The sequence below is a fragment of the Sphaerisporangium album genome (assembly GCF_003323745.1).
GTDB lineage: Bacteria > Actinomycetota > Actinomycetes > Streptosporangiales > Streptosporangiaceae > Sphaerisporangium > Sphaerisporangium album.
In genome coordinates, this window is sequence record NZ_QOIL01000002.1 from 442,126 (window position 1) to 499,796 (window position 57,671).

43 protein-coding genes, 1 pseudogene and 1 riboswitch (2 of these 45 only partly in view) are annotated in these 57,671 nt (G+C 68.7%); of the genes and pseudogenes, 24 read left to right on the forward strand and 20 right to left on the reverse strand.

Annotated features, from left to right (window positions below):
• From DQ384_RS04415 to DQ384_RS04445, 7 genes are all read right to left on the reverse strand, one after another.
• Positions 1-1,846, reverse strand: partial view of a DEAD/DEAH box helicase gene (locus DQ384_RS04415; protein WP_114027361.1) — the 5' portion only. 254 nt of this gene lie to the left of the window's left edge; only the first 1,846 of its 2,100 coding nucleotides appear in the window; it begins with the start codon at positions 1,844-1,846; its stop codon lies off the left edge, out of view.
• Entirely contained in the window at positions 1,843-3,180 is a 1,338-nt protein-coding gene (brxD, locus tag DQ384_RS04420; protein WP_114027362.1) for a BREX system ATP-binding protein BrxD, read from the reverse strand. The genes DQ384_RS04415 and brxD overlap by 4 nt, the downstream gene beginning before the upstream one ends.
• A complete protein-coding gene (locus DQ384_RS04425; RefSeq protein WP_114027363.1) occupies positions 3,177-4,655 on the reverse strand; it encodes a MoaD/ThiS family protein in 1,479 nt (492 codons plus the stop codon). Before DQ384_RS04425 ends, brxD begins: the two co-directional genes overlap by 4 nt.
• A complete protein-coding gene (locus DQ384_RS04430) occupies positions 4,656-5,531 on the reverse strand; it encodes a protein phosphatase 2C domain-containing protein (protein ID WP_114027364.1) in 876 nt (291 codons plus the stop codon).
• Between the two features lie 30 nt (positions 5,532-5,561).
• Entirely contained in the window at positions 5,562-6,233 is a 672-nt protein-coding gene (locus tag DQ384_RS04435; protein ID WP_114027365.1) for a vWA domain-containing protein, read from the reverse strand.
• 10 nt (positions 6,234-6,243) lie between these two features.
• Positions 6,244-6,579, reverse strand: a complete 336-nt coding sequence (locus DQ384_RS42665; protein WP_245966242.1) for a hypothetical protein — start codon at positions 6,577-6,579, stop codon at positions 6,244-6,246.
• Positions 6,580-6,773: 194 nt separating this feature from the next.
• Entirely contained in the window at positions 6,774-8,492 is a 1,719-nt protein-coding gene (locus DQ384_RS04445; RefSeq protein WP_114027367.1) for a hypothetical protein, read from the reverse strand.
• 765 nt (positions 8,493-9,257) lie between these two features.
• Between DQ384_RS04445 and DQ384_RS04450 the strand changes: the two genes are divergently transcribed.
• The 4 genes from DQ384_RS04450 to DQ384_RS42070 all read left to right on the forward strand — a co-directional run bounded on the left by DQ384_RS04450 (position 9,258) and on the right by DQ384_RS42070 (position 18,343).
• Entirely contained in the window at positions 9,258-10,274 is a 1,017-nt protein-coding gene (locus DQ384_RS04450) for a serine/threonine-protein kinase (protein WP_181871022.1), read from the forward strand.
• A gap of 101 nt (positions 10,275-10,375) precedes the next feature.
• Entirely contained in the window at positions 10,376-13,093 is a 2,718-nt protein-coding gene (locus DQ384_RS04455) for a DEAD/DEAH box helicase (RefSeq protein WP_245966243.1), read from the forward strand.
• Between the two features lie 5 nt (positions 13,094-13,098).
• Positions 13,099-15,771, forward strand: a complete 2,673-nt coding sequence (locus tag DQ384_RS44080) for a hypothetical protein (protein ID WP_425451412.1) — start codon at positions 13,099-13,101, stop codon at positions 15,769-15,771.
• Positions 15,772-16,222: 451 nt separating this feature from the next.
• Entirely contained in the window at positions 16,223-18,343 is a 2,121-nt protein-coding gene (locus DQ384_RS42070) for an Eco57I restriction-modification methylase domain-containing protein (RefSeq protein WP_425451416.1), read from the forward strand.
• Positions 18,344-18,665: 322 nt separating this feature from the next.
• Here DQ384_RS42070 and DQ384_RS04465 read toward each other — a convergent pair whose 3' ends face one another.
• On the reverse strand, positions 18,666-19,229 hold the full coding sequence (locus DQ384_RS04465) for a hypothetical protein (protein WP_114027369.1): 564 nt from the start codon (positions 19,227-19,229) through the stop codon (positions 18,666-18,668).
• A 122-nt stretch (positions 19,230-19,351) separates the two neighbouring features.
• On the opposite strand from DQ384_RS04465, the gene DQ384_RS04470 reads away from it, so the two are divergent.
• The 7 genes from DQ384_RS04470 to DQ384_RS04505 all read left to right on the forward strand — a co-directional run bounded on the left by DQ384_RS04470 (position 19,352) and on the right by DQ384_RS04505 (position 32,610).
• Positions 19,352-26,071 (forward strand): DEAD/DEAH box helicase, encoded by a 6,720-nt coding sequence (locus tag DQ384_RS04470; protein ID WP_245966244.1) that lies wholly within the window; start codon positions 19,352-19,354, stop codon positions 26,069-26,071.
• 96 nt (positions 26,072-26,167) lie between these two features.
• Positions 26,168-28,333: a UvrD-helicase domain-containing protein gene (locus DQ384_RS04475; RefSeq protein WP_114027370.1), complete on the forward strand. Its 2,166-nt coding sequence runs from the start codon at positions 26,168-26,170 to the stop codon at positions 28,331-28,333.
• Positions 28,330-29,235: a serine/threonine-protein kinase gene (locus DQ384_RS04480; protein ID WP_114027371.1), complete on the forward strand. Its 906-nt coding sequence runs from the start codon at positions 28,330-28,332 to the stop codon at positions 29,233-29,235. Before DQ384_RS04475 ends, DQ384_RS04480 begins: the two co-directional genes overlap by 4 nt.
• Positions 29,236-30,002: 767 nt before the next feature.
• Positions 30,003-31,055, forward strand: a complete 1,053-nt coding sequence (locus DQ384_RS40260) for a hypothetical protein (protein ID WP_147268638.1) — start codon at positions 30,003-30,005, stop codon at positions 31,053-31,055.
• A complete protein-coding gene (locus tag DQ384_RS04495; protein WP_114027374.1) occupies positions 31,052-31,240 on the forward strand; it encodes a hypothetical protein in 189 nt (62 codons plus the stop codon). The genes DQ384_RS40260 and DQ384_RS04495 overlap by 4 nt, the downstream gene beginning before the upstream one ends.
• Positions 31,227-31,475 (forward strand): hypothetical protein, encoded by a 249-nt coding sequence (locus tag DQ384_RS04500; RefSeq protein ID WP_114027375.1) that lies wholly within the window; start codon positions 31,227-31,229, stop codon positions 31,473-31,475. The genes DQ384_RS04495 and DQ384_RS04500 overlap by 14 nt, the downstream gene beginning before the upstream one ends.
• A gap of 652 nt (positions 31,476-32,127) precedes the next feature.
• The gene (locus tag DQ384_RS04505) at positions 32,128-32,610 is read left to right on the forward strand and encodes a DEAD/DEAH box helicase (protein ID WP_181871023.1); all 483 of its coding nucleotides are present in this window, start codon (positions 32,128-32,130) and stop codon (positions 32,608-32,610) included.
• Here the strand turns inward: DQ384_RS04505 and DQ384_RS04510 are convergent.
• Together DQ384_RS04510 and DQ384_RS04515 are read right to left on the reverse strand one after the other, a co-directional pair.
• A pseudogene (locus DQ384_RS04510) lies at positions 32,611-33,611 on the reverse strand (IS5 family transposase).
• A 225-nt stretch (positions 33,612-33,836) separates the two neighbouring features.
• Complete coding sequence (locus tag DQ384_RS04515; RefSeq protein ID WP_114027377.1) at positions 33,837-34,193, reverse strand: nucleotide pyrophosphohydrolase; 357 nt, start codon at positions 34,191-34,193, stop codon at positions 33,837-33,839.
• A 101-nt stretch (positions 34,194-34,294) separates the two neighbouring features.
• Between DQ384_RS04515 and DQ384_RS04520 the strand changes: the two genes are divergently transcribed.
• Positions 34,295-34,819, forward strand: a complete 525-nt coding sequence (locus DQ384_RS04520) for a hypothetical protein (protein ID WP_147268639.1) — start codon at positions 34,295-34,297, stop codon at positions 34,817-34,819.
• Positions 34,820-34,988: 169 nt separating this feature from the next.
• Here the strand turns inward: DQ384_RS04520 and DQ384_RS04525 are convergent, their stop codons facing one another.
• From DQ384_RS04525 to bla, 5 genes are all read right to left on the reverse strand, one after another.
• Complete coding sequence (locus DQ384_RS04525; protein WP_114027379.1) at positions 34,989-35,699, reverse strand: NADPH-dependent F420 reductase; 711 nt, start codon at positions 35,697-35,699, stop codon at positions 34,989-34,991.
• 214 nt (positions 35,700-35,913) lie between these two features.
• Complete coding sequence (locus DQ384_RS04530; RefSeq protein ID WP_114027380.1) at positions 35,914-37,005, reverse strand: ADP-ribosylglycohydrolase family protein; 1,092 nt, start codon at positions 37,003-37,005, stop codon at positions 35,914-35,916.
• 147 nt (positions 37,006-37,152) lie between these two features.
• A complete protein-coding gene (locus tag DQ384_RS43560) occupies positions 37,153-37,287 on the reverse strand; it encodes a hypothetical protein (protein WP_281274005.1) in 135 nt (44 codons plus the stop codon).
• Entirely contained in the window at positions 37,284-37,574 is a 291-nt protein-coding gene (locus DQ384_RS04535) for a hypothetical protein (protein WP_114027381.1), read from the reverse strand. The genes DQ384_RS43560 and DQ384_RS04535 overlap by 4 nt, the downstream gene beginning before the upstream one ends.
• A gap of 301 nt (positions 37,575-37,875) precedes the next feature.
• The gene (gene bla, locus DQ384_RS04540) at positions 37,876-38,886 is read right to left on the reverse strand and encodes a class A beta-lactamase (protein ID WP_114027382.1); all 1,011 of its coding nucleotides are present in this window, start codon (positions 38,884-38,886) and stop codon (positions 37,876-37,878) included.
• 296 nt (positions 38,887-39,182) lie between these two features.
• Positions 39,183-39,353: riboswitch (M-box (ykoK) riboswitch) on the forward strand.
• Between the two features lie 265 nt (positions 39,354-39,618).
• On the opposite strand from bla, the gene DQ384_RS04545 reads away from it, so the two are divergent.
• Positions 39,619-39,804: a hypothetical protein gene (locus tag DQ384_RS04545; protein ID WP_114027383.1), complete on the forward strand. Its 186-nt coding sequence runs from the start codon at positions 39,619-39,621 to the stop codon at positions 39,802-39,804.
• A gap of 45 nt (positions 39,805-39,849) precedes the next feature.
• On the opposite strand, the gene DQ384_RS04550 is transcribed toward DQ384_RS04545, so the two are convergent.
• A complete protein-coding gene (locus tag DQ384_RS04550; RefSeq protein WP_114027384.1) occupies positions 39,850-40,341 on the reverse strand; it encodes a DUF6508 domain-containing protein in 492 nt (163 codons plus the stop codon).
• Positions 40,342-40,509: 168 nt separating this feature from the next.
• Between DQ384_RS04550 and DQ384_RS04555 the strand changes: the two genes are divergently transcribed.
• Positions 40,510-42,243: an ABC transporter ATP-binding protein gene (locus DQ384_RS04555; protein ID WP_114027385.1), complete on the forward strand. Its 1,734-nt coding sequence runs from the start codon at positions 40,510-40,512 to the stop codon at positions 42,241-42,243.
• A gap of 136 nt (positions 42,244-42,379) precedes the next feature.
• Complete coding sequence (locus DQ384_RS04560; RefSeq protein ID WP_281274006.1) at positions 42,380-44,266, forward strand: ABC transporter ATP-binding protein; 1,887 nt, start codon at positions 42,380-42,382, stop codon at positions 44,264-44,266.
• 55 nt (positions 44,267-44,321) lie between these two features.
• Here the strand turns inward: DQ384_RS04560 and DQ384_RS04565 are convergent, their stop codons facing one another.
• Positions 44,322-44,903: a hypothetical protein gene (locus DQ384_RS04565; protein WP_114027387.1), complete on the reverse strand. Its 582-nt coding sequence runs from the start codon at positions 44,901-44,903 to the stop codon at positions 44,322-44,324.
• A 213-nt stretch (positions 44,904-45,116) separates the two neighbouring features.
• Entirely contained in the window at positions 45,117-45,971 is an 855-nt protein-coding gene (locus DQ384_RS04570; RefSeq protein WP_114027388.1) for a hypothetical protein, read from the reverse strand.
• A 443-nt stretch (positions 45,972-46,414) separates the two neighbouring features.
• On the opposite strand from DQ384_RS04570, the gene DQ384_RS04575 reads away from it, so the two are divergent.
• The 3 genes from DQ384_RS04575 (at position 46,415) to DQ384_RS04585 (ending at position 49,702) form a co-directional block, all read left to right on the forward strand.
• Positions 46,415-47,539: a glycosyltransferase gene (locus DQ384_RS04575; RefSeq protein WP_114027389.1), complete on the forward strand. Its 1,125-nt coding sequence runs from the start codon at positions 46,415-46,417 to the stop codon at positions 47,537-47,539.
• Positions 47,539-48,408: an SGNH/GDSL hydrolase family protein gene (locus DQ384_RS04580; RefSeq protein WP_114027390.1), complete on the forward strand. Its 870-nt coding sequence runs from the start codon at positions 47,539-47,541 to the stop codon at positions 48,406-48,408. The genes DQ384_RS04575 and DQ384_RS04580 overlap by 1 nt, the downstream gene beginning before the upstream one ends.
• 67 nt (positions 48,409-48,475) lie before the next feature.
• On the forward strand, positions 48,476-49,702 hold the full coding sequence (locus DQ384_RS04585; RefSeq protein ID WP_114027391.1) for a glycosyltransferase family 4 protein: 1,227 nt from the start codon (positions 48,476-48,478) through the stop codon (positions 49,700-49,702).
• 90 nt (positions 49,703-49,792) lie between these two features.
• Here DQ384_RS04585 and DQ384_RS04590 read toward each other — a convergent pair whose 3' ends face one another.
• The gene (locus DQ384_RS04590; RefSeq protein WP_114027516.1) at positions 49,793-50,641 is read right to left on the reverse strand and encodes an NmrA family NAD(P)-binding protein; all 849 of its coding nucleotides are present in this window, start codon (positions 50,639-50,641) and stop codon (positions 49,793-49,795) included.
• 311 nt (positions 50,642-50,952) lie between these two features.
• Between DQ384_RS04590 and lepB the strand changes: the two genes are divergently transcribed.
• Complete coding sequence (gene lepB / locus DQ384_RS04595) at positions 50,953-51,813, forward strand: signal peptidase I (RefSeq protein ID WP_114027392.1); 861 nt, start codon at positions 50,953-50,955, stop codon at positions 51,811-51,813.
• 101 nt (positions 51,814-51,914) lie between these two features.
• On the opposite strand, the gene DQ384_RS04600 is transcribed toward lepB, so the two are convergent.
• Positions 51,915-52,988, reverse strand: coding sequence for a glycoside hydrolase family 18 protein (locus DQ384_RS04600; protein ID WP_114027393.1), 1,074 nt, complete (start codon positions 52,986-52,988; stop codon positions 51,915-51,917).
• 104 nt (positions 52,989-53,092) lie between these two features.
• Between DQ384_RS04600 and DQ384_RS04605 the strand changes: the two genes are divergently transcribed.
• The 5 genes from DQ384_RS04605 to DQ384_RS04625 form a co-directional block, all read left to right on the forward strand.
• Complete coding sequence (locus DQ384_RS04605; RefSeq protein ID WP_245966245.1) at positions 53,093-53,914, forward strand: NAD(P)H-binding protein; 822 nt, start codon at positions 53,093-53,095, stop codon at positions 53,912-53,914.
• A gap of 433 nt (positions 53,915-54,347) precedes the next feature.
• Positions 54,348-55,415: an ABC transporter substrate-binding protein gene (locus tag DQ384_RS04610; protein WP_245966246.1), complete on the forward strand. Its 1,068-nt coding sequence runs from the start codon at positions 54,348-54,350 to the stop codon at positions 55,413-55,415.
• A gap of 4 nt (positions 55,416-55,419) precedes the next feature.
• Positions 55,420-56,391: an ABC transporter permease gene (locus tag DQ384_RS04615; RefSeq protein WP_220182769.1), complete on the forward strand. Its 972-nt coding sequence runs from the start codon at positions 55,420-55,422 to the stop codon at positions 56,389-56,391.
• A 46-nt stretch (positions 56,392-56,437) separates the two neighbouring features.
• A complete protein-coding gene (locus DQ384_RS04620; protein ID WP_114027396.1) occupies positions 56,438-57,172 on the forward strand; it encodes an ABC transporter ATP-binding protein in 735 nt (244 codons plus the stop codon).
• A 73-nt stretch (positions 57,173-57,245) separates the two neighbouring features.
• On the forward strand, positions 57,246-57,671 hold the 5' end (the start) of the coding sequence (locus DQ384_RS04625) for an ABC transporter substrate-binding protein (RefSeq protein WP_114027397.1). Its footprint extends 690 nt past the window's final position; 426 of the gene's 1,116 nt are visible here — the first part of the coding sequence; the start codon lies at positions 57,246-57,248; its stop codon lies off the right edge, out of view.

The window sequence follows — 57,671 nt, forward strand, 5'->3', positions numbered from 1 at the left end:
CGGCGAGCGGTCCAAGGGTGGCCTTGAGCGTGGCGTTGGCTCGGTAGCCGGCCCATGTCCACCAGAGGAGATCACCATCGGTCCGGACGATGACGGTCCCCGTCTGGTGGACGGTATCGGCATGCTCCGCACGCACCTTGGCCAGTCCGTCGTCCGCTCGTGGGGTCAGCCGTACCGGGGGAGTGGCGCCCAGGAGGACGTCCCGCATGGCGCGGGTGAGCGGGAAGGACATGCCGAAGAACCCGGTCGACGACCAGCGGGCCTCTCCTCCGGTCCCGTCCACAGGATCGACGAAGCAGCGCCGTCGTCTCCAGTCGATCCAGTCGACCCGCCAGGTTCGCCCGGCGAGCAGGAGCAGCCGGGGACCGGTCACCGACGAGGTCAGCAGCGCCGGATCGGTACGGCCTAGTTCCTTGCCCCCGTGCAGGACGGTGAACTCCGGCGGCGCGGTGAACACCGCCACCAGGTCCATGAAGTGGCGGCGCCCGAAGCGCTCCTCAGCCTTCGGCCCGATCTGCAGCCAGGAGCCGTCCTCGTCCAGGAATCCGTCCTGGACGAGATGGTCGAGTATCGGTTGAGCCGAGTGATGCTCGAACGGAGCGAGACCTGCCCACCAGTCGGGCCACATGGCGTCGCCGATCCGCCCCTCCTGCAGGGTCAGCGCCAGGAGTTGCTGGGCGACGACGTGCCGTGGAGAGTGAGGAGGCTGAATCGGCTCGACAAAGCCCGTGCTCCACAGTTGCAGTAGTCCGGTACAGACGAGTAGGTCGTCGTGGGTGAGCGCGAGGACCAAGCAGTTGCGCTTTTTCCCGGCCCGCCGCCCCGTCCGTCCGAGCCGCTGCAGGAAGGAGGCGACCGACCATGGCGCGTTCATCTGGATGACCCGGTCCAGGTCGCCTACGTCGATGCCCAGCTCAAGGGTGGAGGTGGAGACGATGACGCAGTCCTGGGCCTCGGCGAAGGCCTCCTCGGCGCGGCGACGCTCGTCGGCCGACAGCGAGGCGTGGGACAGGAAGGTCGTGACACCGAGGCCGCGAAGTAGCTCGCCCAGTTCCTCGACCATGCGGCGGGAGTCGCAGAACACGAGCCGTTTCTCACCCTGGAACCAGGCGATGACCCGTGCCGCGTTCGACAGCGACCCCACGTAATCCAGCTCCACGTCCGCGGGAGCCGACTCGGTGGCGGTGTCCGGCGCGATCACCTGTGCCGGACGGTTGCCGGCACTGGAGCCTTGCAGCCAGGTCAGCACATCCTGCGGGTTTCCCACCGTGGCGGACAGACCGATCCGCTGGAGGGGACGGCCCGCGAGATGCGTGAGGCGTTCGAGCACGCTGAGCAGATGCCAGCCGCGATCGTCTTTGGCGAACGCGTGCGCCTCGTCCACGACGACGGTACGCAGGTCACCCAGAAGACGTCGGTGATCAACGCTTCTGCTGATCAACATCGATTCCAGCGATTCCGGCGTGGTCAGCAGCAGGTCGGGCGGGTCACGCAGGATCGCCTGCCGCCGCGAGCCCGATACGTCGCCGTGCCAGATCTCCACCCGCCGGCCAAGCCAGCCCGCGTATGCCTGCAGCCGGGGCAGCAGGTTGTTGAGCAGCGCCTTCAGCGGGCAGAGGTACACGACGGACAGGCCGGTCCACCCGTGCGTCTCCATCGCCGAGAGCAGCGGGAAGACCACGGCCTCGGTCTTTCCTCCAGCGGTCGGAGCAACCAGCAACGCGTCCAGCCCGCTCGCGACCGGGTCGAGAGAAGCGGACTGGAGCGGACGGAGCCGAGGCCAGCCAAGGGTGTTGGCGACGTGGTACGCGAGCGTGGGGTGCAACGTGGCGGATGGGGAGGTCACGGCAGGTCGAGGTCCACTTCGGCGGCCGACAACTTGCGACGCGCACCGCGAAGGGCGTTACGTTCGTCGTCGTTCAACTCGGACTCGGCGAGCACCACCTGCTTGTAGTCGCGCCGCGGAATGAAGTCCTCGAAGTCGGTGACCCGGAACAGCACGTCCGCGACCAGCTTGCGCAGGAAGACTCGAGGAGCCGTGCCGACGCCCAGGTGTCCCGCTACCGAGGTCGCGAGATCCTTGACGTACCCGTCGTCGACCAACGTCATGATCCGGGGCTCCGCCCGGTCGCCCTTGGCGTAGAGGTCACGTACCACGCAGCCGAGTTCGACCAGCCGGTCGCGGTCGAATCCCGTGAGACGGACCTGCACGGCTCGCGCCGTGTCGAAACGGGCGTCGGTCTTGAAGTCGGTGTGCAGCCGTTGAGCGAGTGGAGCGGACAGTTGGACGCCCTGCCGGCCGTCATAGAAGGCCGGAGTGCCCGTGATGACGAGATAGAGACCAGGGAACCGGCCCTTGTCGATGTCGTCGATGAGACCGCGGAGGGTGTTCAGGCTCCGCTCACGGAGATTACTCGGCACACGTTGTACGGTCTCGACCTCATCGAGCACCACGAGCAGTCCGGGGTGGCCGCAGTCCCGGAGCACCACGAGCAGGCCCTGCAGAAAATCGAGTGCGTTGCCGGCGTCGACCTCTCCCTTGATCCCCGCGTGGCGGCGGACCGACGCAGCGATGTTCTGCTGCCCGCCGATCCAGCCGAGCAGTCCGTCCGCAGTGACCGCGTCGCCGGCAAGCCGTGCCCGGCGGTAGAAGCGCAGCGCCGTCGCGAAAGCCGGAACGTTGCGTGATACCTCGGAAAGCCGAGACTCGATACGCTCATCGACCGCCGAGCCGATGGCCTTCCTGTCGTCCGTGGCGATCCCCTCCGCCGCGCCGACCTCCCCTTCCAACATGAAAAGCCAGGTGTCGACGATGTCCCGCAGTGCGCTCGGTGAGCTGCCCGCTGTGGACAGGGCGCGGATCAGTGCCCGGTAGATGGCGTGTGGTTTGTACAGCGGGGTGTCCGTGTCCGTTATCTGGACCTCGCTCGTGGCCATCCGCATGCGTTTTGCCCGCTCAGCGAGCCAGCGAGCGAAGAAGGTCTTTCCCGATCCGTACTCACCGCGGATGGCCTTGAAGCCACCGCCGCCACTCGCCGCGCCGGCCAGCTCGTCGTCGAGCACCTTCTCGAAACGATCCATGCCGACCGCGAACAGATCGAGATCGTTCTGCGGGACGGTGCCGCGTGACAGGGCATCGATGATCCGCCGCCGCCGGACCTGGCTGACCTTACGCGTCACGGTCCAACCTCCTCGTCGAGGAATTGTTCTTTCATGAGCCGAAGATTCAGATCGACGGTCTGGTCACCGTCCTTGAGAGTGAGGACGGCTTCGTCGATGTTGAGCAGTCGCTTCGCCGCGGACAGGAGGAGTCGGGTGCGCTCCACCGGCTCACCGATCACCTTGGCCACCTCCACCACCGAGAGGCGTCCGCCGCGGGCGTCCAGAGCGTCGATCAACGCGGCCACGGTGTCATCCTCGATCGGGCTCGGAGTGATCTCCCGTTGCTCGGCGAACATCTCGGAGGTGACCACCCGCCCACCGAGCCGGACGACCGTCGGCGGTGCCGTGGGCTGCACCGGTCCGCTGATGGTGTCTGGCCCAGAGGAAGAAGGCGGAAGCGAGAGCCACCTGCGTGGTGGGACGGAAATATCTGGCTTGGGTGGGGTCCGGCTTCCCGGTCCTGGCGGCACCGGGCCATCCGGGCGCGCAGGGATGGAGATCGGCGCCGGAGGCCGGGAGATGTCGACGACACTCCTCCGCTGCCCGACAGGCACAGAAGTCCGATCGGCGCGGGGATCGTGTATCACTGCCGATCCACCCGTGCTCGTGTCACTCCGCACTGGCTTCCGGCTCACGCGTATCCATCGGCGACCGAGCAGCGCCTGGCTCCATTCACGGGCGATCGGGCGGTGACCATGCGGTCCGGCGGCTAAAGCGAACATTTCGGTGACCAGGGTGGCAACGTGCGGGTCGAGGCCGGGGAGCAGAGCGAGGCTTCCTCCGGGGCGGACCTGCGCGTCCTGCGACAGCACGCGGCCGATCAGCAGCGCCAGCTTGTACCGGTCGGTGTCCAGATCAGGGCCGGTCGAGGGTTGGTAGGGATCGTCCCAGTCAGGGGTGTGCGCCTGCCGCAGCACCGGTTCCCTGCCGTGCCGCCGAAAGCCGTCACAGTCGAGGACGAACATCTCGTACGGCGCCGCCGGCTGCCACAGCAGGTTCCGGTACGAGATGTCGCCCAGCACGATCCCATGACCATGCAGCATTTCGACCAATGCCGTTGCCCGTAGGGCGATCTTGAGTCGCTCCTGGATGCCGGGTTGGTACAGGTTCCGCCATGCCCAGTTCGGCTTGAAGAGCAGGTATTGCAACTCCACCAGCTTGGAGGATTTGCCGATGACCGCAGAGAACTCACGGGGGACCTCCGGCATGAGGAAACCGGTGACCGTGGTTCCGGAGACGACTCGGGCCAGTGGCCACGCGCAGTGTGTCAGCAGCGCATGCCGGTCGGAGGCCGCAAGAGAACGCCCGAATTCCACCATATCTGCGAGTGCTCCGCCGTCGACCTCCCCCGCGTGCGACATGTACTCCTTGTAGACCAGTTGCCCAGGGCCGATTGCCCGCGTGACGACGCCTTGGCCGCCCGAGCCCAGCGGTTCGGGCTCAAGGGCGAGCGAGTCACGCTGTCGGTCCAGAGGGTGCGCCACGAAAGTCATTCAGACGGTCCACACACAGATCGCCGTGCGGTCGTCGTCGTGCGACTTGGCCCGGAAACTCACCTGCCAGAGGAACGTGGGTAGTGCGGGCACGAGAGACCGTCCCCACCAGGCTCCAAGCTGGGCGCTCACCAGTTCGCTTCCCATGGGCCTGGCCAGGCCGTCGGTGCAGAGCAGCAGCATGTCGCCGCGACGAAGGTCTACGACCGTGATCTCCACCTGGCCGGTATCATGGGGAAGCGCGTGGGTCCTCGACGAGCTGATCGACTCCTCGAACTTCTTCGGAAAGCATGGCGTCCATGTTTCCTCGCGCAGAAGCATCGCCTCGCTGTCCCCGACTCGCATCAGCGTCGCCTGAAGCTTCTCCGAATCGATGAGCGCCACCACGAGTGTGGTACTGAGGTCTTCCGGGGACACCGGCCGCCCGTTGACTTTGGACCCGGCGCATTTCATCAGGTCGTCGGCGATGTCCTCGAAGAAGACCTCCGGCTGGATGCCCGACGTGCCGGGGGCGAAGAGGTCCTCGATGTTGTTCCGGGCGGACACGCACGCCTCGGCGGCGCCGATGTGGGACAGGGCCTTGCTGCCGAGCCCGTCGGCGACACACGCGAGAAGTCGTGTGCCGTCGATCTGCCAGAAGCCCATCGCGTCCTGACGGGTCAGCCCGAGGTGCCGGTGAGCTTCGCCTCGGATCGACGCCGCGCGTACCGCAAGGCCGGGCAGGTCGGCGCCGTCCAGTTCGCTGTCGGGGCGTCTCAGGTCCACATCCGGCAGGCCCGTGAGCGCTGGGCGCACCATCGGCCTGCGCCCGATGACGAGCGGTTCAGGGATGGTGAGCTCCGGCTCGGCCGTCAGCCCCTCTTGCAGTTGCTCCACGTCAGTGCCTCCCTTGGCTCGCGCTCCGGATCAGACGAGGTCGACAGGCAGGACGGTGTAGCCCGTGACCTGCTCGGGGACGACCAGCCGAGCTTCTCCTGCAGGGCTGGAAGAGGACGCGACCGCAGACTTGACGACGGAGTTGAGAAGCTGCTTGGCGAACTCGCGAAGCGCCTGGGTGGGTGACACGTCGCCGTTGGCGATGAAGGCTCGGAAAGTAGCGATCTGCGTCAGGATCGAAGCCTGTGCCTCACCGAAACCGAACGCCAGGATGCTCGGATGCGGGCCGAAGCCAGGGTCGACCAGCCGCTGGTAATCGTCGTTCCACTCATCGGTGGGGTGGCCGTCGGTGAGGAAGAACACCGTGGGGCGGTACGGGGAGTGCCCGGCTTGCCGGAGTTTCTTGATGTCCATCTCGATCGTGTCGCGAAGCAGCGAGAACGCCGCACCGTAGTTGGTCATGCCCCGCGCGCTGAGCTGCGGAATCGACTGGACGTCGTTGAGATCGGCCAGGGGCAGCAGGATCTCGGCACCCGTGCTGAAGCCGATGATGCCCAGCCGTGCCTTGTCGGCGACGACCGGATTACTGGCGATCTCATCGTAGATCGTGGGAAGTTCCTGGTTGATGGCCTGCAGCGGGGCGCCGTCCATCGAGTAGGACTCGTCGCACACGAGGTAGAAGGGGAGTACCTGCTCGCTCATCGGAGTATGCCTATGCTTTCGGGTTCTTGGGGGCGCAGCCGTCCGTGACGAAGTAGATCTCCATGGAGATCGACCCGCTCGGTGCGGCGAGGTCGTGGAAGTTGCGGGTCGCGGCCGTGCCGAAGATCTTCGGGTAGGCCTTGCGCGCTGCGTTGTTGACACGTGTGGCGAGATGGACACCGTTCCCCGCGCTGCCGTTGGCGCCGAAGGTCAGCACCATGCCGGCGTGCCGACCGTCGAGGCGGTTCCTGTGCTTACCCAGCGAGCGCTTCACCTGGCTGGTGAGCGCCCGATCGTCGGCACCGGCGTTGATCCGGAACGAGAGCTTGACTGGTTTCGCTCGCACACCGCCGATACGAGTCGCGCACGGAGATGGGGTCGGCGACGGCTTGGGTGTCGTGGTACTGCCACCCGCGCGCGGTCTGACTGGTGCCGGAGGCGGTGCCTGGGCTCCGAGCATGATGATCGTGAGCCCCAGCAGCAGGTCGGCGAAGAGCCATCCGGCGAGCAAGATGGGGGTGGTCGGCCTCCGCCGTCGTGTCACCGCGTCCCACCCGGAAGGTCCGAAGCCTGGTCGGGTACGCCCCAAGCCCTACTTGAAGCGTCGTTGGACCCATCGAGTACGCCAGGGGGCGCAGTCGGTACGTGCGAGATCGGGCTCGGCGCGGGTGTGGAGAGCACCTCGGCCGCGTGGTTCACCGCGGACTCGAGGTGAGCGATCGCATATTTGAGCTCTGCGAACTCGCCGTCAGTGAGCTCCTTGATCTTTGATGGCAGGTTGGTGATGACACCGTCGAGTGCGATCGGCAGCCGGTCTAGCGTGTCTCGGGTCCTTTCGAGGACGGTGATGGTCCTGCCGGAGGCATCGGACGCGATCTCGATCCGGGAAGCGTGTGCTCCGGCGATGAGAGACCAGTCGCCAAGGGCTTCCCGGATTTCCATGCTCGTGCCGCCGAACGTGTCGCGGAACTCCGACGCCGTGATGGAGAGGGTGTCGGTCATCTGCTGCCCGAACAACTCGGCGGCTTTCGCGGTCGACGAGCTGACCGTCGCTCGAGCCTCGTCGATAGCGGCTTCGATGCGGGTCGCCGCGTTGACGAGTTCACCCGCACGCGTGCCCAACGTGCCGACACGGGTGTCAAGAGCGGCGACATGGGAGTCGAGGCCGGCGACGCGGGTGTCCAGGGTGCTGATCGCGTCTTGGACCGCCCTTGCCCACTGCGCGAGTTCGTTGCTGACCGCCTCCTGTATGGCGAGGGTCGTCGCAGAGACGGTCGTGGAAACGTGGTCGCCGGCGGCCGCGAGTGCCTGCTCGGCCTTGGAACCCGTGGCGTCGATGACGGTCGTCGTCTGCCGAACCGAAGCGGTCATGTCGACGCAGGCCGCGTTGATGTCCGTAAGGTGCTTGTCGAGTGCCTCGACCGCTCCCTGCACGTCCGTCGCGCCGGCGACGAGTGCCTCCGACACCTTTTCGGCGGATTCCAGTGCCTGCGTGAGTCCCTTACTCAGTTCGTTGTGCATCTTGCGCGTGGTGAAGCCGACCTTCTCGATCTCCATGGCGGCCTTGGTGAGCTCGGCCGTGAAACGCGCAGGGGAGGAGAGCCGGACCTGGCCGAGGACGAGCGTCGCCTCTGTAAGGGCCCCCCGCAGCCGGGTCCGAAGACGAGCGAACTCCTCTTCCGAACGATCTTCATGGCGGGTCCGAGTGAGGTTCTCGAAAATGGTCCATGCGATCAGGATGAAGATCACGCTCAGGGTGGCCAGCGCGACGTTGTCGAACTTGTACAGGGAAGGAAGGCGGCCGTCGAAGCCCTGCTGCCACATCTCGAGAAAGGGCCGACGCGCCACTTCTGGCCCTTCGGCATCGAGCGCGGCGCCATAGGCGTTGGTGGCTTCTCGCAAACCGATCCATGTGGTGAGGATCGGTGCGAAGACCAGGACGGAGCTGATCGTCGCCTTGGCTCTGCCCGACATCCTCGGCTTCTTCTGGCCCGCCGAGGGTCCCGTGCTGTCCACGATGAAAGTGTCTTGTGGCGCGAATGCGGCGAACAGGTCGACCTCGCACCAGCGTTCGGCTCTCCCGGTGCGAGGAGCGCCGGCCGGCTCAGGAAGTAGTCGCGCACCATACGGGGTCGCGGGTGAGAGTCGGCTCGACTCGATGATGGCGTCCGCGAGGTCACGCAGTTGGTCGCCGCGGGCTTCCGCATAAGGGTGGGCAGCGATCTCGCGAAGCTCGGTGGCAAGCTCCAGGTCCGTCACGGACGACCGACGTCCTTTCATCAGGGGGAATGGTTACGAGGTGGATCGGATGGGCTGATTACCGCTGTGAATGTGGGGATTGAAGTGAACGGTGGCGCATGGTCAGACGTGGCGCCCCTCACCGAGGTTTACCGGCGATATTCAAGAGTGATCCACTTCGATCGTCGTCCCACTTCCTGCCGGTATGGTCGGCGGTCGACTTCCCGGGCTCCGCCTGATGTGGTGCATCTCCCGTACCTCTCTGGCGAGGTGCGAGCAACGCTCTGTGTGAGACTGCTGATCATGGTCCGGAGGCGTGGTTCGACTCCGGCGTTCTAAGGAGTTGGAGGGCGGCCGGGCGGGGTCGCTCCCGCGCAGGCGGGGTCGGTAAAGCCGGATAGGTCTTTCGAGCTGGTCAGAGCCTCGCAGGGCACCTCGCTGGTGTAGCCCCAGATGTATGAGCGTCAGGGAGCTTCTTCATTGGTGTTGTGAATTCGATGCACAAGAGTACCATGAAATGCAGGCAGCTCGACCGGGTGATCGTGCGGGGTGTATGCCATGCGCGATTGGATGGCGGTGGTCGGCCCGAAATTTCAGTCCGAAATAGCCCAGCTGTCCGAAATGGTGCTATGGGCAGAGTTTGATACTAGACATAGTGGCAGTCTTCTGGATGAAAAGGGCTTAGCGGTCGTGGTGATGGCTAACAACCCCGATGCAAAGCTTGCGCTCGCTTTACCCTGTCTGGATGATGGCTCGATCTTCATATCCTGGGTGAGGCGGGTAATCGTGACTCCATTGGACCGGTCCGATCCCGAGAGGATCGGGGACATCGTCTTACGAGGCAGGCTCGGCAGCGGTGGCATGGGCAGGGTCTTCTTCGGCGTCACACCGGATTACGAGCGGGTCGCCGTCAAGGTGATCCGGGAGGATCTCGCCGATCGAGCCGAGGTGCGGGCAAGGTTCGCCAGGGAGATCGACGCCTTACGCACGATCCAGGGGCCATCCGTGGCGAGCCTGGTCGAGGCCTCCGAAGACGAGGGCGAGAGCCCGTGGCTCGCGGTGGAGTACGTCAGAGGGCTGAGCCTGCGCGAGTTCGTCGACCACCATGGGCCCATTCCCGCGGATCAGGCGGCCCCCCTCGGTGTGCTGCTCGCCGACGCGCTCCAGGCCGTCCACCAGGCGGGATTGCTTCACCGGGACCTCAAGCCGGGAAACGTCCTGCTCGGCAGGGACGGTCCCAAGGTCATCGACATGGGCCTGGTGGCGCTCGCCGAAGGGCCGACCGACCTCACCACCTCCGAATCGATGCTGGGAACGCCCGCCTGCATGGCTCCCGAGCAGATCAACACCCCGAAGAACCTGACGCCGAAGGCGGACGTGTACGCGCTCGGCGCGACCCTGCTGTTCGCCCTCACCAAGCACTACCCCTACAAGGCGGAGAACCTGCATGCCTTGCTATTCGTGATCACCAACCCGGGCAAGCACCCCGACCTGGACGGAATCCCGGAGGAGATGACCCCGATCATCTCCGCGATGCTCGCATACGACCCCGCCGCTCGCCCGGATCTGGCCCAGGCCAGGGCATGGCTCACCGACCTGGCCACCCGGGACGGTGTGGCCCTGCCTATCGCGATCCGCCGGCTCGCGGTGGCGACGTATGTCGAGCGGCCGTCCGATCCGCCCGAGGTCGACCAGCCCATGCCGAGGAGGCGGGAGCTCGCCCACGTCCTCGACTCGGATTCGGTCGTCGCACGGCTGGCCGAGCGGCTGCGCGGAGCCTACGCCTGCAACGCGACGTTCTGAGCGTCCACATCTGAAGGAGAGCAGTGACCGAGACGACCTTTCCCCCCGGCGCTCGGGTCTGGATCCGCGAAGCGGAGTGGATGGTTCGTACGTGTACCCCCGTGAAACACGACACGAAGCACCACCGGATCACCGTGGTCGGCGCGTCCGAGTTCGTCCGTGACGAGGACGCTGTGTTCTTCACCGATCTCGATGACGTCGAGCTGATGCGTCCAGAAGAGACCGTCCTGGAGCAGGACGACACGCCGCACTTCGCCAAGAGCCGGCTCTTCTTGGAGGCGGTCCTGCGCAGGACGCCGTTGCCGCAGACCGAGAAGGGCCTCGCGCTGCCCGACCGGTTCCTGCTGGACCCGCTGCCCTACCAGCTGCGCCCGGCAGAGTTGGCGCTGAACGGGCTACGCCCCCGCATCCTGCTCGCCGACGTCGTCGGCCTCGGCAAAACGCTGGAGATCGGGCTCATCCTTGCCGAGCTGATCAGGCGGGGGCGCGGCGACCGCATCCTGGTGGTCACGCCGCAGCAGGTGCTGGAGCAGTTCCAGCACGAGTTGTGGACGCGGTTCTCCATCCCGCTGATCCGGCTGGACTCGGTCGGCATCGAACGGATCCAGCGCGAGATCCCGGCCGGGCGCAACCCGTTCACGTACTACAAGCGGATCATCGTCTCCATCGACACGCTCAAGAACGAGGGCAAGTACGGCCAGCACCTGGAGAAGATCCACTGGGACGCCGTGGTCATCGACGAGTCGCACAACCTCATCGGCGAGAGCAGCTTGCGCAACAAGCTGGCCAAGCTGCTCTCCCGCAGGACCGACGCGCTGCTGATGGCCAGCGCCACCCCGCACAATGGGGAAAGCAGGTCATTCGCCGAGCTGGTCCGCATGCTCGACCCGGCGGCCATCGTCGACGAGGACGACTACTCGGCCAAGGACATCCGGCACCTCTACATCCGCCGTACCAAGATCGACCCTGAGGTACGGAACCACATCGGCACCAAGTGGCCAGACCGGGGGCCGTCCGTCCCGGTCCGGTGTGCGGCTTCCGACCCGGAGGAACGGATCTTCGAGGAGCTGACCCGGGTCTGGCTTGCCGGTGACCAGCGGGAGGGCGGAGCGCGGGTCAGCAAGGAGCGGCGCCTCTTCCCGTACACCCTCCTCAAGGCCTTCCTCTCCTCGCATCACGCCCTCGCGAAGACCGTGACCAACCGGCTGAAGAACACCGTCAGGCCGCCCGAGCCGCGCGAGCGGGAGGCGCTGGAAACGCTCGGCAGGCTCGCCGCCCAAGTGACCGACGCCGACTCGGCCAAGCTGGACGCCCTTGTCGATCAGCTCACCCTGATCGGGGTGGGGCCGCGCAGCGACCGGCGCGTGGTGGTGTTCTCCGAGAGCGTCGAGACGGTGAAGTGGCTCGCCCGGGTCCTCCCGTCCAAGCTTGGACTGACCGTCGAAGGCGCGGTCGAGATGATGCTCGGCAGCGGATTCACCGACCAGCAGCAGCAGGAGGTCATCGAGCGGTTCTCGCTCGCGGACAGCAAGGTGCGGGTGCTGGTCACCACCGACGTGACCTCCGAAGGCGTCAACCTGCACCGGCAATGTCACCATCTGATCCACTATGACGTGCCGTGGAGCCTGATCCGCATCGAGCAGCGCAACGGCCGGGTCGATCGGTACGGCCAACAGCACCAGCCGCAGTTCAAGGCCCTGATCCTGACGTCCCGCGTGTCCGGGACCAAGGACGACACGCTGGTCGCAGAGAAGCTCCTGGAGAAGGAGGCGACCGCCCACCGGAGCCTCGGCACCGCCGAGGCGGTGACCGGCGAGTACCGCGCCGAGCGCGAGGAACGCCGGCTCATCCAGGACCTTCTCGACGGGAAGACCGTCGAGGAGTCCCTGGAAGCCCACCAAGGTCTCGATGCCCTCGTCGGCCTGCTCACGACCCCAGCGGCACTTCTTGACGCAGCGGGCAAGCGTGCGGATTCTGAGCCGTTACGGGCGGACGTGCCGAAGCTGTTCGGCAGTACTGAAGACTTCGTCCGCGAGAGCGTGCGCACACTCGGGCTCCTGAAGGACCTGGAGGACGACGGCGAGATGCTCGCCTTCACGCCCCCCGGCGACCTCATCCACCGGTTGTCCGCGCTGCCCGCGTCCTACCTGCGCACCCACGACGTCAGGAAGCGGATGAAGGTCACCTTCAGCCGCTCCCTGGCCCAGCGCAAGCTCGACGAGGCCCGCAGGACCAAGACCATGTGGCCGGACATCGCCTACCTGTCCGACCTGCACCCCATGGTGGAGTGGCTCACCGACAAGGTCCTCGTACGGCTAGGCCGCCAGAAGGCCCCCGTCCTGATCGCGAACGTCACCGAGCCGACCTTCCTGATCCAGGGCATCTACTCCAACACCCTCGGCCAGCCCACGGTCGTGGAATGGATGGCGATCACCGGACTCACGGGTGCGCCCGCCCTACACGACATGGTGGCGACCCTGCACCAGGCCAAGGTCGGGCCGGGGATGAACAACCCGGCGCAGCCGCTGGACCTCCAGCGCCTCCAGGACCTGGTGAAGCCCGCCGTCGAGGTCGCCCGCGCCCACCTGGAGGAGCGGCGGGCGCACTACGACGCGGAGATCGTCGAGCCGCTCGACGCCTACCAGGCGAAGCTCACCCAATGGCAGCAGCTCACCCTCGACGGGGTGCACGTCTCCCAGTACGGCCGCAGATCGGCCGACGTGCGCGAGACCGTCGCCGAGCAGCAGCGCCTGATCGACTCCTTACGGACCACCGGTGAACCGCTGCTGCGGGTACTCGCCGTACTGATTGAAGGCTGAACCCGATGAGCTTCGATTCGCTGGTCAACCGCGGTGACTACTTCTCGGCGCACTACCTGGCCGAGGTTCTCCCCAAGGATCTCAAGAAGAAGGAAGGCCTGCTCGCGCGCTGGAACGAGGAGGAAAAGGCCGGCCGTACGACGCCGCGCCGGGGACTGCGCGCTCTGGGCAAGCAGTACTTCGCCGATCGGCCGTTCTTCGCCGACTTCGACGCACGGCTGCGCGGCGGCGACCCCGTCAGTCCGGACGAGGAGACCGAATGGCGTAAGGAGCTGAACGAGCTGCACGGCGACGTGCTGCGCGCCCTGGCGTTCGAAACGCGACCACGCGAGCTGACCGTGGAGCGGGCCGGCAAGGAGTACGCCGTCCAGGTCGCGTACGCGGACCAGCACCTGGTGGCCGTCGAATGTGGCTGGGCCGCCGACGTGGACGCCGCCCTGGACGCACGCTCGGGCCGTGTGCTGTTCCCCGTGCAGCTCGACAACCGCGAGCGCATCACGTCGGTGACCAAGCTGGCCTCGTGGCTGCTCGCGAGCGACACGCCGCCGCGCTACGTGCTGATCCTCGCCGGGGGAGTGGTCGTGCTCGCCGACCGCGCCACCTGGGGCGAGGGACGCTACCTGGCTGTCAGCCTGGACGTGGCGCTCGGGCGGAACAACCTCGAAGAGCTGCAGACCATCGCGGCGCTCTTCGGCGCCGACTCGCTGCTGCCTCCCGAGGAAGGCGGTTCCGACAAGCTCGACGAGCTGCTCACCAGCTCCCGCCAGCACGCCGTCGGCGTCTCCACCGAGCTTCGCAGGGGCCTGCAGCAGTCGGTCGAGCTGATCGCCAACGAGGTGCTCAACCGGATCCGCCAGGCCGAACGTCCCACCGAGAACGGGCCCGTCAAAGTGCGGCCCGAGGACGTCATGGAGCCCGGGGCTCTCGCCAAGGAGCTGGGTCGCGAAGCGCTGCGTTACCTCTACCGGATCCTGTTCCTGCTGTACGCCGAAGCGCGGCCCGAGCACGGCATTCTGCCGACCGACGACGATGACTACACCAAGGGATACAGCCTCGCCCGGCTCGGCGACCTCGTCGTACGCGACCTGTCCGGCGAGGAGGCCAGGTACAGCTTCCACCTGTACGAGTCGCTGGACAAGCTGTTCCAGCTGGTCAACCGGGGGCACCGTCCTCGGGGCGGGACCGCGCCGGAAGGCTCGGAGGGGGAGGGGCTGCGATTCGAGCCGCTCCGCTCCGGGCTGTTCGAGCCCGAGGCCATCAAGCTCATCGGACGTGAGGCGCTGACCGTGCCCGGGTACGACGAGGACGACCCGGACGCGCCGACGATCGACACGCGGCTCCGCAACGAGACGCTGCACAAGGTGTTGCGCCTGCTCATGCTCACGAGGGGGCGCAGGAAGGAGCGCGGGGGGTTCATCTCGTACGCGCAACTCGGCATCAACCAGCTCGGCGCGGTGTACGAGGGGCTGATGTCCTACACGGGCTTCATCTCCACCGAGGAGCTGTACGAGGTCGCCAAACACGGCGACCCGCACGGCGGCACCTGGACGATCCCCGCCTCGAAGGTCGACGACTACCCCTCGGACGTTTTCGTTCCCGAACTCGACGAGGACGGGCACCAGACCGGCGGGTACAAGCACCACCCCAAGGGCGCATTCGTCTATCGGCTCGCCGGGCGTGACCGCGAGACCAGCGCGTCGTACTACACCCCCGAGTCGCTGACCCAGGTCACTGTCCAGCTCGCCCTGCAACACCGGCTCGACCAGGACGGCACGGTCACCACCGCGCGCGAGATCCTGGAGTGGAAGATCTGCGAGCCTGCCCTCGGGTCGGGCGCGTTCCTCAACGAGGCCATCAACCAGGTGGCCGCCGAATACCTCAGGCGGCGCCAGAAGGAGCTCGGCCAGAGCGTCGACCCGGAGAAGTACGAGGAGACGCTGCAGCGGGTCAAGGCGTACATCGCGCTGCACAACGCCTACGGCGTCGACCTCAACGAGACCGCCATCGAGCTCGCCGAGGTCTCCGTCTGGCTGAACGTCATGCACCCCGGCCTCCAGGCCCCCTGGTTCGGGCTGCACCTGCGCCGGGGCAACTCCCTCATCGGCGCGGGCCGCCGCGTGTACGACCCGTCGGCGCTGACCAAGGGACAGTGGCTGAAGTCGGCCCCTGAGGACGTCCCGTTCTCCGCGGGCCCGCTGCCTGCCGGGAAGGTGCACCACTTCCTGTTGCCCGCAGAGGGCTGGGGAGCCGTCGCGGGAGCCAAGGAAGCCAAGGAGCTCGCGCCCGAGGACACCAAGCGCCTCGCCGACTGGCGCAGGCAGATCCGCAAGTCACCGTCGGACAAGAAGTCCGGTGCTCGGAAGCCATCCCAACTCCAGCGCCTCCAGGCTCTCTCCGGCCGGGCCGAATACCTCTGGGGATCTGGTCATCCAGCGCCTCGCCATCTCCGATCGCGAGATCAGCCGCAAGATCGATGTCTGGGGCGCCGACTGGATCGACCAGCCCGCCGATGCCGTCCCCAAGGAGAAGGTCTTCGGCGACCTCGTCGCACCCGGCACCCCGTACTGGCGCCTGAAGAAGGTCATGGACGCCTGGTGCGCCCTCTGGTTCTGGCCCCTCGACAAGGCCGCTCTCCTCGACGGTACCGACCCGGTCTATACGAGGCTGGCGCCGTCTAAAACGTCTGACTACGGATCAGATGCTGTAACGCCAACCGTGGCGAAGACGGACGCGGACCCTGGACGTACTGACTCGCCGGCGGCCACGCAGTCCGGTCCCCAGGATTCGATCCAGGCGGCCATTCCCGTCGACACCGGCCCGGACGAGACGATCGGCTTCCGGATTCGTCACCAGCGTGCGCTGTTCCCCATCGGTGACGAGCAACTTTCCCTAGACGGCTTCGCCCACGAGGCCAAGGAAGCCCGTGCCCCCCGCTCGAAGCCCGCCCGTAAGCGCCCGGCCTTTGAGCCCCTCCGCCCGGTCATCCCCCTGGCCAACCTCGACGACTGGCTCGACTTCGCCGAGTCCCTCCTCGGCCGCGCCGACATCCCCGAAGACTCCCTGGCCTCGAACTTCGCCAGCCTGACCGACCTTGAGGCGTACGAAGACCAGCTACCTCTCTGGATGGGCATGGCATCCCCCAACAAACTGGCCGAACACTTCCCCTGGCTCGACAAAATCGAAGACATCACCGACCAACAGGGCTTCTTCCACTGGGAACTCCACTTCGCCCAGGTATTCACCAACGGGGGTTTCGACCTCCAAGTCGGGAATCCCCCTTGGGTGCGTCCACGCTGGGAAGAAGCTCCTATTCTGGCGGAGCTTGATCCATGGTTCATGCTTCAAGAGCAGCCTAATGTTGAGGAAGTTGAGCTGCGAAAATCGGCAGTTATCAACAATTTGGATACTAGTTTCATCCTGGATGAGCTCGGTATACATAGTGGAACAGTCGCGTTCTTCGGTTCGATATCTACCTACAGACTTCTTGCAGGGACGCAACCCGATCTTTATCGCGTTTTCATGTTGCGTGCCTGGGGAAATCTAGGGGCCGGGTCTGTTGCTGCTCTGATCCATCCCAAGACGCACTTCGACGGTGCTAAGGAAGGACAATTTCGTGCGGCGACGTACCGACACTTGAGGCTCCATGCCCATTTTCAGAATCGTCGGCTCCTCTTTAGGGAGGTCGACTGGAACAAGCAGTTCTCTATTAATATTTACGGGGCTCGGCGGGAAATTGATTTCATTCATGTGAGCTGGCTGTTCGATCCGAGACCATTGATGGAATCGTTCAGTCATAATGGAGAGGGTGAAGTGCCGGGAATCAAACATGAGGGTGCTTGGGATTTGCGTGGCCATCGTGCACGACTAATCCGCGTGAATGAAAAAACCTTGGCCGAGTGGCGCATGCTGGCGGATGCACCTGATGTGCCGGTCGAAGAGACCAAGCTTCTTTATCCAGTTTCGACAGCAGAACAGCAGGCGATCGCTGCCTTGGCTACCGCACGGCCACGGCTAGGGCAACTCGAGGCAAGGATAACTAGGGGATATGACGAGTCGGCTGCGAAGAAGGACGGTCTTATTCGCTGGGAAAGTTCGGATCCGAGAGACTGGAGGGAAGTCGTCCTCCGCGGCCCGCAGTTCACTGGTGCGACTCCATTTGCCAAGCAGCCACCGAACACCAAGCACACAGACAAGCCAGTTGATCTGTGCTCGTTGCCCGAGGATGCTGTTCCGTCAACTGATTATCGTCGCGCCACGGACCTAGAAATATATCGGCAGGCTCAGGATCGATGGATAGATTATTCACTTCTCGATAGGTTGCTGTCCTCGCCCGAGAGGGTTGCTCGTGCGCGAACTCGTGTAGCTGAAACGCGGTCCATCGAGTTCCTAGAGGTGACGCAAGAGCAGATTAAAGCTGTGCTCCTCAAGGAGGCAGAGCTTCCATATACTGAATTCTATCGCGTAGCTTGGCGGGAGATGATTCCAGCCTCGACTGAGCGTAGCCTATTCCCGGCTATATTCCCGCCTGGGCCCGCGCATATTCATGGTGTCAGATCGATGGCGCTGATTACTAATCGGGAAACTGCTCTCGTTGCGGGATATTGGTCGGCGCTTCCGCTTGATTATTCTCTTCGTATCGGTGGTAGGGGTCATCTTGATGTCATGGAAGCGCGCGCTATGCTGGTACCTGATCCAGCGCATCCGTTGGCGGATGCACTCTTGCTGCGCACCTTGCGCCTCAATTGCCTAACTCGAGAGTATGCGCCTTTGTGGTCGGAGCTTTTCTGTGAGGAATGGAGCAATGAGGGGTGGGCAGTGGAGTGGTTCGGCTTGCCGGAACTAAACTCCGGACTTTCTCCTGAATGGGAGTGGGTAACACCCATACGTGTTGAGAGGGCGCGCCGGTCCGCCCTTGTGGAGCTGGATGCGCTGGTTGCTGTGATGGTGGGTATTGACATCGATGCTCTGATTGCTCTGTACAGGTCACGTTTTCCTCAGCTTGTGGAATACGAGCGTGAGATGTGGTTTGACGGCAGAGGACGCAAACTTGCGGCGAATTTCAATCAATGGGGGCAAGGTCAGACGAAGGAGCACTTCGAGAAACTGATGGTTCACCTGGACCCCGAGGTTCGGGGCCCGGTTCCGGAGGGGTACGTCGCGCCCTTCTATAAGGCGGATCGGGAGGCTGAGTATCGGCAGGCTCATGCGGTTTTCAGTGAGCGGCTGCGCAAAGCTCAGGCGGGGGAGTGATGGCCCGCGTGGGCGGGAGCCGTGCCTGGGAGGCGTCTCGGCAGGCCAGTGAAGCCGATCGGTCGGCCGCGTCGGGGTTGAGCGGGGGACCGGTGGGCGGAGCCGGGGTCCGCTCAGAGTCCTTCGGAGGGCTGGCGTGCGAAGGGGGCGCCGGTATGGATCTGCTGGAGGAGCCACGGCCGTACCGTCTTGAGTTCTCCTCTGCGCTTGCCTCGTCACCTTCCGTAAGGCACACTAGGGAGTGCCGCACCCCCGGTGGGTGTTGGAAGTGAGGCCGGGCCTCCCGATGGAATCGGGCGTCCGGCCTTCGCGCTGTCTGCCCTCAGTCGAGGCAGATCACGTGGACTTGCCCGGTCAGAAGATCGAAGCAGTCTGTGCGTCCATCCAGCCACCACGTGGTGGCCCCTACGACGCTGTCGGCAGCCCAGAGAAGCGGTTCTTCGTAAGAGGACTGCCACGAGACCGTCATGTTCTTGGACAGTCTGTAAGTTTTGCGGGCAGCCATGAGGAGCAAGAGGTCCAGGTGATCCTGGCCGGGAGAGCGACTCTCGACGATGACTGTCGAGACCCCCATCCCATCCAGTTCGACCAGCAGTCTCTGCAGACACCTTCGGCGCGCTCGTTCGGTTCGGGTCTCCTTCCCGTAGAGGTGAACTGCGACAATGCCGCGTATCGGCATGTCCGCGAGCCTCTTGCTGATCGCAAGTTGCCGTGCCGAGGATTCCTCTCTCCAATGCAGGCGGGTGTTCTTGCCCAGGCGGAGCGACCTCAGAACTGCCCGGATGTCGTCGTGATCGGTGGAGTCCACGATGACGGCTGCCAGGGCGTAGACGCCGCAGTCGTCGGGGCGGCGACGGAGGCTCTCGTCGATGTACGCGGTAAGCACCGAGTAAGGTTATCGTCACTAATTGTAAAAGAAGCTCGAACGCGACCGGGATTTCGAACACGATTGCGGGTCGTAGGCGGACAAAACAGGGTGCTAGCCACACAACTTCATAGGAGGGCGGCGTGAAGCCGACGCTTGCGGCTGAGGAGTTACAGCGGAATCTAACGCAGTTCCTCACGACCACGTTCGCCCTTGCCGAGAAGCCGGTTCGCGAAGCGCTCGAACGGTTCCTCAACCATCCTGAGCAGGGCATCTTCCGGGGGCCGTACCTGCGCATCCGCACGCCGTTCCGGGCCGCCGAGGAGGGCTGGCGGGACGCCCTCGGGTGGGCGCCGCAGGACTTCACGCCGTACCGGCACCAGGCCAGGGCCTTTCAGAGGCTCAGTTCGCTGAACAAGACCCCCGAGCCGACGCTGATCACCACAGGTACCGGTTCGGGCAAGACCGAGTCGTTCCTGCTCCCGGTGCTGGACCACTGCCGGCGCGAGCGGGCCAAGCAGCGGCCCGGCGTGAAGGCCGTGCTGCTGTACCCGATGAACGCTCTGGCCACCGACCAGGCGCACCGGCTGAACGAATATCTGCAGCAGCCCGACCTCCACCAGGTGACCGCCGCGCTCTACATCGGCGACACCCCCGAGGTCGGCTACCAGCGGGTGATGACCCAGCGCGCGGAGATCCGCAGGAATCCGCCCGACATCCTCATCACCAACTACAAGATGCTGGACCTGCTGCTCCAGCGCGTCGACGACCTTCCGCTCTGGGACGATGCCGGCATCGCGTACGTCGTGGTCGACGAGTTCCACACCTACGACGGCGCGCAGGGCACCGATGTCGCCATGCTGCTGCGCCGCCTCGCCGCCGCCACCGGCCATTCGACGGTTTCCGGCCAGGGAGAGGGGAGACCGCTGGGGGCCATCTGCCCGGTCGCCACCTCCGCGACCTTGGGGGAGGGCGGCGACACCGAGGTCATCCGTCAGGTCGCCGAGCAGGTCTTCGGTACGCCGTTTCCCGAAGGGGCCGTGGTCGGCGAGGACCGGCTGACCCCGGAGGAGTTCGTCGGCGAGATCGACGTCACCCTGCCGCTCCCCGACCCGCAGGCGCTCGCCGTCTTCGGCGACCCGGTGCGGGACCCGGCCGCGCTCGACGAGATCGCCGCCGAGGTAACCGGCCGGAACGGCCTGACCCCGGTGGAGCTCGGCGGGGTCCTGAAGACCCACATCCTCACCCAGGCGGTGCTCGACCTGCTCAGTGGTGGCCCGGCGACGATGGAGGAGATGCTCGAACTGCTGCCGCGCCGGGGCGCCTACAACTGGGGCAGGGCCATCCGCCAGTCTCCCGCCCAGGCCGCGACCGCGCTGGCCCGCTTCGTCGCGTTGCTGTCGGCGGCGCGGGATCCGGACGACGCGAACCGGCCGTTCCTACACATAGAGACGCATGTCTGGGTGCGCGCCGTGTCCCGGCTGCTCCGCCTGGTGCACCATTCCCCGGCCTTCGCCTGGGTGGGCGAGCTGCCGGTGCTGGACGCGGACTCGACGTTCAACGTGAACGGGAAGACCCTGCTGCCGTCGGTGTTCTGCCGCCACTGCGGCCGGTCCGGCTGGGCGGCCTATTCGCCGGAGCGCGACCCGCAGGAGCTGGTGACCAACCCGGACAAGATCTACCGCGCGGCCGTCGGCTCGGAGAAGAAGCGCATCCGCCCGCTGCTGCTCGCCACCCGTAGCGAGGTCGAGAGCACCGCGCAGTGGGTGGCGGTGCTGGAAGGTGACCGAGTACGGCCGGTCGACCCGCACAGGGACGTCTACGGCGAGGGCGACAACGTGTTCGTCCTGGCCGACCTGCGCACCGAGGCCGAGGCCGGCCGGTCGGCCGAGCAGGACCGCTGCTCGGCATGCCAGATGGACCAGGGTATCCGCTTCCTCGGTGCCGGCCTGGCCTCGCTCGCCTCGGTGACGATCACCCAGCTCTTCGCGGCGAACCAGCTCGAACCTGGGCAGCGCAAGACCCTCCTGTTCAACGACTCGGTGCAGGACGCCGCCCACCGGGCCGGGTTCGTCGCCAACCGCTCCTACACGTTCTCGTTGCGTCGGCTGCTCACCTCGCGTCTTTCCGCAGAGACGCCTACGCTGCTGAACGACCTGGTGGCCGACCTCATCGCCGCCGCGAGCGAGCCGGACGTGCTGTCCGCCGTCGTGCCGCCCGACCTGCACGATCGGGACGAGGTCGACGCGCTCCTGTCCGGGGGGACTACCGGCACCGCGCAGGCGTGGGGACTGATCGGGGAACGGCTGGCGTTCGCCACTGTCATGGAGCTCGGCCTGCGCTCCCGGCAGGGCCGTACGCTGGAGCTCACCCGCACCGCCGCCGCGGAGGTCGTGCTGCACGACCCGTCGAAGATCGCGGCGCTGGCGCGGGACAAGCACGTGGACATGCCGGGGATGATCGAACTCGCCGGTGAGGATCGCTACCTGGTGTTCGTGCGCGGCCTGCTGGAGCGGCTGCGTACCCGGGGTGCGATCAAGCACGTCTGGCTGGACCGGTGGATCGCGGTCGCCGGTACCAGGAGGTACGCGGCGATCTGGGGCAAGCGTCCCGAGGGCATGCCAGCGTTTCCCCGCGGGCTTTCCGCGCCGACGTTCCTGCTCGACCGCAAGAAGAACCGCTCCGAGTTCGACCGGATCGACGCGGACCAGGGCTGGTACCAGGACTGGACGGCCCGCTGTCTCGGTCTGGGCCGTGGCGTCGCCGGCGACTACCTCGCGCGGATCCTGCCGACGCTGGCGGGGGAGGGTGTGCTCTCGGCCCGCGTCGCCGACGACGGGGCCACCCGGGTGTACGGGCTGCAGCCCGGTCACGTCCAGGTCCGGCTGCTGACCGGTCCGGAGACCGGCGAGGCGGGCATCGGCTGCGATGCCTGCGCCTGGGAGCAGACCGTGCATCCCGAGCTGACAGGCGACTGGCTCGGACAGCCGTGCCCGCGTTACCGCTGCCGCGGCCATCTGACCCACCGCGACGACCTCGACTACCGGCGCGACTACTACCGCCGGCTGTACCTGGAAGGCGACGGCGTGTTCCGGGTGGTCACCGCGGAGCACACCGGCGCGCTCACCCGCAAGCAGCGCGAGCAGGTGGAGCAGCGGTTCCGCGAGGGTACCCGGTACAACGACCCGAATGTCCTGGCGTGCACGCCGACCCTGGAACTGGGCATCGACATCGGCGACCTGTCCGCGGTGGTCCTCGCCTCGCTGCCGCCCGGTCCCGCCAACTACGTGCAGCGGGTCGGCCGGGCGGGGAGGCGTACGGGCAACGCCTTCCTGGTCACGCTCGTCGGCAGATCACCGCGCGACCTGTACTTCCTCGGTGAGCCCCGGGACATGATCGCGGGGGAGATCGTGCCACCCGGCAGTTACCTGTCGGCGGTGGAGATCCTGCGCCGCCAGTACGTCGCCCACCTGATCGACCTGTGCGCCCGAGGCAGGCTCACGGGAGACGGCGGCCCGAGCCCACGGGCGGATCAGCCAGTCCTGCGCGGGCTCCCGGATCGATCAGGCTCCGCAGGGCTGCGCCACGCACAGGGAGTGCTCCCGCTCCCCAGGTTGGCCTCGGCGCTGTTCGGCGAGACCGGCTGGCTGGCGGCCTTCGTCCCGGCCGCCCTTCGCGATGGAGCCTCACTGGTCGAAGGCTTCCTCGACCTGTTCGGCGAAGCCGTCTCAGCCGGGGCCGCCGAAGAGCTGCGCGAGTTCGCCGTCGCAGGCCTGGCGCAGGCCGTACAGGAGGCCGAGCGGACCTGGAGTGAGCGGCTGTCCGACCTTCGCGACAGGCTGTCCGCGATCGACGCGGCGATCGAGCCGCTGCTGGAGTCGGACCCGATCCAGCGTGACCGGAAGCGGGAGATGCAGGCCGAGCGCCGTGGCGTCGCCAAGCGCATCGGCGACATCGGGCGGGAGAACGCGCACGGCACGCTGGTCGAGCTCGGGCTGCTGCCCAACTACTCGCTGATCGACTCGCGCACCAGCCTGGAGGCCACCCTCACCTGGGAAGAGGAGACGCCCGACGGGAACAGCCGCTACCACAGCGAGGTGCGGGAGTACCAGCGCTCGGCCCGGCTGGCGCTGACCGAGCTGGCCCCCGGCAACTCCTTCTACATGCAGGGCTACCAGCACCAGGTGACCGGGCTCGACCTCGGCACCCCATCCCGCCCGTCCTTCGAGCAGTGGCGGGTCTGCTCCGACTGCGGGTACGTCCGCACCACGCTCGCCGAGGCCGACACCAGCCCGTGCCCGCGCTGCGGCAACACGGCCATCGGAGACCGCGAGTGCCTGCACGGAGTGTTGCGCCCGATCCGGGTCACCGCCCACGACCGGCGTGACGACGCGCAGATCCGCGACGACCACGACGACCGGGAGCGGCGCTACTACGAGCAGGCGGTCGCCGTCGACCTGGAGCCGGCGGACATCGCGCCTGGGTCCTGGCGGCACGCCAAGACGACGTTCGGCGTCGACTTCACCCGCAAGGCGGTCATCCGGCGGTTCAACCTGGGCACCACCCGTTACGACCGGCCCGCCACCGACCGGTTCGCCGGGGAGGACGTCCGGCTCAACCCGTTCCACGCCTGCCCGGCCTGCGGCGGCGCGACATGGGACGGGCCCCCGGCGATGATGGCGACCATCGGGCCGCAGGCGAGCTCGTTCGCCGACCCTTCCCGAAAGCACCACCGGCCATGGTGCGCCTACCGGCGCGCGGCAGAGGACGTCGAGCACGTCAAGCTGATCCTCGCCCACGTACTACGCACCGAGGCGCTGCGCATCCTGCTTCCCGTCGCGACCCTGCTGATCGAACAGCGGATGGCGTCGTTCGAGGCGGCGCTGATGGCCGGAGTGGCGGCCTGCTACGGCGGCGACCCCGACCACCTGGCGGTCGTCACCGCGACGATGCCCGACCAGGAGACCGGACGGCGCCGCCGGTTCCTCGTCCTGCACGACACGCTGCCTGGAGGCACCGGCTACCTGCACCGGCTGTCCACGCCGGAGGAGTTCCGCAAGGTGCTCGCCGCGGCGCGGGACATCGTGGAGACCTGCGCCTGCGCCACCGACGGATCCAAGGTCGCCTGCCACCGCTGCCTGCTGGCGCACGTGTCCGGGGACAAGTACGACAAGGTGAGCCGGGCCGAGGCTCTCATCATGCTTCGCGAGCTCCTCGAAGAGTGGGACACCGCGACGGTAGCCAGCACCGACGCGATCTCCCTGTGGGACCAGGTGGAGAGCGAGCTGGAAGCCCGCTTCCTCGGCGGCCTGCAGGCCTGGGCTCGCCGGAGCGACACGCCCGGTACGCTGGGCCGCGCGGGCACGGTCAACGGCCGACGTACCGCGGACCTGCGCATCGAGCAGGCCGACGGCTCGATCGCGCACTGGCAGATGATCCTGCAGAACACCATCAGGGAGACCAGGCCCGACGTGCTGTTCCGGCGGCTGGACGCCGTCTCGGTCACGTCCGGGCCGGCGGAGGTCGCCGTCTACCTCGACGGATACAACTACCACGCGTCCCCGGCGAAGAACCGGCTGGCGGGCGACGCGGCCAAGCGCACCCGGCTCCGCGCGCACGGCACGCTGGTCTTCCAGCTGACCTGGGACGACCTGGACGAGTGGGAAGGGCGCGGACACAGTCCGTCCCCGTCCACGGAACCGTTACGGGCTCCCTACCTGGGCAACGCCCGTACGGCCGCGCGGCAGGTCTACCAGCAGTTCAGCCCTGACCGTGAGCCGGACGAACTGGTCCGCACCATGTGGACCAACCCGATCGACACGCTGCTCGCGTTCCTCGGCGAGCCGGACCCCGGCCGGTGGCTCCGCCGCGCCGAAGCCGCCGCCGCAGGGCTGCTGCTGGTCACACAGGCACAGAGCGTCTGTGGGCCGGACGGCGTACCGGAGCGGCTGATGGCTGCGCTCCGGGGCGAGCCCATGCCCCCGTCGACCGCCGGTGCGATCGCGGTACGGTGGTCCGCCGACACGAGCGGCTGCCCCGTCGCTCTGATCATCGACCAGCGATCCGGGTACGCGTGGACGGCCTTCGCCGTGGTCGACGACCGGCACGAGACGATCGTCGCCGACGAGGAGGCGCACCGCCGCCGGTGGGCGGCATGGCTGTACTGGGGCAACCTGCTGCAGTTCCTGGACATTGGCGCAGGGGAGGGCGGGCAGCTCACCGTCACCGGCCTGGACACCTTCGACCCGACGTTGCTCGCGGCGGCGGGCGGAGCCGGGATCCTCTCCACGCTCAGCCTGGTGCCGCTGGACGAGGACCTGGTCGATGCTCCGGTTCCCGCCGGAAAGCCGCTCGACCCGGCCCATGCAAAGCCACTCGACGAGGACTCCGGAGTGTCCGTCACCGAGACGACGACCACTTCGGTCTCCTCACTGGACGAGACCGTGCCCGTGCGCGACCGGGCGGAGCCCGTATCGGACCGGACGCTGCCCGTACGGCGTCCCGTCGTCGAAGGGCAAACCGGGCCGACGGCGTCGGGCAACGAGGTGGACCCCAGCTGGGAGCGGATCTACGACGTTCTCGACCCGGAGGAGGCGGGGCTCGCGGAGTTCGCCCGAGCCCTCGCCGAGCTGGGCGTTCCGGCGCCAGGTGAGGGAGGGGTCGGGTTCGAGCTCGGTGAGCAGGCCTGGCAGGCGGAGATGGCGTGGCCGTCGGCCAAGGTGGCGGTCGTTCTCGCTGGGGACGACGACGAGGCGCGCAACCGGAACGCGGCGTACACGGCGGCCGGTTGGGTCGTGCACGACGTACGCGTCTGGACGGCCGAGGAACTGGCCGAACGGATTCGAGGGGGGAACGTCACGTGAGCGACCACGGTCCTGCGGAATCCAGGAGGAGCACCCGATGAGCCGCCACGGCCTTGCGGAATCGTCCAGAGCCATCGAGCGTGATCAGGGGGACAAGTGAGCATTCAGGGCGAGGCGACGCTGCGGCTGCTCGACAAGGCCGACAAGGAGATCATCAAGCTCTCGCGGGACGTCAAGGGTGCGATCTACGACTTCCAGCACAAGTTCCGCAAGAACCCGGCGAACCCCGGGCTGCACTTCAAGCAGCTCAAAGGACATCCGAGGCTGTACTCCGCGCGGGTCAACCAGGAGTACCGGGCGCTGCTACTGCACGCCGGCGAATCGGACTACATCCTGGTCGCGGTCAAGCACCGCAAGGACGTGTACGAGAACCTCGACCGGTTCGCGTACCAGATCAACCCGGTCAGCGGCGGCATCGAGTTCGTCGACCTCGTCACCATCGAAGAACGGGTGGGCGAACAGAAGCCGGCCGGGCCGGAGACGTTGTTCTCCGCCCACACGACCGAGCAACTTCTCGAACTCGGCGTGGCCGAGCCACTGCTCCCGCTCATCGCGAAGATCACGACTGAGGAGGAGCTGCTCGGCCTGGCCGAGTACGCTCCCCAGCTCACCGGCGAGGTGCTGCTCGCCCTGCACGACGGGAAGAGCGCCGAGGAGGTGCTCGACCAGGTCACCGCACCCGTCACCGCCCCCGATCCGGTCGACGCCGAGGACTACCAGGCGGCCCTCGCCAGGCCCGCGACGCTGGTCACCACCGAGGACACTGCCCTGCAGGAGATCCTCGAAGGAGACTTCGGGCGCTGGCGGGTGTTCCTGCACCCCGCACAGCGCAAGACGGTGGAACGCGCCTACAGCGGTCCCGCCCGGCTCAGCGGCGGACCCGGTACCGGCAAGACGATCGTCGCGCTGCACCGCGTGAGACACCTGGTGGACAAGCTCGGCCCTGGGCACGGCAAGGCGGTTCTGCTGACCACCTTCAACAAGAACCTGGCCGTCGATCTGCGGCGCAGGATGCTGGAACTCGCCGGACCCGAGGTCGTCGACCGGGTGGATATCGTGAACATAGACAGCCTCGCCGCGAAGATCGTGGCGGAGGCGGAGCCTGGCGGGCAACGCCGGTGGATCGACGACACGAAGGCGATCATGGAGTGGGAGGAGCTGCTCGGCGAAGCGGGAGAGACGCGGTGGGATCCCGACTTCCTGCACGCGGAGTGGTCCCATGTCATCCTCGGCCAGGCGATCAACTCCCGCGCCGACTACTTCCGTGCGCGCCGCGCCGGACGAGGACGGACCATCACCCGGGAGGACCGGGCCGCCATCTGGCAGCTGGTCGAACGCTACGTGAAGCAACTCGACAAGAAAGAGCTGTGGACCTACCGTCAGGTGGCGGAGCGCGCCGCCCGGCTGGAGATCGAACGCGCGCGGAAGATCGCATCGTACGAGGCGAACCAGATCGACTCGGTGAAGCTCCAGCATGATTCCGGGATCTGGTACCGGCCGCGCTACCGGCACGTCGTGGTCGATGAAGCTCAGGACCTCAGCGCGGCCCACTGGAAGATGCTGCGCGCCATGGTGCCCGAAGGCCCTAACGACATCTTCCTGGCCGGGGACACCCACCAGCGGCTGTACGGCAACTACGTGTCGCTGGGAACCCTCGGGATCAACATCCGGGGACGGTCGTCGAGGCTCACGCTGAGCTATCGCACCACGCACGAGATCCTGGGCGCTGCTCTCGGCGTGCTCGGGCAAGAGGAGTGGGACGACCTCGACGACGGCCGCGACGACCTGTCCGGCTACCGTTCGGTGCTGCACGGCATGCGCCCCACGCTTCGGCCGGCCCCCACCTGGGAGGCCGAGTTGGACGCGATCGTGGACCAGGTCCGCGAGTGGGACGATGTGGCGCCCGCGGCGATCGCGATCTGCGTCCCCGAGCGTGCCATGGTCTCCGAGGTGGAGAACCGGCTCGGCAAGGCGGGAATCTTCGCCACGTCCATCGGGCCCGAGGGGCCGAAGTTGTACGACGCGGTCCACGTCGGGACGATGCACCGGTTCAAGGGGCTCGAATACCAGCGGATGATCATCGCGGGTGTCGCCGAAGGGCTGGTGCCCTCACATCGGGTCATGCAGTACGAGCGAGGTGACGCGCTACGCTTCCGGCGCGAGCTTCAGCAGGCCCGCTCCCTGCTGTTCGTCGCGTGCACGCGGGCGCGGGACTCGCTGGTGATCTCCTGGCATGGCCGACGCAGCAGGTTCCTGCCGTGAAGACGATCGCCGAGCGCTACCAACTGTCCCAGCCTATCGCTCGTGGGGGCATGGGCCAGGTCTGGCTGGGATCTGACCTGCGTCTCAACCGGCCCGTCGCGGTCAAGCTGATCCACGAGGACGACCTGGCCGACAGGAAGGAGACGGTCCGGCGCTTCTATCGTGAGGCGCGGATCACCGCTCGCCTGCGGCACCCCGGCACGCCCGTCGTGTACGACTTCGGGAGCGACGAGGGCCGGCTGTTCCTGGCCATGGAGTACCTCGACGGCCACACCGTCGCACATCTCATCGACGAGCACTCGCCACTGCCCGTTCCCTGGGTGGCGATCATCGGTGCCCAGGTCTGTGCCGTCCTGGCGGCCGCGCATGCCGCCGACCTGATCCACCGGGACGTCAAGCCGGGCAACCTGGTGATGCTTCCCGACGCGACTGTCAAGGTGATCGACTTCGGGGTGGCGACGGCGCTGAGCGGAGAGGAGTTCTCCAGGATCACCCAGTCGGGCGCGGTACCCGGCACAGCCCGCTACATGGCCCCGGAGTTGCTGGACGGTGCCTCGGCGAGCCGTTCCAGCGACCTGTACACCGTGGGATGCCTGCTGTATGAGCTGCTGACCGGCACGCGCCCCTTCGCCGCACCCGACCTGATGGCCGAGATCTACCGCAGCCGCAGCGAAACACCGCCACCTCTGGGCCGCTCCGACATCCCCCGGGAACTCCGCGAGCTGACCTTCCACCTGCTCGCCAAGTCCCCCGAAGAACGTCCGCACAGCGCGGCGTCGGTGTTCCGCACCCTGCTTCCCCTGATCGAACCCCCGCCGCCGATCCCAGGCCTGATCGACAAAGACCTGTCCACCCACCCCACCCACATGTACGCCGCAACCCTTCGGCAGATCGGCCCCTGAGTCACACGCATCTCAGTGGAAAAAAGAGCATCGGTTCCATAACGTGAGGCGATAGATCCGCATATGTGGTCACCTGATCTCTATTCTGCTGATATGTCTGCCGCAGTGCATCCCTAACTTGGATAGATTTCGGTGCTTTCTTATGATTGGTGGCAGGGTCGGTTGGCCGAGGAGTTCTTCGGCCCTGCCCAGGCTGGCCGCCCACTCCTCTTCTTTGTTGACGACGACGAGGCCATACGTCTGCACGGCGATGCACGTGCCGCAGATGCCATAAATGATCTATGTACTGCCGTCGCGCAAGAGGCTATTGATTGGCAGCGCGGCGCGTACGAGCGCGTCTACCGTGACGTCCTTATTTGGGAGAGGTCTTCATCGGAGGATCCGCCACCATGCCTGCCCTTGCTCGCGGTATGCGTGCTGGCGGCGACGCGCATGCGGGGCAATGGCGGGCGGGGGGCCTTCGCCTACTACGCCCGGCTCGCGGAGATCCTTTCTCCGCCGAACTGGTATCGCGGGAGCGATCATGAGAAATATCTCCAGAGGGATTATGACACCGTAGGGATTCTCTGGAAGTGTCTCGATACGTGGCTGAAGGAGCGCGAGGGGACGCGAGGGTTCAGTACGTTGCACGCGTCCAAGGGTAGAGAGAGCTCATTGGGTACGCCCAGTCGCAGGCCCTCGTTTGCGCCGCGGATCACGATCGTCTGGCTCGGTTCTTCGCGGAATTCCAGGGACGAGACGCCGCCACACTCTTCCGAGGCCTGCGGATGTGGAAGGACCGACCGCGACTCTCTCGCCGCCTCCGGGAGGCCTTCGACAAGAACAGCGATGACAATGTCCTCGGCCCATTGCTCATCTCTCTCGCCGAATCAGACGGTCGCGTTCCTCCGGTGCCGAGCGGATTACGACGGCTGCGGCTGAAAGTTACCGCGACTGATGATTACCGGGACGGCTGGAAGTTGGGGTGGCGCGCGGAACGCGTCGCCGGTGTCGATGGCGACACGCTGGCGCACCCCGGTGGCCATCTCGTCGTGACGGCGCGTGGTGAAGGAGCCCTTTACGTCATCTCGGGCGACGTTCCTGACCTCAAGCAGGGGCTCGAGAAGGGGTTGGCCGCACGCGGCGAACGCCTGGGCATCAGCCTTCAGCCCCGGCGGCACCCACTGATCCTCCAAGAGGATCCGCTAGGGGGATGGACCGAGGTCGACAACGCATCGCCTAATAGGGCATCCCTCGTCATCTTTGATGAGCAAGGTGAGTTGGAAGCTCGGAGCCTCGTCCAGCGAGCAGGCTTTGAGTGGGAGGAATGGGACGATAGCTCGGTGGACGGCTGGCGCGTGGCCACCGACCTCGAGTTCGATGACGGTCCCGGGGACCAACGGACCAGGCTAGTGGGTGGCCTCCACCTTCGGGTGACGGGCGAGCGGCGGCACTATCTCGTCGGGGGTGAGCCGGATCTGGTGCCGCCGCCCGGAGCGGACGTCGTCCATCTCGACGGCGTGCCGATCTCGACAGGGGGAAGGCCAACGGAGCTTCGGGGCCGAGGTCTTGCTCATGGTGAGCACAGAATCGATGCCGGAGCCCGACAGCTGACGTTCTTCCTGCATGCCCCACGTCGGCCCGTCCCTTTTGAGGCACCAGGTCCTTCGCGCGCCCGCACACAGCCTTCACCTTTTGAGGGATCCACGATAATCGACGCCGAGGGCCGCTACACCGATCTGATCCCAACGGCACCGCCCCTCTGGTGGCGTGAGCGTCGAACGGGGCTGGGCGGTGAGCCCGAGACGATGGAATCCCCGATTCCGCGGTATGGCTCGTGATCGATCACCCGGACGGCACCATCGAGGTGAAGTTGATGCGCCCCGAGGAGCCGCGGATCTCTCACCTCACCCCGGATATGCGAAAGTTCTGGGCGCTCATGTTCGCGATCGAGCATCCGCCGCCGGAAAGACTCTGGAAGAAATACCTGGAAGCAGTCTTGAGGTGCGGCAATGGCCGTTTCTGAGCACCCGCAGGGATTCGATCCGGATCTGGTCGTCTCCTGGCTTGCCGAGATCGAGTCGGGACGGATCGATCGCCTCCGCGCTGACATCGTCTGGGCGGCGAGGGCCAACGCCGTGGATGCCATGCAATGGATCGAGTTGATGGAAGGTCTCGGGATACTCCAGCTCGACTGGACTGCCCGGACCTGGAGGGCGCAGCCGCTGGCGCTGACGGCACTGCCAACGAGACGGGTGTGACCTTGCTCGCCGGGGCTCGCCCCGCCCCCCAGGACTGGAATCATCTTCCGGGCGTGGTCGTATGCCGGAGCCCTCAAGGGACACAGATTCGCCCGCCGTCGACAGTCTGGTTCCAGACGAACATCGAGCAGGCGGGGGACGTGCTCGGAGCCGAGTTGACGCCATGCGCAGCGGAGCGGATCGCGGATGGGCTAACCCGTCTGGAGCTGGGCGAACCGGGACCGGGACCCGCGCGGGACAGTGAGTTGGCCGTCTTCGACACGCTGTCGGGGCGGTTCGGACGACCGAGAACGGTTCCATCGCCGCGCCCAGGTTTGTATGAGTACCTGCTTTACGGGCGGATTCCCCGGTATGCCATCTTCCGTAATCAACAGTGGTACAGCGTTGATCGCTCTGCGGGGATTCAGATCTCCCTGCCGGCGGCGGCGTTCCCTTTCATATGGCAGCCTGAAGGGGACGGGAGCGGGTTGCGGAGTCTGGGGAGACTCATTGTCGATCATCGAGCTCCACTACCCCGTCGCCACCGGGAGGCCGCAGTGCTGTGCACCGGTCTGCCACCCCTGCGGCTGACGGCAGGAATGGCCTACGACGGGGTGCCGCGATGGATCGCCGAGAAGATCGCGAAGTCGTCGCGCCGGAAATTGGAGATTCGATGAGTGGGCTCGATGTTACTCGTACGTTCGAGGCACTGCGCGATGCCTACCTGCGGTATTACGACACGGCCTTCCGGATTCGGGACCCTCGGTTGCGTGCGGAGCGGCGCGCGTTGCTGAACGTTCCAGGTGGGATGTACGCGGAGCCGTACGTAGAGGTTCGGCCGGAGTATGCGACCACCGGCCGCTCGTTGAGTGAATCGGTCACGCGAGCAAGCGGTGCCGAGGAGCTTGCGGACTTCGCCGAGGTGGGTCTGCTCGGGGTAGGCCCAGAACTGTACACCCATCAGGAGCGGGCGCTCGTCTCGGCCCTCATACCTGGGCGGAACGTCGTTGTGACGGCGGGGACCGGCTCGGGTAAGACTGAGGCATTCCTTTTGCCGATCATCTCGGACCTGCTCAAGGAGTCACGGTCATGGGAGGGCACGCCGGGGAAGGCGGAGCGCTGGTGGCAACGCCGTAGGGCGTGTATTTGGCTGTGATCAAGGGATGGTCCGGGTGAGGTCTTTGATCCAGATCATCGCGGCGCGGAGGTGGAGGCCCGCGAGGTAGCTTGCAGGGGTCTTGTCGTAGCGGGTGGCGATGCCTCGCCAGGCCTTCAGCTTGTTGATCAGGCGCTCGACGGTGTTCCGCTCCTTGTACAGGTCGGCGTCGTGGCTGACGGGCCGGCCGCCCTTGCTGCCCTTCTTCTTCCGGTTGGCGGCCTGGTCCTTCCTTTCTGGGATGACTGCCTTGATACGCCGTCTCCGTAGGTAGGCGCGGTTGCCGCGGGATGAGTAGGCCTTGTCGCCGGCGACCGCGCCGGGCCGGGTCCGGGGACGGCCGACGGGCACCCGGATGCGTACTTTCTTCAGCACCGGGATGAACTGCGGGCTGTTGGCGGCCTGTCCTGCGGTCAAGACGAACGCCAGCGGGCGGCACTTGCGGTCGGCGGCGAGGTGGATCTTGCTGGTCTGCCCGCCCCTGGAGCGTCCGAGCAGGGCAGCTTTCAGCCGGAGCTTACGCCGGTACCGGACGCGTCGCCGTTCTTCTGCTTCGGGGTCGTTTGCGGCGTTCTGCTCCTGTTGTCCTTCCGGGTCGCCCCCTTTTGCTGGCCTTGTCGTCCTCGGCGGCCTTCTCCAGCGCGGCGACAAGGTCGCTGCCCAGGTGCATCCCGGCGGCGTCGTGATGAGCCCGGGCGGTGGTGGAGTCCACGCTGACCAGGGACAAGTCCACCTCCCCACGCTTGACGGCTTCCGCGATAACCCCCTCCAGCAAGGCTTCGAAAACACCCGCGTCCCTCCACTGCCGGAAGCGGTTGTGGACGGTCGGCCAGGCGCTGAACTCCTCGGGCATCTCCCGCCACTGCCCGCCCGTCCTGAACCGCCAGATCACGCCCCTCGAACTGCTGCCGTAGCCGCTCAGGGTACGGGCCGAACCTGCCGATCGGCAGGTAAGGCTCAATGAACTCCCACTCTTCGTCTGTCAGTTGGGCCCGCGTCACACACGACGACCTACCGGATCCCGCTCTGCCGCAGGGGCGAATCCCAAACATTGATCGCGTAGTTTCTTGCCTTGTGGCCTTACAGGAAAGACGGGCCGGTGTGGATCGCCGGACGACTATCGAGGAACGGCTCCACAGCACGGCCGTCGCCGTCCCCAGATAGACGCCCGTCGCGACCCGCGGTCCTTGGCGGAGCAGGCGGCGTGTGCCCGCCCATGGGCTGTTTCAGGCGAGTGGCGGGGCCTTTCTCGCCGAACCTCGATAGTCCTCGACCGTGTAGCGCTTCTCGCTCTCGTCCAGCTTCGCGTGTGCCGCCTGGACCAGGTCGATGTCCAAGATGTCGGCCAGCCGGATCAAGAAGATCATCACGTCGCCGACCTCTGATCGCACCCGACCGGAAGCCTCCGGATCCTCCATGACCTCGGAGGATTCCGAAGGCGTAAGCCATTGGAACTCCGCAAGCAGTTCCCCGACCTCACCGGCCAGCGCCATCGCCAGGTTCTTCGGCGTGTGGAACTGCTCCCAGTCTCTGGCCTGCGCAAAGCGTCGTAGCCGTTCGGCCAGGCCTTCAAGCTCGCTCATGGGAGCAAGCTACCCGCGGTGGTTCTCCGTCGCGGGCAGCAGGGCAGAGCAGCGAGACTATTCGGCGGTAGGGACGAACGCTCCGCGCTGCGGTCGCGTTCGTGTGGCTTCGTGAGAGGCGGTCGGTGGCTGTGCGTAGGCGGGACCTGTACCTCATCGTCGCCGCGGTGTCGTGTGTGCTCGTGGCGTTCGGCGCTGTCGCCTTCAACTGGGTGAAAGGCGGCCTCGACGTCATGATGGAACGGCCGGACCCGGCTTGCGTCGCTCGGAGCGAGGCCGAGAACGAGAGGCTGGCGCAGGCCGTCGCCCGATACCTGCCCTCCGTGAACCCTGACGAGATCGAGCGTGGGCACAGCTGCGGCCCACCCGAGAGCGGCAGCCCTTGGATAGAGACCGAGCTTCCGCGTACCTCGATCGATGAGACTCTGCGTGGGTTCCGCCCGCCGCACTGGACCGCGGTCCCGGCGGACGAAGCCCAGAAGCAGGCCGATCCTGGGCAGGTGGCCGCCGCAGTGACGGGAGAGGTGGATCACCGCAAGGTCGAGGTGTACGCCATCCAGGTCAAACCCCGCACGGGACCCCTCAGGGGACCGGTCAAGATCATTGCTTGGTTCGTGATGGCCTAGTGTGCTGCCCCACAGCTGTCCGGTGAACGGTCCCCGGGGTGCTCGCCGTACGAGGGCGCCGGCATTGTCGTATCCCACTTCGCCGACGCGGCGCCCAGGACATGGGCGGGGATCTGTACCGATCCCTGCGCCTCGCCGCGGCCTGCGGCGAGGCGGTGCTGGGGGAGCGTCAGTCCCGCGCGGTGTCGCGGTAGCGGCGGGCGGCGGCCAGGGCGGCGCGGATGGTGTCGGCGTCGGCGGGGGAGCCGGGGTCGTCGCCTGCGATGCCGAGGCCCTGCGGGTTCCTGGCGTAGGGCACGGCATAGGCGGGGGTGTCGCGCTGGAAGCGCCAGCCCTCCGCCAGCGGTCCTGCGTCCACGGCGTCGAAGCCGAGGATGTCCAGCAGCGCGGTCGCGGCGGCCTTGGCCCCAGGGTCGTCGCCGGCGATCGGCAGGGCTGTGCGGTCCGGGGAACCCGCAGGGCGGGCCAGGGCGGCCAGGTGCTTGAAGTAGATGTTGTTGAAGACCTTGACGACCTGGGCGTCCGGCAGATGCCGCTGGACCAGTTCGCTGGTGGTGGTCTCTTCGGTGTCCAGTTCCGGGATCTGTCCGTCGCGCTGGGGATAGTAGTTGCCGGTGTCCAGGACGACCTTGCCGGCCAGCGGCTCCACCGGTACCTGGCGGTATGCGTGCAATGGGACGGTCACCACCACCCAGTCCCCGGCGGCCGCGGCCTCGGCCGGGGTGGCGGCTCTGGCGTGCGGGCCGAGTTCCTCGGCGAGCGTGGTCAAGGTGTGCGGGCCGCGGGAGTTGCTCAGCACGACGTCCAGGCCGGCGGCCACCGCCAGCCGGGCGAGCGTGCTGCCGATGTTCCCGCTGCCGATCAATCCGAGAGTTGCCATGACGGCGACAACGACATCCCTGGTCTCTGTTGTTCCTCTCTGGTCGGGGCTTCTCAGCGCATGCTCCCGCGGCACCCGCCGGCTCCGGGCTCGGCGACGCCCGCCCGCTGTGTCCGATCGCCGCGCCTCGGCGCCACCCACGATGGGCGACACCGTACGAAACGCCCTCTCGGTGTCCGGGTGAACTGGTGATGAGTATCACCGCTTGACCGGCTCAGGAGCCGGGATATTTGCCCCGGGGGAGGTCGCCGCCGGAGAACCAGGTGGTGAAGTCGTCGGCGAGTTCGGTGATGGTGGTCCGCCCTTCCAGGGGTGACAGCCAGTGCTGGGGCAGGGCCGTCTCGCCGTGTCCGGCTCCGAGGATGTTGCCGCAGATGGCGCCGGTCGAGTCGCTGTCGCCGGAGTGGTTGACGGCCAGCAGCAACGCACGCTCGACATCGTGCTCGTGGACCAGGGCGCAGTAGACGGCGATCGCGAGTGCCTCCTCGGCGACCCATGCGCCGCCGAGGGTTTCCACTGCCTCGGGGGTGGGGGGTGTCGTACCGGCCAGGGCGACTGCGGCCTGGATCGCGGCGGTGGTCTCTTCGTGTCCGGGGTGTGCGGAGAGCAGGGCGAGGGCCTCCTGTACGGCGTTCGCGAGCGCATGTCCTTGAGCGAGGAAGGAGACGATCGCCGCGAAGGCTCCTGCGGAGAGGTAGCCGGTCGGGTGGCCGTGGGTGATCTGGGCACAGGCCGCCGCCAGGCGGAACGCCTCCCGCGGTTCGGGGGACGCCAGGCCGAACGGGGCCGAGCGCATGACCGTGCCGCACCCCTTGGAACCGGAATTGACCGCGCCGGCCGCGCCACCCGTCGCCGTCGGGCCGAGCTGGTGACGCAGGCCGGACAGGCAGGTGTTGCCCGGCGCACGGCGGTCGTAGAGCCAGGTCTGCTCGCGTAGCCGGCCACTGCGGACGAGCCCGTCATCCGGTGGCGGGGACTTGTGCTGCTGCGTGTCGAGCCAGCGAAGGTACGCGTTGCGCACGACGTCCACCTCGGCGCAGAAGCCTCGTTCTCGCGCACGGACACCGGCGCGGATCAGTCCCTCGACGGTGAACAGGGTCATCTGGGTGTCGTCGGTGATCAGGCCGATCTTCCCGCGCCAGTCGGGGGTGAGGTCGGTCAGCCCCGTACGACCATGGCGGCGGCGGATGTCGGCGATGGAGTCGAACTCGATGGGCGCCCCGAGCGCGTCCCCGATCGCCCCTCCGAGCAGGCAGCCACGCACTCTGCTGCCAAAGCTCACATCGGTGTGCTCGGCGTCGCGCATGATGGTGATCTCCTTCGCACGAATGACCCTGACCGTACCGGCAGTAGCCGCCACGTCGCGGTCGATCTCTGCTGATTCACGGGCTTCTGCGAAGTCCCCTTCTGTCTACAGGGGCGCGTCGAAGCCGAAATCTCTGGCCAGATCGTTCTAAGGAAGGCGGCGCAGCTCGGCGGCGGCTTCGGGGTGGATGAGCGTGTCGCTGTGGTCCTGAAACCAGATCACGACCAGGCACGAGGACTCGGCGTTGGGAATCCCGGCCTCGAATAGCCCGATGCACTTCACGGGCGGCAGGAACTCCACAAGGCCATACGGGTGGGGGCGGGGGCCGCGCCGATCGAAGCGTTGCTGATCGTCCGGGATGGTTCTAGCCGGTGGGACGAGATGGACGGGTACTGCGTCCACTTCCGGCGCGTCCGCTCCATCGTCCGACCGATGAACATCTCGTCGTTCATCCGCTGCCTGGGCACGCCTTCGATGAGGCCGCCGTAGGTGAGAGTCATCTCCACCCAGCGCAGATGCACATCGAATCCAGCGTCCAGCCGGAGCGGTGTAACGGCGAGACCGACCATGATTTCCTCCACTGAGCTGAGCCAGGTCTACCGCGACATCGCCGGTCCGGCATCGGAATGCCGCAGAAACACCTATCGGATGGTGGCCGCATGCAGTAGATCATATGTGAACCGAGTGCACAACATACACTCGTCCTCGCGCTTGGATTCGTCGAGGTTGGCCGGTGCCGCCGGTCGGCGGCTCCGGGCTCGCTCTGTACGCGACCTGCGTGCCTACGCCGACGGGTTGCACGACCCTATGCGCCATCTGGACGCTCTGGAGTGACGGCCCGCCACGAGTCGGTTCGTCCCGTCCGGGCCTTCAGGGGAGTTTGCCGAGGGACTTGGTGAGGATGGCGGCGGTGTCGGCGATGAGCTTGTTGTCGTAAGCCGTGTCTCGGGCGTGGTGGTTGGTGTAGATGGTCATGATGATGGGGGGAGTCGTGGCGGTGGGGTGGATTACGGCGATGTCGTTGGCGGAGCCGTAGGAGGATGAGGAGCCCGTTTTGTCGCCGATGATCCAGGTCTTGGGGAGGGCGGCGCGGATGCGGGCGTCGCCGGTGGTGTTGGCGCGGAGCCAGGCGTTGAGCTGGGCGCGGTCCCGGGGGTCCAGGGCGTTGTCGACCGTGACCTTGCGCAGGTCGTGGGCTATGGCGGCGGGGGTGGTGGTGTCGCGCTTCTCCTTGAGGCTCCAGTTGTTGAGTTCGGTCTCCCAGCGGTCGAGGTGGGTGATCGGGTCCTTCAGCGAGCGGAAGTACTTCGTCAGGCCCGCCGGTCCGCCGATCTGCCTGAGCACCATGTTGGCCGCGGTGTTGTCGCTGTAGGTGATGGCGGCCTCGCAGAGCTTGGCGACGGTCATGCCGTCATCCACGTGCTTCTCGGTGACCGGGGAGTTCTCCTTCAGGTCGCCGCTCTTCCAGTGGATCACCCGGTTCATCAGCCCTGGGGTGGAGGTGCGGGCCTTGTCCAGGACGGCGGCGCAGGCCAGTGCCTTGAAGGTGGAGAGCAGGGGGAAGCGTTCGCCGGAGCGATAGCCGATCGTCCTGCCGGTGGCCGTGTCGACGGCGTACGCGCCGATGCGACCCTTGGACGACTTCTCCAGGTCGCGCAGCAGCCGGTGGGCGACGGCTTCGCGGGGCGACGTGAGCCGGAGGTCTTCGAGGCCGCCCTGCTTGACGCCTGTCGCGGTCAGGGCCACTCCGGTCCGGGGGATCGCCCGGCTGTCGGCCACGGCGGTGTCCACACCACAGGCGGTTCCACCCGCGAGGAGGGAGATCGTCAGCCCGGTCGCCTTCAGCGCCGCAGGAAGCCGGTGAGTGGGCAAGTGCCGCATTCCATGTCCTTCGCTCGTGATCAGTGGGCGCAAGAAGGACATCAGAGTGAGACGGATGGTGTCCAATATCGATATTGGTCCGCCCCTCATATCGGCACTCGTATCAGTGCAGGTCGGGCCGCTATCGCGCTGATGGCCGGCGCTGCGGTGCCCGCGTCGGAGTCAGGTTCGGAGGTGCCCGGGGCCGGGTGCGGTGGGTGACGGACGTTCGTCCTGGTCGGGGGCCTCCACCAGGTGCGGGGAGATCTTTCGCGGGGCGCTTGACGGTGGTGGGGAGAAACGGGTGTCCTGGATGGGTGGCACCTCGTTCGGTGAGGCGTCTGCGCGGACACAGGCCACTGACCCCACGACATCGAGAGATGCCCAGGGTCAGGACAGGTCTCCCCGGCTTAAGGGGTGACCCCAGGTGGCTTCCCATTCAGGGATCACGCCGTGCAGTGCCGAAGCTCTTACATGAGGGGTGCTGGTCAACTGTTGGTCCGCCGTCGAGGACGGCGCGTGCGCGGGCGCCCTGGCATGCTCGCGGGCGGTGTAAGGAGGAGGTGACGCGTGATGGACGTCGATTGCCATAGTCGACTGTCCTGTTCCGTGACACCCCGCATCCATCGCCCGCGCCGGGACGGCTGACCGGCCGAGACCGGTCGGGCCTTCAGAGCTCACGCGCGGCCGCCGTCGCGCCCGGTGCGATGCTCCCGCGGGGCGTTCCCCTTGCGTAAGCGGAGGAGGTCCGCCATGACCATCACGATCACGCTGCCCCAGATGCTGACGAGCGCCGACCTGCGGCGTCTCCTGCGTGCCCTGTGGCCGCTGGCGGCCGTCGCGCTGCCCGCGGTCGCGGAGGCCGTCGGGGCGTCGTTCGTCGTACGCCTGGCCGTCGAGATCGCCGTACGGGTGGCCGGCCAGGCCATGAGTGCGTAGACCACCCGGGAGCGTACCGGGACGGCGTCCGCCCGGGGGGCCTCGTCAGGCCGCCGGGCGCTCGTCGTCGAACCAGCGGCGCAGCCGGTCGAGGATCGCCCGCAGCGCGCCCGTTTCGATCGCCCGATGGATCGCGCCGTCGGAGAACCGCTCGCCGCGGACGAACGTGGTGGCCAGGCGGGCGGCGTCGGCGACGGGCGCGCCGGCCAGGCCGCGTCCGTCCGGGAACAGGGGGGTCGTCCTGTGCCACTGCTGCCAGTCGAACACCACGATGACCTTCAGCTCGTACAGCAGGGCGACGACCTCGTCGATCGCGTCGCCGTGGAGGGGATGGGGGACCTGCACGGAGCCGGCGGCGAGCTTCTGCCCGCCGCCCCAGGGCACCTGGAGGCCGGCCGGGCTGAGGGCGCCGGCGAGGGAGAACAGACGCGCCCAGCGTTCGGCAGGCTGGGCGGCGAGCGTCGCGGCGATCTCGTCGTCGGTGGGGCCGCCGAAGCCGGACCCGCCCGCTCCGCGTGCGCGCTGTGGCTCCGTCACGATCGCCGTCTCCTCACTGCCGTTCGCATTTCCAACGTATCGGCCCGAAGGGTGGCGTACCGGCCATTCCGCCGGAGGAAAAATAGCGCGTGCCTGAGCTACGTGCTCATATAGCGTGTTCCGCGTGATTTCCACACCCCGCCGCGCCCCCTCCCTCGGGGCGCACCCATGTTGAGCCGCCTGCTGCGCACCTACCTGAGGCCCTACTCGGCGGCGCTGGCCGCCGTCGTGCTGTTCCAGTTGGTGGGCACCATCGCGTCGTTGTACCTGCCGAGCCTCAACGCCGACATCATCGACAAGGGCGTCGCCGCCGGGGACACCGATTACATCCTGTCCGCAGGCGGGTGGATGCTGGCCGTGTCGCTGGTGCAGATCGCCTGCTCGGTGGCGGCCGTCTACTACGGCGCCAAGGTGGCGGCGGGCTTCGGACGGGACGTCCGCTCGTCGGTGTTCCACCGCGTGGTCGGGTTCTCCACCCGCGAGGTCTCGCACTTCGGGGCGCCGTCGCTGATCACCCGGACGACCAACGACGTGCAGCAGGTGCAGATGCTCGTCGTGATGACGTGCACCATGCTGGTGGCCGCGCCGATCATGGGGCTCGGCGGCATCATCATGGCACTGAAACAGGACATCGGCCTGTCGTGGCTGATGCTCGTGTGCGTCCCCGCGCTGCTGATCGCGATCGGGCTGATCGTCTCCCGCATGGTGCCCCTGTTCCGGGCGATGCAGACGCGCATCGACGCGGTCAACCAGGTGCTGCGCGAGCAGTTGACCGGTATCCGGGTCGTGCGGGCGTTCGTCCGGGAACGTGAGGAGACGCGGAGGTTCGCCCAGGCGAACGAGGACCTGACCGGGACGGCGCTGAGCGTGGGACGCCTGACCGCGCTCATCTTCCCCACCGTGATGCTGATCTTCAACGCCTCCAGCATCGCCGTCCTCTGGTTCGGCGCCGCCCGGGTGGACAACGGGGAGATGCAGATCGGCGGCCTGACCGCGTTCCTCATGTACCTGATGCAGATCCTGATGTCGATGATGATGGCCACCTTCATCTCGATCATGATCCCGCGCGCCGCCGTCTGCGCCGAGCGCATCGGCGAGGTGCTGGACACCGAGTCCTCCGTACGCCCGGCCGAGCGGCCCGTACGGCAGGTGGGGCTGCACGCCGAGCTGGAGATGCGCGACGTCGAGTTCCGCTACCCGGGCGCGGCGGCGCCGGTGCTGTCCGGCATCTCGTTCCGCGCGGCCGCGGGGCAGACCACCGCGATCATCGGCAGCACGGGCTCGGGCAAGACCACGCTCGTCTCGCTGGTGCCGCGGCTGTTCGACGCCACCGCCGGCACCGTCCTGGTCGACGGCGTCGACGTCCGCGAGCTGGAACCTCAGATGCTCTGGACGCGCATCGGCCTCGTGCCGCAGAAGCCGTACCTGTTCACCGGCACCGTGGCGAGCAACCTGCGGTACGGCAACCCGAACGCCACCGACGACGAACTGTGGGAGGCGCTGGAGGTCGCGCAGGCCCGCGACTTCGTCGAGGCGATGCCCGAGGGCCTGGAGGCGCCGATCGCGCAGGGCGGCACGAACGTGTCCGGCGGGCAGCGGCAGCGGCTCTCGATCGCGCGGGCCCTGGTCAGCAAGCCCGAGATCTACCTGTTCGACGACTCGTTCTCGGCCCTGGACCTGGCCACCGACGCCCGGCTGCGCGCGGCCCTGCGTCCGCACACGGCCGAGGCCGCCGTCGTCATCGTCGGCCAGCGGGTGTCCACCATCGCCGACGCCGACCAGATCATCGTCCTGGACGACGGCGTGATCGTCGGCATCGGGACCCACGAGCAACTACTGGAAACCTGCCCGACCTACGTCGAGATCGTGGAGTCCCAGGTGACCGCAGGGAGCGCAGTATGAGCCGGATCCGCACCGGCCGCGAAGAGGGGGCCAAATGAGCGACCGGACCGCGGCGCCCGCGCGTCCACGGCCGCCCGCGGGGGGCGGCCCGTTCGGACGGGGGCCCTTCGGGGGCGGGATGCCCGCGGAGAAGTCGATGAACTTCGGGCCCTCGGCCCGGCGGCTGCTCGGGCGGCTGCGCCCCGAACGCCCGAGGATCATCGCCGTCATCACCCTGGCCGTGATCAGCGTGGTCTTCTCCGTCATCGGACCGAAGATCCTCGGCCACGCGACGGACCTCATCTTCAGCGGCGTCGTCAGCAGGCAGTTGCCCGCCGGGACGACCAAAGAGCAGGCGGTCGAGGCCGCCCGCGCGTCCGGCAACGGCAACTTCGCCGACATGCTCGCCCGCATGGACCTCCTCCCCGGCCACGGCATCGACTTCGGCGCCCTCGGCGCGACGCTGGTGTGGGCGCTGGTCCTGTTCGTCGCGGCGTCGCTCTTCATGTGGCTGCAGGGCTACCTGCTCAACGACGTCACGCAGCGGACGGTGTACCGGCTACGGTCGGACGTCGAGGACAAGCTGAACCGGCTGCCCCTGAAGTTCTTCGACGGCCAGCCGCGCGGCGAGCTGCTCAGCCGGGTCACCAACGACATCGACAACGTGTCGCAGACCCTGCAGCAGACGCTCAGCCAGCTTCTCACCTCGCTGCTGACCGTGATCGGCGTGCTGGCGATGATGCTCTTCATCTCGCCGCTGCTCGCGCTGATCGCCCTGGTGACGATCCCGCTGTCGATGGTCGTCACCGCGCTCGTCGCCAAGCGCTCACAGAAGCTCTTCGTCGCGCAGTGGGCGCACACCGGCAGCCTCAACGCCCACATCGAGGAGGCGTTCACCGGCCACGAGCTGGTCAAGGTTTTCGGACGTGGGCCCGAGGTCGAGGAGGTGTTCAGGGAGCGCAACGAGCAGCTCTTCAAGGCCGGGTTCGGCGCCCAGTTCATCTCCGGGATCGTCATGCCGATGATGATGTTCATCGGCAACCTCAACTATGTCGCCATCGCCGTGGTCGGAGGGCTGCGGGTCGCCACCGGGACGATGAGCCTGGGCGACGTGCAGGCGTTCATCCAGTACTCCCGGCAGTTCACCCAGCCGCTGACCCAGGTCGCCTCGATGACCAACCTGCTGCAGTCCGGCGTGGCGTCGGCCGAGCGGGTCTTCGAGCTGCTGGACGCCGAGGAGCAGACCCCCGACCCCGCCGACCCGGCGCTGCCCGCGGCCCGGCGTGGGCGCGTCGAGTTCGAGGACGTCTCCTTCCGCTACGAGCCCGACCAGCCCCTCATCGAGCACCTGTCGCTGGTGGCGGACCCCGGGCACACGATCGCGATCGTCGGCCCGACCGGCGCGGGGAAGACGACCCTGGTCAACCTCATCATGCGCTTCTACGAGCTGGACTCCGGCCGCATCACGCTGGACGGCGTCGACATCACCGCGATGCGCCGCGAGGACCTGCGCGCGCACATCGGCATGGTGCTCCAGGACACGTGGCTGTTCGGCGGGACGATCCGCGACAACATCGCCTACGGCAACCCGGACGCCACCGACGAGCAGGTGTACGCGGCGGCGCGGGCGACGTACGTCGACCGGTTCGTCCGCACCCTGCCCGACGGCTACGACACCGTGATCGACGAGGAGGGCGGCAACGTCAGCGCCGGCGAGAAGCAGCTTCTCACCATCGCCCGCGCCTTCCTCGCCAACCCGTCCCTGCTGATCCTGGACGAGGCCACCAGCTCGGTCGACACGCGCACCGAGGTCCTGGTGCAGCACGCCATGGCAGCCCTACGCACCGACCGCACCAGCTTCGTCATCGCCCACCGGCTGTCGACCATCCGCGACGCCGACCTGATCCTGGTGATGGAGGCGGGACGCATCGTCGAGCACGGCACCCACGAGGAACTGCTGGACGCCCGCGGCGCCTACCACCGCCTGTACTCGGCGCAGTTCAGCGGCGCCCTGGTCCCGGCGGACGGCGAACCGCCCGCCTGAGGACGGCGGCCCCGGGCCACGGGACGGCGGCCCCCGGCCGAGCCGGTTACGCGGCTCAGCCGGGGGTCTGGGCGGTCTCCAGCCTGCGGATGATCGGGGTCAGCAGGGCGTTCAGCTCCCTGACCAGGGCGGTCACCGCGAGGTGGGCGGTCTCCGGCAGGGTTTCCGCCGGGCCCCCGGGGGCGGGGGGAAGGGCGTTCAGGGGGATCGGCGCATCGATGACCAGGGTCGGCCGCAGGTACGGGCTGCGTGAGAGGTCCTGGTCCGTCGGGTCAAGGAACTGGCCGAAGGTCTGCGGCCACTCGCGCCAGCCCCGGTCGCGCCACCACTCCCGCGAGGCGGTGAGCTCGGCGGGGGGAGGCGAGACGAGCAGGACATGCGCGGTGAGCGTGCCGTCCCACGGGTTGCGGTCGCAGGCCGCGGACAGCACCCGGCGGTGCCGCCGCACGTACGGCGGGGAGGGCGTGATGGCGAGCCTCCAGGCGGCGCAGGCGAACGTGACCGGCGCGATGTCGCCCCACGTCCCGTCGAACGCGGCGACGTTGCGCCGCACGTGCTCGGCGTAACGACTGCGGCCCTCGCCGGCGAGTTCGCGGTCGTGGCCGTGGTCGATCCAGAAGGCATCGTGCTCGCCCATATGTCTCCCTCTGTCGTCGGTCCCCGCCGCCCAGTCAACGCCCTCCAGCAGAACCAGACGCCCGATTTCTCCCAGAGCCGACGCGTGAGCGCCCGCCCGGGGACGCGTGAAGGCGCCGGGCATGCGTACAGGCCTGCGGGCGGCCAGGCCGACCGGTCCGGCCGTGCCGGCGGGCCTGAAGGGGACCGTCCACGCTCGCCGGCCCCGGAGGCGTTACCGGGGAGCCGAGCCCCGGGCCTCCGCTGCCGCGTCCAGTAGCTGGGCCACTGTACGGCGGGTGGCGGAGTCGTCGGCGGGCTTGGTTTCGCCGTGGAAGCGGCGGAGGAGTTCCAGGCGGGCCCCGCCGGCCTCGCCGGTGGCGACGCGCAGGAGCAGTGAGTTCTTGTCGCTCGCGGGCAGGGCCGCGATCCACTCGGCCAGCTTCTCGGGCTCGGCGGCGCGTTCGGGGACGCTGGCGGTGGCGGCCGTCGCGAGCAGGTCAGGGTCCAGGCGCAGGAACCCGGCGAGCGCCCGCTGGGACGGGCTCAGCGTGGCCAGACCGGCGGGGACGGGCGGTTCGGGCTCGTCCTCGAAGTCCTCGTCGAAGGCGTCCTCGTCGCGCTCCCACGTCCCGACCGCCGCCAGCCAGGCGAGGTAGAGCGGGCGCAGGTCGCCGGAGGCCAGGTCGGCGCGCACGTCGGCGATGAGCGCCAGCGGGCCGGCGTCGTCCTCGTCGTCGCCGTCCTCGCCCTCCTCGCTCAGCAGGTCGAGCACGAGGTGGTCGTCCGAGACCCACGCCTCGACCTGCTCGTCGAGCAGGTAGGGCTCGGCGGCGCCGAGGTCGAGGGCCTCCTTCGGCAGCCGCAGCATCACCTGGCGGGTGCCCGAATCGTCGGTGTAGAGGTGGGCGTCGTAGTAACGCTCCATCATCGCGGCCGGATCGCCGCCGAAGTCGCCGGACTTGTACTCGCCGGTGAAGCCGGTGGCGGTGACCTCCGCGCCGCCGGACAGGGCGCGGACCTCGGCCAGTTCGGCGAGGGTCAGCGGGCGGTCCAGCGCGAGGAATTCGTAGTACCGGTAGTCGCTCATCCGTCCACTCGTCCGGTGCCGATGGGTGCGGAGGTGCCCGTCACCCGTTTGATGGGAGAGGTCGCGTGCCGTGTGCGCGCGATCGCCGCCGCCCCTGCTCCGTTCGGGCGTCCGTTACAGCCTGGTTGGTGGCGATCAACGGCGATGAGCATAGTGGAGGCGGGCTCCCGATGCGCCGCGCCTCACCCGCGTCCGCCCTATGACGGCACCACGGCGCGCGGGCGGGTGTGCGGTCCGTCGTCGCGGCGCCGCGCGTTCCGGGCGGGTCGCGGTGGTTCGGGGTTCTGGCGCGAAGTTCCGGCCCCGAGTCCGGGCGGCGAAAAGGGTTGGCACGGGCACTTTGGACAAGGTTCTTAATTACGCCATATCCGGTTATCTCTCCTGGTGGGCGGCGAGCTCATCATTCCATCCCGTAGGCATCGCGAGGTGTTCCGGGATGGCACATGAGGATCGTCCGGCTGGCCAATTTCGTCGCCCCCCGCTCCGGCGGGCTGCGCACCGCCCTGCACGAGCTCGGCTCCGGCTACGGCGCCGCCGGGCATGAACCCGTCCTGGTGATCCCCGGCCCGCGCCCCGGCGTGCGGGAGACCCCGGCCGGGAAGATCATCACGGTTCCCGGCCCGGTCGTGCCCGGGACGGGAGGGTACCGGGTCATCACCGCGCGCCGGTCCCTGCGCCGCCTGCTGGACGAGCTGCGCCCCGACCGCCTGGAGGTGTCGGACCGCACGACGCTGCGCTGGACGGGCCGCTGGGCGCGCTCGCGCGGCGTGCGGTCGGTCATGGTGTCGCACGAGAGCCTGGACGGCCTGCTGCGCCTGTTCGTCCCCGGCCGCGCGCCCGCCCGCGCGCTGGCCGACCGGCTCAACCGCGCGACCGCCCGCGACTTCGACGTGGTCGTCTGCACGACCGCGTGGGCCGCCGCCGAGTTCGCGCGGCTCGGCGTGCCGAACCTGCGGCGGGTGCCGCTCGGGGTGGACCTCGCCCGCTTCGCCCCGGAACGCCGCGACCCCGCGCTGCGCGCCACGCTGGCCGGGCCGGACGAGCCGCTGCTCGTCCACTGCAGCCGCCTGTCCTCAGAGAAGCATCCCGACCGGCCCATCGCCGCCCTGGCCGAGCTGCGCCGCCGGGGCGTGCCCGCCCGGCTCGTCGTGGCCGGGGACGGGCCCCGCCGCCGGGCGCTGGAGGAGCGGGCCGCGGGGCTGCCCGTCCGCTTCCTCGGGCACGTCTCCGATCGCGACATGGTGGCGAGGCTCCTGGCCACGGCGGACGTCGCCGTCGCGCCCGGCCCCGTCGAGACGTTCGGCCTGGCCGCGCTCGAAGCCCTCGCCGGCGGCACGCCCGTCGTCGTGTCCCGCGCGAGCGCCCTGCCCGAGGTGATCGGCGAGGCCGGCGCCGCAGTCGGCGACGACCCCCGCGCGTACGCCGACGCGATCCAGGGGCTTCTCGCCCGCGACGAGCGGGACCGGCGACGGCAGGCCCGCGCGCAGGCGGAACGGTTCGGCTGGCCGGCGTCGGTCGGCGGCTTCCTCGGGGCGCACGGGCTGCCCGGACTGATAGGAGCGCGGTGATGACCGTACGACTCGTGGCGCTCGGTGACTCCGTCACCGTCGGCATGGGCGACCCGCTGCCCGGAGGCGGCTGGCGCGGATGGGCGGCCCTGCTCGCCGGCGCGCTCGGCCCCGAGGGCGAGGTCGAGTTCAGCAACCTGGCCGACTGCGGGGCGACGGCCGTCGACCTCGCCGCCGACCAGCTCCCGAGGGCCCTCGCGCTGCGGCCGACGCTGGCGTCCGTGCTGGCGGGCGTCAACGACACGCTGCGCGGCAGGTTCGACCTGGCCGCCATCGCCGCCGCCCTGGAGGAGGTCGTCGGCGGCCTGCGCGGCGCGGGCGCGACCGTGCTCACCGCGCGCCTGCCCGACCCGGGGCTGATGCTCGGCATCCCCGACTTCGTCCGCCGCCCGCTCACCCGCCGGGTCCACGGCATCAACGCGGTACTCGACCACCTCGCCGACAGGTACGAGACCGTGCACATCGACCTGGGCTCCAACCCGGCACTGTACGAGCGGCGGATGTGGGGGGTCGACCGGCTGCACCCGAGCGAGCGCGGCCACCGCCTGCTGGCGCGGCTGTTCGCCGCCGGGCTGGCCGAACACGGTTTCGCCGGTCACGCGCCGCCGAGCGCCGAGCCGGTCGGGCGCGAGCCGTCGGCGTGGGCGAGCGCGCGCTGGATGGCCGTCGAGGGGACGGGGTGGATCGCGCGGCGCTCGCGGGACTTCCTCCCGCAGTTCTGCGGCCTCGTCCTCAGCGAGGCGTGGCACGAGGTCCGCGGCAGGACCGGGACCCTCGACGAGGTGCTGCACGCCGAGCTCGACGTCATCCTGCGGCGCCTCGGCGCGCCCGGCCCCGGCGGGAGCGCCCCGGCCGCCGCCGGCGCGTGACGGAGGAGCCTCCGACCCCGCGTACCGCGTCGCCGAAGCGGCGAGAGCAGCGAGAGAAGTGAGACCCATGAGAGTCGCCATCGTCTCCGAGTCCTTCCTACCCCAGGTCAACGGCGTGACGAACTCGCTGGTCCGTCTGCTGCGCCACCTCGCGGACCACGGCCACGACGCGATGGTCGTGGCGCCGAACCCCGGCCCGAAGACCTACGCCGGGTTCCCGGTCCACTCGACGCCCGCGTTCCGGCTGCTGCCGTTCTACCGGTCGTTCCGGGTGGGGTTGCCGAGCCGCGGCATCCACCGGGCGATCGAGGAGTTCGAGCCCGACGTCGTCCATCTCGCCTCGCCGACGGTGGTCGGGGCGGCGGGGCTGACGGCGGCGCTGCGGCTCGGCGTGCCCGCGGTGGCGGTGTTCCAGACCGACCTCGCCGGCTTCGCGCGCCAGTACGGCCTGCGCGGCACCGACGCGCTGATCTGGGCCTGGCTCCGGCACATCCACGGACGGGCCGCGCTCACCCTCGCGCCCTCGACGGCGACGATGGCCGAGCTGCGCGACCACGGCGTCCCCCGGCTGGCGCTGTGGGGGAGGGGCGTCGACCTCGACCAGTTCGACCCGCGCCACCGCCGCGCCGAGCTGCGGCGGGAGTTCGCTCCGGACGGCGAGGTCGTCGTCGGCTACGTCGGGCGGCTGGCCGCCGACAAGCGGGTGCACCTGCTCGCCGAGCTGGCGGACATCCCCGGGACCCGGCTCGTGATCGTCGGCGACGGCCCCGCCGAGCCCCGGCTGCGCAAGTTGCTGCCGAACGCGGTGTTCTGCGGCCTGCGCACCGGAGAGGACCTTTCGCGGATCCTCGCGTCGTTCGACGTCTTCGTGCACACGGGCAGGAACGAGACCTACTGCCAGGCCGTCCAGGAGGCGCTGGCGGCCGGTGTGCCCGTCGTCGCGGCCGCCGCCGGAGGGCCGCTCGACCTCGTCACGCCGGACCGCAACGGCCTGCTCTTCCCGCCGGACGACCCCGCCGAGATGCGCCGCGCCGTCGCCCGCCTCGCCGGGGACGCGGACGCCCGCCGCCGCATGGGGGCCAACGCCCGCGAGTCCGTCCTCGGCCGCGGCTGGACGGCGCTGTGCCACCAGCTCTTCGGCTACTACCAGGCCGTGGTGGGCGAGTCGCCCGTCCGCGTGCCGCCGGTCACGGCTCCCGGGGCGGCGAAGCGGCCGGTCGTGGCCAGGAAGGACGCCGTCACGCTGGGCGGGCGTCCCCCGCGGGAGACGCCCGCGCCCGCCCGCCACGCGTAGGGACGCCCGCGTCACCGTGCCGGGGGTCACGGGATCGCGGCCCTGGCGGCGCGGCCGGCTCGTACGGGGGCGGGCCGGTTCGCGTGGCGGTCAGCGGAAGGCGTCCGCGTGGTCGCGTGCCCACTGGTGGTACGTGGTCGCCGGCGCGCCGGTGATCTCCTCCACCGTGGAGGTGACCGGCTCGGGGGACGCCGCCATCGCCGCGTGGCCGGTGAGGATGGCGTCCGCCATCTCGGGCGGCAGGCCCCCGGCGATCATGCCCTCGCGCACGGCCTCGGGCGTCAGCTCCACCCAGCGGACCGGACGGCCGATCGCCTCGCCGATGGCGGCCACCTGCTCGACCTGCGTGAGCGTCCGCGGGCCGGTCAGCACGTGCTTCGCGCCCGCGTGGCCGCCGTCCAGCATCGCGCGGACCCCCACGGCGGCGATGTCGCGCTCGTGGATCAGCGCGCGCCCCGCCTGCCCGTACGCCCAGTGGACCGTGCCCGTCTCACGGATCTGCTCGGCCCATTGAAGGGTGTTGGCGGCGAACCCGGTCGGGCGCAGGAACGTCCATTCGGCGCCGGAGTCCTCGATCAGGTGCTCCATGCGGGCGTGCGAGCCCATGATGAACCCCTGGCCCGTCTTCCGGTCGTCGGGCACCCCCCGGGCGGACAGGTACACGATGTGACGGACCTGCCCGGCGATCGCGGCGACGGTCTCGGGCGCGGCGTGGTCGCCGGAGAGTGTGGGCCAGACCAGCAGCACCGCCTCGACGCCGTCCAGGGCGGCTTTCAGCGACGCGGGGTCGGCCAGGTCGCCGCCGACGACCTCGGCGCCGTCCGGCAGGCGGGCCGCGCCGGGGTCGCGGGTGAGCGCGCGGACGCGGGCCCCCTCCTTCAGCAGGGCGGACACGGCGTGCCCGCCGACTTTTCCCGTGGCCCCCGTTACGAGGAACATCGTTTCTCCCTTGTCGATGCCGGTGCTGCTGCCATCGTGAAACATCAACATTGGTTGAGGTCAAGGCTCTTGGCGGGCGCGACGGCGTCCCGTATAGGCGCACGCGGCGGCACGCGGGACTTCCGAGGCGGTCGGCGGCTCGCCATGGCGGGCGGGGGCGGGGAGAATGATCCCGCGGGCGCAGGGGAGGATTGTGCACGATGCCCGAGTCCGGCGATGTCCGTCCGGGGATCCTTCGCGTGTGGAGCGAAGATCGGTGAAGATGGATGTAGACGGACCGGTGCCGCCGCGCGCCGCCAGCCGAGGACGAGGTGAACGTGGTCGCCGAAGACACCAAGACTCCCGCCAGGAGCGGCAAGCGCAAGAAGGGCTCGTTCTGGCGTGAGCTGCCCGTTCTCGTGGTCGTCGCCTTGTTGCTGGCGCTCGCCATCAAAACGTTCGTCGTGCAGGCCTTCTACATCCCCTCCGGGTCGATGGAGAACACGCTGCTGCTGAACGACCGCGTCCTGGTCAACAAGCTCGTCTACCACACGCGCGACGTCGAGCGCGGCGACGTGATCGTCTTCTCCGGCGTGGACTCCTGGAAGGGCGAGGTCGACGTCCCGCCGCCGTCCAACCCGGTCGCCGGGTTCTTCCGCTGGGTCGGCACGGCCTTCGGCGTGGTCCCCGGCGAGAAGGACTACATCAAGCGGGTCATCGGCGTCGGCGGCGACACGGTGAAGTGCTGCGACGACCAGGGACGGGTCACCGTCAACGGCGTGCCGCTCAAGGAGGACGCCTACCTGTATCCGGGCAACGCGCCGTCGGACAAGACGTTCGAGGTCAAGGTCGAGCCCGGCCGCCTGTGGGTGATGGGCGACCACCGGCAGATCTCCTACGACTCCCGCATGCACCAGGGCGACAAGGGGGACGGCGCGATCCCCGTGGACACCGTCGTCGGCCGCGCGTTCGTGATCGTGTGGCCGCTGTCGCGGGCGGGCACGCTGCCCATCCCCGACACCTTCGTCCAGCCCGCGCTCAAGGCGGCGGCCGCCCTCGGCGGGGCCACGCCGCTCGCGGCCGGGTTCGCCGGGGCGGTGCCGCTGTTGTGGTGGCGGCGGCGCCTGCTGACCAGGCCGTACCACGACCGCCGACGGGGCCTCGCGGCCCCGGTGTCCTTCGTCGACCGGTGAGAAAGCAGTACAGAAGCTGATTGATCGCGCGCCGGTCCCAACCTCTGAGGACGGGCCCCCTCGGCGGGACCCGTCGGCGTGGGCCCCTCGGCGGGCACCCGTCAGCCGGCGCCGCCCCAGCCGCGGCGGTACTCGTCCCAGTCCGCCTCGGTGGCCGTGAAGTCCACGTACAGCGCGACGCCGAAGGACCGCCGCGTGTCGCCGCCGAGCCCGAGGCGCACCCCGTGGATCGAGGCCCTCATGGTCTCGGCCGACGGGTGGTGCGTCCAGGTCGGGTCATGGTAGGCGGGCACGCCGATCAGCAGCGTGGTGCCCGTGGGCACGGCGGCCAGGGCCAGCGCGGTCTGGCGGCGCACGTACCCGCTGAACAGGGCCTGCGTCGGCTGCGCCGTGTCGTACGTCATCACCGCCACCTGGTCGAGACGGCGCGCGACCTCGCGCAGGTAGCCGGCCGTCCACAGCGCGGCGCGCCCGAGCACGAGCTCGCTCGCGGTGCTCAGGCCGGGCAGCGGTTCGAGCTGGTGCACCGACAGGGACAGCAGGCGGCCGGGTGGCAGGGCGGCGCGGGTGCGGTCCAGGACGTCCAGCAGCCCGAGGTCCCCGCTGTCCAGCGGCTCGAAGTTGTAGTGGACGCCGTCGAACCCGGCCGCCATCACCTGTCCGGCCGTCCGCACGATGTTGGCCCGCGTCTGAGCGTCGGACAGGTCGAGCATCCCGGGGTCCAGCCGCTGCCCGAGCCACGCGTGGACGCGCACCCCGGGCAGTGCGCGGCGCAACGCGCCGACCGCCCAGCCCGCGCGGGGGTACAGGGAGGTGGGCAGGGTGCCGTCGACCTCGATCGGGCCGGTGTGGACGTACAGGTCGCTGACGCCGGTGCCCCTGAGATGGGCGGCCAGGGCGGCGACCTGCGGGTCGCCGTTGCGCCCGTCCACCCACGCGTGCCCGAGCCACGCCGCGTCCCGGCCGCGCGTTACCGCGCCGGGCGACGGCGTGCCCAGGCTGAACAGGTACAGCGCGATCCCGCTGAGCGCGAGCACGAGCACCGGCAGGGAGAGCAGGACGACGACGACCTGCCACGCCCGGCGCCACGGCCTGCGGCCTGACGGCCTGCCGATGGGCTCCGGGGGAGCGAGGCCGTCCCGGGCGGTGGACTGGTCTTCACGGTGCGGCCGCATCGGCTTCGGGACCCCCGGGCTGACGGAAAATGCGAGGCGGATCCGGGAGTGACATCGGTACGCTCACCGCGCTTTCCCCTGGACCCTCTGAAAGTGGACTCTACGTGACGAAGATCGCCCTCACCGGTGTCACCGGAAACCTCGGCCGAATCGCCGTCGAGGACCTGCTGGGCCGGGCCGGCCCCGCCGGCGTCGTGGCGCTGGCCCGCACCCCCGAGAAGGCCGCGCCCCTGGCCGCGCGCGGCGTGGAGGTGCGCCACGCCGACTACGACCTCCCGGACACCCTCGACGGTGCGCTCGCCGGTGTGGAGGTCCTGCTCCTGGTGTCCGGCCCCGACCTCACGCCCGGGGTGCGCGTCGCGCAGCACCAGGCGGTCGTCGAGCGCGCGGTCCGGGCCGGGGTGCGGCGCATCGTCTACACCAGCGCCCTCGGCGCGGACGACGGCGAGGGCTTCGCGGCCGACCACGGCGTGACCGAGAAGGCGATCGCCGCCTCCGGCCTCAGCTACACCTTCCTGCGCAACGCGCTGTACTCGGAGGCGTTCGTCGGGGCGGCGCTGGCGCAGGCCAGGCAGATCGGGACGGTGACGTCCTCGACCGGCGGGCGTCCGCTCAACACGGCGCGGCTGCGCGATCTGGCCCTGGCCGCGTCGGCGGCCCTCACGGGGACCGGGCACGAGAACGCCGTCTACGAGCTGCGCGGTCCCCTGTGGACGTACCCCGAGCTGGCCGAGGCCCTCGCGGCGGCGCTCGGTGGCCCGGTCGGGTACCGCGAGGTCACGGACGCGGAGGCCGGGTGGCTCGGCGCGCTCGCCCCGATGGTCCGCGCGGGCGCCCTCGCCGAGACAGGCCCCGACCTGGAGCGCCTGCTCGGCCGCCCCGCGACCGATCTGCCCGGCACGATCGCCGCGCTCCTCGCCCGCTGATCCGGTGCCCGGGAGCGAGCAGGGAGGCGGGGCGGTAGCGCGCGTGGAGGCGGGCAGGTAGGGCGGCGTTCTCGCAGGTCGGACGGGTGTGCGCGTGGAGGTGCACGCCCGTTCTGCCTGTTGGGGTGTCTTGGAATGCGAGATGTGCCTTGACTTACCTATTACCTACCTGAAATATAGGCATTGTGCCGATTGTGAACTTGACCGTCCGGCGCGCGATCGACTTCATGCACGTGGACAGCAGCCTCTGTCAGTGAACGTGATCCGTCTCGCGCGGTCCTCGCGCTGGTAGACGACGCCTCTCCTCTTCTCCTCACCCCTCTCTGAAGGCCTCCGTCCCGGAGGTCTCCCACCCATGCCCTGCGGCCGGTCGCCGCCGGTCCCGCCTGTCCTCTCATCGTGTTAGGGGCTTGTCACCATGTGGAAAATCCGCGTGCCGCGTGCGCACCGCCGGTCCGGCCGTCCGTACGGACGCGTCGCCGCCGTCGCGCTCGCCGTCTCCGTCCTCGGCCTCGCGGCCGCGTGCGGCACCTCCTCCGCCGCGGGCGGCGGATCGTCCTCCGGAGGCGGCGGGGCGGTCCTGAAGCTGCAGGATCCCGGCAATGCCGGGCCCCTCGCCTACGCCAAGCGCGAGGGCATCTTGGAGAAACGGCTCAAGGCGGTCGGCGCGACGGTCGAGTGGGGCGGTTCGTACGCCTCCTTCACGGCGACCGTGGACGCGGTGCACTCCGGGTCGGTGAACGTCCTCGCCGGGGCCATCTCGCCCGCCGTCGGATACCTGGCGAACAGCCCCGACATCAAGATCTTCTCGGTCACCGACCCCATCACCGACCCCTCCGCGCCGCAGACGGACGGCCTCGTCGTGAAGCCCGACAGCCCGATCACGTCCGTGAAGGACCTGGCGGGCAAGCAGGTGGCGGTCAACAAGGGAGGCAAGGGCGAATATCTGCTCCTGCTCGCCCTGGAGGACGCCGGGGTGCCCGTCGACCAGGTCAAGCGGGTCTACCTGAACCCCGATCAGGGCGCCGCGGCCTTCGCCACCGGCAAGGTGGACGCGTGGTGGGCCATCGTCAAGGCCTACCCGGAGGCGGTGGCCAAGGGCGCGCGGGTGCTCGTCCACGGCCGCGACCTGGACGACAAGGACCTCACGATCCTCGCGGCGCGCGACGAGCTGCTGCGACGGCACCCCGAGGCGGTCCGCGTCTACCTGGAGGTGCTCCAGGAGCTGACCGAGGAGGCCAGGAAGACGCCCGAGAAGTTCGAGAACGTCTTCCTCACGCAGGGGCCCACCGCCGTCACCGGCGCGCGGCTCGACCTGGACATCGCCACGGCCCGGTACGCCAACATCCCGCGGTACGCCGCCAAGGAGGACGGCGCCAACATCCGCGCGGTGTCCGACCTGTTCCGCCGGTACGGGGTCGTGACCGCCGAGATCCGGCCGGACGACGTGCTGTTCGACCTGAAGGCGGCGGCCGGCTCGACCCCCGCCGCCTCGGGGTGACGCCGTGACCATCGAGAGACTCCACCAACCGGACGAGACGGCGACCGCCCTTCCCGGATCCCCGCCGGAGCCGACAGCGGTGTCCGTCTCCGGGTCCGCGCCGGAGTCCACGGCGGTGTCCGTCTCCGGGTCCGCGCCGGAGTCCCCGGCCGCCGCACGGGAGGAGGCTCGCGGGCTGGAGGCGCCGAGGTTCCTCGGGGCGCGCCGCCGTCCCGCCGCGCTCTCGGTCGCGGTACGGATCGCGGTGCCGCTGCTGCTGCTCGCCGCGTGGTGGTACGGGTCCGCGAGCGGGCGGATCCCCCCGGACGTGCTCGCCGCGCCGTCCGCGGTGGCCGGCGCGCTGCGCGAGCTGATCGCCACCGGCCAGCTCACCGGCTACCTGCTCGCCTCCGGGCACCGCGCCGGGCTGGGCGTGCTCGCGGGCGGCGGGCTCGGGCTGGTGCTCGGCGTGGCCGCGGGCATCTCGGCGGTCGGCGAGGAGCTGGTCGACCCGACGATGCAGATGCTGCGCGCCGTGCCGTTCCTCGCACTGGTTCCGCTGTTCATCTCGTGGTTCGGGGTCGGCGAGACCTTCAAGATCGTGCTGATCGCGGTGGCGGCGGCCATCCCCATGTACGCCTACACCTACCTCGGGGTCAGGAACGTCGACCGCAAGGTCGTCGAGGCGGCGCGCGGGTTCGGGCTGCGCGGACACCGGCTCGCCCTCGGGGTCGTCATCCCGAGCGCGTTGCCGAGCATCCTGATGGCCCTGCGGATCAGCCTCTCGGTCTCGCTGACCGGCCTGATCGCCGCCGAGCAGATCGGCGCGACCGAGGGCATCGGCTACCTGGTCACGTTGGCCCAGCAGTACTTCCGTCCCGACTACATGGTGCTGTGCATCCTCGTCTACGCCGCGCTCGGGCTCGTCTTCGACGGCGCGATCCGGCTGCTGGAGCGGGTCGCGATGCCGTGGCGCGGCCACGTGGTCGCCCGATGAGGCGGCGCGCCACCGGTGGCCGGGAAAACGTCCACGAGGAGTTCCGATGAGCGAACCGGTGTTCCCGGGCGAGGCCCCGGACGGCCTCGCGATCCGGGTCAGAGGGTTGCGCAAGTCGTTCGGCGCCAAGACGGTGCTGGACGGCGTCGACCTGGACATCCGGCGCGGCGAGTTCTTCGCGCTGCTCGGGCCGAGCGGCACCGGCAAGACCACCCTGCTGCGCATCCTGGCCGGCCTGGAGCTTCCCGACGCCGGGACGGTCCTCGCCGCCCGCAGGCGCACGACCGTGTACCAGGAGCCCCGGCTCATCCCGGCCCGGCGCGTCCTCGCCAACGTCACGCTCGGTCTGCCGTCTTCCGTGCGGGAGGCGGGCCGCCGGGCCCTGGCCGAGGTCGGGCTGGAGGGGTACGGGCGCGCGTGGCCGGCGACGCTGTCCGGCGGGGAGGCGCAGCGCGTCGCCCTGGCGCGGGCGCTGGTGCGCGACCCCGAGGTGCTGCTGCTCGACGAGCCGTTCGCCGCGCTCGACGCCCTGACCCGGCTCCAGATGCAGGAACTGGTCGCCGAGCTGTGTGCGCGGCACCGCCCGGCGGTCGTCCTGGTCACGCACGACGTGGACGAGGCCGTCCGGCTGGCCGACCGCGTGGTGGTGCTGCGCGAGGGCGCGCTGGCCGTCGACCAGGCCATCGACCTGCCCCACCCCCGCGACCGGGACACCCCCGGCTTCACCGCCCACCGCCGTCTGTTCCTCACCCACCTCGGCGTCACCGCCGCCGCCCACTGATCCGCGTGCCCGTGCTGGTCCGCGTGGCCCGTCCTGGTCCGCGTGGCCTGTCCGTCATGACCGAAGGAGTCGCATGACCTCCGTAGACAAGCTTTGGTACACCCGCTGCCCCGTCCCCACCGCCAGCGGCCTCGCGCACAACCAGGGGTGGCTCGCCGAGGAGTTCCGGGTCGCCGGCCTGGAGATCAGGATCCTCCAGGACGCCGGCCCCGAGCTGGCGGAGCACCATTTCGACCATCGCCTGCTCGGGCTGCTCCGCGAGGGCGGCAACGTTCCGGCGCTGGCCGCGCGCTCGGCGGGGGCTCCCACCCGGCTGATCGGCCTGACCTGGATCGAGGAATGGCAGTCCATCCTGGTCCGGGCCGATTCCGGCATCACGGACGCGGCGGGGCTGGCGGGCGCCCGGGTGGCGCTGCCCGGCTGGGCCGAGACCCGGGCCAAGAGCTTCCCGAGGGCGATGGCCCTGCACGGGTTCAAGGGCGCGCTGTCCCAGGCCGGG

Excerpts from the sequence above, each read along its gene's own strand:
- DQ384_RS04515 (WP_114027377.1), bottom strand. The coding sequence starts at position 34,193 with ATGAGCGAGCTTGAAGGCCTGGCCGAACGGCTACGACGCTTTGCGCAG.
- DQ384_RS04425 (WP_114027363.1), bottom strand. The coding sequence starts at position 4,655 with ATGACTTTCGTGGCGCACCCTCTGGACCGACAGCGTGACTCGCTCGCC.
- DQ384_RS04585 (WP_114027391.1), top strand. The coding sequence starts at position 48,476 with ATGAGAGTCGCCATCGTCTCCGAGTCCTTCCTACCCCAGGTCAACGGC.
- DQ384_RS42070 (WP_425451416.1), top strand. The coding sequence starts at position 16,223 with ATGGCATCCCCCAACAAACTGGCCGAACACTTCCCCTGGCTCGACAAA.
- DQ384_RS04435 (WP_114027365.1), bottom strand. The coding sequence starts at position 6,233 with ATGAGCGAGCAGGTACTCCCCTTCTACCTCGTGTGCGACGAGTCCTAC.
- DQ384_RS04570 (WP_114027388.1), bottom strand. The coding sequence starts at position 45,971 with ATGAGCGACTACCGGTACTACGAATTCCTCGCGCTGGACCGCCCGCTG.
- DQ384_RS04555 (WP_114027385.1), top strand. The coding sequence starts at position 40,510 with ATGTTGAGCCGCCTGCTGCGCACCTACCTGAGGCCCTACTCGGCGGCG.
- DQ384_RS40260 (WP_147268638.1), top strand. The coding sequence starts at position 30,003 with ATGTGGAAGGACCGACCGCGACTCTCTCGCCGCCTCCGGGAGGCCTTC.
- DQ384_RS04560 (WP_281274006.1), top strand. The coding sequence starts at position 42,380 with ATGAACTTCGGGCCCTCGGCCCGGCGGCTGCTCGGGCGGCTGCGCCCC.
- bla (WP_114027382.1), bottom strand. The coding sequence starts at position 38,886 with ATGCGGCACTTGCCCACTCACCGGCTTCCTGCGGCGCTGAAGGCGACC.
- DQ384_RS04535 (WP_114027381.1), bottom strand. The coding sequence starts at position 37,574 with ATGGTCGGTCTCGCCGTTACACCGCTCCGGCTGGACGCTGGATTCGAT.
- DQ384_RS04620 (WP_114027396.1), top strand. The coding sequence starts at position 56,438 with ATGAGCGAACCGGTGTTCCCGGGCGAGGCCCCGGACGGCCTCGCGATC.
- DQ384_RS04500 (WP_114027375.1), top strand. The coding sequence starts at position 31,227 with ATGGCCGTTTCTGAGCACCCGCAGGGATTCGATCCGGATCTGGTCGTC.
- DQ384_RS04575 (WP_114027389.1), top strand. The coding sequence starts at position 46,415 with ATGAGGATCGTCCGGCTGGCCAATTTCGTCGCCCCCCGCTCCGGCGGG.
- DQ384_RS04530 (WP_114027380.1), bottom strand. The coding sequence starts at position 37,005 with ATGCGCGACGCCGAGCACACCGATGTGAGCTTTGGCAGCAGAGTGCGT.
- DQ384_RS04545 (WP_114027383.1), top strand. The coding sequence starts at position 39,619 with ATGACCATCACGATCACGCTGCCCCAGATGCTGACGAGCGCCGACCTG.
- DQ384_RS04525 (WP_114027379.1), bottom strand. The coding sequence starts at position 35,699 with ATGGCAACTCTCGGATTGATCGGCAGCGGGAACATCGGCAGCACGCTC.
- DQ384_RS44080 (WP_425451412.1), top strand. The coding sequence starts at position 13,099 with ATGAGCTTCGATTCGCTGGTCAACCGCGGTGACTACTTCTCGGCGCAC.
- DQ384_RS04505 (WP_181871023.1), top strand. The coding sequence starts at position 32,128 with ATGAGTGGGCTCGATGTTACTCGTACGTTCGAGGCACTGCGCGATGCC.
- DQ384_RS04580 (WP_114027390.1), top strand. The coding sequence starts at position 47,539 with ATGACCGTACGACTCGTGGCGCTCGGTGACTCCGTCACCGTCGGCATG.
- DQ384_RS04590 (WP_114027516.1), bottom strand. The coding sequence starts at position 50,641 with ATGTTCCTCGTAACGGGGGCCACGGGAAAAGTCGGCGGGCACGCCGTG.
- DQ384_RS04565 (WP_114027387.1), bottom strand. The coding sequence starts at position 44,903 with ATGGGCGAGCACGATGCCTTCTGGATCGACCACGGCCACGACCGCGAA.
- DQ384_RS04600 (WP_114027393.1), bottom strand. The coding sequence starts at position 52,988 with ATGCGGCCGCACCGTGAAGACCAGTCCACCGCCCGGGACGGCCTCGCT.